The sequence below is a fragment of the Affinirhizobium helianthi genome (assembly GCF_042680945.1).
GTDB classification, from domain to species: domain Bacteria; phylum Pseudomonadota; class Alphaproteobacteria; order Rhizobiales; family Rhizobiaceae; genus Neorhizobium; species Neorhizobium helianthi.
The window spans coordinates 56,127-113,346 of record NZ_JBHUEQ010000016.1 but is presented as its reverse complement, the minus strand read 5'-3'; the positions used below and the strand labels follow the sequence as shown (position 1 = coordinate 113,346).

General features: G+C 57.5%; 53 protein-coding genes (1 of these 53 running past the window's edge). 22 read left to right on the top strand and 31 right to left on the bottom strand.

Features of this window, described 5'->3' with window-relative positions; genetic code table 11:
* Nucleotides 1-126: 126 nt before the first annotated feature.
* The 5 genes from ACFSE1_RS09880 to ACFSE1_RS09860 all read left to right on the top strand — a co-directional run bounded on the left by ACFSE1_RS09880 (nt 127) and on the right by ACFSE1_RS09860 (nt 4,964).
* Nucleotides 127-1,869 carry an ArnT family glycosyltransferase gene (locus ACFSE1_RS09880; protein ID WP_377400100.1) on the top strand — a complete coding sequence of 581 codons (1,743 nt, stop codon included), beginning with the start codon at nt 127-129 and terminating at the stop codon, nt 1,867-1,869.
* A 627-nt stretch (nt 1,870-2,496) separates the two neighbouring features.
* A complete protein-coding gene (locus ACFSE1_RS09875) occupies nt 2,497-3,336 on the top strand; it encodes an AraC family transcriptional regulator (RefSeq protein WP_377400097.1) in 840 nt (279 codons plus the stop codon).
* Between the two features lie 55 nt (nt 3,337-3,391).
* Nucleotides 3,392-3,544, top strand: coding sequence for a DUF2256 domain-containing protein (locus ACFSE1_RS09870; protein WP_377400094.1), 153 nt, complete (start codon nt 3,392-3,394; stop codon nt 3,542-3,544).
* Nucleotides 3,541-4,539 (top strand): NAD(P)/FAD-dependent oxidoreductase, encoded by a 999-nt coding sequence (locus ACFSE1_RS09865; protein ID WP_377400091.1) that lies wholly within the window; start codon nt 3,541-3,543, stop codon nt 4,537-4,539. The genes ACFSE1_RS09870 and ACFSE1_RS09865 overlap by 4 nt, the downstream gene beginning before the upstream one ends.
* Nucleotides 4,536-4,964, top strand: coding sequence for a DUF3429 domain-containing protein (locus ACFSE1_RS09860; protein WP_377400088.1), 429 nt, complete (start codon nt 4,536-4,538; stop codon nt 4,962-4,964). The genes ACFSE1_RS09865 and ACFSE1_RS09860 overlap by 4 nt, the downstream gene beginning before the upstream one ends.
* Here ACFSE1_RS09860 and ACFSE1_RS09855 read toward each other — a convergent pair whose 3' ends face one another.
* From ACFSE1_RS09855 to ACFSE1_RS09840, 4 genes are all read right to left on the bottom strand, one after another.
* Nucleotides 4,965-5,663 (bottom strand): SDR family NAD(P)-dependent oxidoreductase, encoded by a 699-nt coding sequence (locus tag ACFSE1_RS09855; protein WP_377400085.1) that lies wholly within the window; start codon nt 5,661-5,663, stop codon nt 4,965-4,967.
* A gap of 54 nt (nt 5,664-5,717) precedes the next feature.
* On the bottom strand, nt 5,718-7,265 hold the full coding sequence (locus tag ACFSE1_RS09850) for a cryptochrome/photolyase family protein (protein ID WP_377400082.1): 1,548 nt from the start codon (nt 7,263-7,265) through the stop codon (nt 5,718-5,720).
* Between the two features lie 64 nt (nt 7,266-7,329).
* Nucleotides 7,330-7,560 (bottom strand): hypothetical protein, encoded by a 231-nt coding sequence (locus ACFSE1_RS09845; RefSeq protein ID WP_377400079.1) that lies wholly within the window; start codon nt 7,558-7,560, stop codon nt 7,330-7,332.
* Nucleotides 7,561-7,565: 5 nt separating this feature from the next.
* On the bottom strand, nt 7,566-7,907 hold the full coding sequence (locus tag ACFSE1_RS09840; RefSeq protein WP_377400217.1) for a DUF2325 domain-containing protein: 342 nt from the start codon (nt 7,905-7,907) through the stop codon (nt 7,566-7,568).
* Nucleotides 7,908-8,168: 261 nt separating this feature from the next.
* Between ACFSE1_RS09840 and ACFSE1_RS09835 the strand changes: the two genes are divergently transcribed.
* Both ACFSE1_RS09835 and preA read left to right on the top strand, forming a co-directional pair.
* Complete coding sequence (locus ACFSE1_RS09835; protein WP_377400076.1) at nt 8,169-9,530, top strand: NAD(P)-dependent oxidoreductase; 1,362 nt, start codon at nt 8,169-8,171, stop codon at nt 9,528-9,530.
* Nucleotides 9,531-9,545: 15 nt separating this feature from the next.
* A complete protein-coding gene (gene preA, locus ACFSE1_RS09830; protein WP_377400073.1) occupies nt 9,546-10,859 on the top strand; it encodes an NAD-dependent dihydropyrimidine dehydrogenase subunit PreA in 1,314 nt (437 codons plus the stop codon).
* A 143-nt stretch (nt 10,860-11,002) separates the two neighbouring features.
* Here preA and ACFSE1_RS09825 read toward each other — a convergent pair whose 3' ends face one another.
* Together ACFSE1_RS09825 and ACFSE1_RS09820 are read right to left on the bottom strand one after the other, a co-directional pair.
* Nucleotides 11,003-11,398, bottom strand: a complete 396-nt coding sequence (locus ACFSE1_RS09825; RefSeq protein WP_377400070.1) for a hypothetical protein — start codon at nt 11,396-11,398, stop codon at nt 11,003-11,005.
* Between the two features lie 23 nt (nt 11,399-11,421).
* Nucleotides 11,422-12,057, bottom strand: a complete 636-nt coding sequence (locus tag ACFSE1_RS09820; RefSeq protein ID WP_377400067.1) for a TetR family transcriptional regulator C-terminal domain-containing protein — start codon at nt 12,055-12,057, stop codon at nt 11,422-11,424.
* A 289-nt stretch (nt 12,058-12,346) separates the two neighbouring features.
* On the opposite strand from ACFSE1_RS09820, the gene ACFSE1_RS09815 reads away from it, so the two are divergent.
* The 3 genes from ACFSE1_RS09815 to ACFSE1_RS09805 all read left to right on the top strand — a co-directional run bounded on the left by ACFSE1_RS09815 (nt 12,347) and on the right by ACFSE1_RS09805 (nt 15,611).
* A complete protein-coding gene (locus ACFSE1_RS09815) occupies nt 12,347-13,600 on the top strand; it encodes a Zn-dependent hydrolase (RefSeq protein ID WP_377400063.1) in 1,254 nt (417 codons plus the stop codon).
* A gap of 85 nt (nt 13,601-13,685) precedes the next feature.
* A complete protein-coding gene (hydA, locus tag ACFSE1_RS09810; protein WP_377400060.1) occupies nt 13,686-15,140 on the top strand; it encodes a dihydropyrimidinase in 1,455 nt (484 codons plus the stop codon).
* A 39-nt stretch (nt 15,141-15,179) separates the two neighbouring features.
* A complete protein-coding gene (locus ACFSE1_RS09805; RefSeq protein ID WP_377400057.1) occupies nt 15,180-15,611 on the top strand; it encodes a hypothetical protein in 432 nt (143 codons plus the stop codon).
* Nucleotides 15,612-15,619: 8 nt separating this feature from the next.
* Here the strand turns inward: ACFSE1_RS09805 and ACFSE1_RS09800 are convergent, their stop codons facing one another.
* Nucleotides 15,620-16,033, bottom strand: coding sequence for a cupin domain-containing protein (locus tag ACFSE1_RS09800; protein ID WP_377400054.1), 414 nt, complete (start codon nt 16,031-16,033; stop codon nt 15,620-15,622).
* A 122-nt stretch (nt 16,034-16,155) separates the two neighbouring features.
* On the opposite strand from ACFSE1_RS09800, the gene ACFSE1_RS09795 reads away from it, so the two are divergent.
* From ACFSE1_RS09795 to ACFSE1_RS09765, 7 genes are all read left to right on the top strand, one after another.
* On the top strand, nt 16,156-16,947 hold the full coding sequence (locus ACFSE1_RS09795; RefSeq protein ID WP_377400051.1) for an ABC transporter ATP-binding protein: 792 nt from the start codon (nt 16,156-16,158) through the stop codon (nt 16,945-16,947).
* Nucleotides 16,934-17,818, top strand: a complete 885-nt coding sequence (locus ACFSE1_RS09790; protein ID WP_377400048.1) for an ABC transporter permease — start codon at nt 16,934-16,936, stop codon at nt 17,816-17,818. Before ACFSE1_RS09795 ends, ACFSE1_RS09790 begins: the two co-directional genes overlap by 14 nt.
* Nucleotides 17,815-18,681, top strand: coding sequence for an ABC transporter permease (locus ACFSE1_RS09785; RefSeq protein ID WP_377400045.1), 867 nt, complete (start codon nt 17,815-17,817; stop codon nt 18,679-18,681). The genes ACFSE1_RS09790 and ACFSE1_RS09785 overlap by 4 nt, the downstream gene beginning before the upstream one ends.
* 24 nt (nt 18,682-18,705) lie before the next feature.
* Entirely contained in the window at nt 18,706-19,698 is a 993-nt protein-coding gene (locus ACFSE1_RS09780; RefSeq protein WP_377400042.1) for an ABC transporter substrate-binding protein, read from the top strand.
* 411 nt (nt 19,699-20,109) lie between these two features.
* On the top strand, nt 20,110-21,303 hold the full coding sequence (locus ACFSE1_RS09775) for an efflux RND transporter periplasmic adaptor subunit (RefSeq protein WP_377400214.1): 1,194 nt from the start codon (nt 20,110-20,112) through the stop codon (nt 21,301-21,303).
* Nucleotides 21,304-21,317: 14 nt separating this feature from the next.
* A complete protein-coding gene (locus tag ACFSE1_RS09770) occupies nt 21,318-24,653 on the top strand; it encodes an efflux RND transporter permease subunit (protein ID WP_377400039.1) in 3,336 nt (1,111 codons plus the stop codon).
* Between the two features lie 129 nt (nt 24,654-24,782).
* A complete protein-coding gene (locus ACFSE1_RS09765) occupies nt 24,783-25,469 on the top strand; it encodes a Crp/Fnr family transcriptional regulator (protein ID WP_377400036.1) in 687 nt (228 codons plus the stop codon).
* A gap of 43 nt (nt 25,470-25,512) precedes the next feature.
* Here ACFSE1_RS09765 and aidB read toward each other — a convergent pair whose 3' ends face one another.
* The 17 genes from aidB to ACFSE1_RS09680 form a co-directional block, all read right to left on the bottom strand.
* Entirely contained in the window at nt 25,513-26,331 is an 819-nt protein-coding gene (aidB, locus tag ACFSE1_RS09760; RefSeq protein ID WP_377400033.1) for an AidB family quorum-quenching N-acyl homoserine lactonase, read from the bottom strand.
* Nucleotides 26,328-26,945 carry an urease accessory protein UreG gene (gene ureG, locus ACFSE1_RS09755; protein ID WP_377400030.1) on the bottom strand — a complete coding sequence of 206 codons (618 nt, stop codon included), beginning with the start codon at nt 26,943-26,945 and terminating at the stop codon, nt 26,328-26,330. Before ureG ends, aidB begins: the two co-directional genes overlap by 4 nt.
* Nucleotides 26,946-26,964: 19 nt before the next feature.
* Entirely contained in the window at nt 26,965-27,636 is a 672-nt protein-coding gene (locus tag ACFSE1_RS09750) for an urease accessory protein UreF (protein WP_377400211.1), read from the bottom strand.
* Between the two features lie 6 nt (nt 27,637-27,642).
* On the bottom strand, nt 27,643-28,149 hold the full coding sequence (gene ureE / locus ACFSE1_RS09745) for an urease accessory protein UreE (protein ID WP_377400027.1): 507 nt from the start codon (nt 28,147-28,149) through the stop codon (nt 27,643-27,645).
* 20 nt (nt 28,150-28,169) lie between these two features.
* On the bottom strand, nt 28,170-29,882 hold the full coding sequence (gene ureC, locus ACFSE1_RS09740; protein ID WP_377400024.1) for an urease subunit alpha: 1,713 nt from the start codon (nt 29,880-29,882) through the stop codon (nt 28,170-28,172).
* A 66-nt stretch (nt 29,883-29,948) separates the two neighbouring features.
* Nucleotides 29,949-30,368 carry a lysozyme inhibitor LprI family protein gene (locus ACFSE1_RS09735; protein ID WP_377400021.1) on the bottom strand — a complete coding sequence of 140 codons (420 nt, stop codon included), beginning with the start codon at nt 30,366-30,368 and terminating at the stop codon, nt 29,949-29,951.
* 28 nt (nt 30,369-30,396) lie between these two features.
* Complete coding sequence (locus ACFSE1_RS09730) at nt 30,397-30,702, bottom strand: urease subunit beta (protein ID WP_377400018.1); 306 nt, start codon at nt 30,700-30,702, stop codon at nt 30,397-30,399.
* A gap of 18 nt (nt 30,703-30,720) precedes the next feature.
* Nucleotides 30,721-30,975 carry a DUF1272 domain-containing protein gene (locus tag ACFSE1_RS09725; protein WP_377400015.1) on the bottom strand — a complete coding sequence of 85 codons (255 nt, stop codon included), beginning with the start codon at nt 30,973-30,975 and terminating at the stop codon, nt 30,721-30,723.
* A gap of 4 nt (nt 30,976-30,979) precedes the next feature.
* Entirely contained in the window at nt 30,980-31,282 is a 303-nt protein-coding gene (locus tag ACFSE1_RS09720) for an urease subunit gamma (RefSeq protein ID WP_137136226.1), read from the bottom strand.
* A 21-nt stretch (nt 31,283-31,303) separates the two neighbouring features.
* The gene (locus tag ACFSE1_RS09715) at nt 31,304-32,128 is read right to left on the bottom strand and encodes an urease accessory protein UreD (RefSeq protein WP_377400012.1); all 825 of its coding nucleotides are present in this window, start codon (nt 32,126-32,128) and stop codon (nt 31,304-31,306) included.
* Nucleotides 32,065-33,270, bottom strand: coding sequence for a CE1 family esterase (locus ACFSE1_RS09710; protein WP_377400009.1), 1,206 nt, complete (start codon nt 33,268-33,270; stop codon nt 32,065-32,067). The genes ACFSE1_RS09715 and ACFSE1_RS09710 overlap by 64 nt, the downstream gene beginning before the upstream one ends.
* A gap of 123 nt (nt 33,271-33,393) precedes the next feature.
* Entirely contained in the window at nt 33,394-34,089 is a 696-nt protein-coding gene (gene urtE, locus ACFSE1_RS09705) for an urea ABC transporter ATP-binding subunit UrtE (protein ID WP_377400006.1), read from the bottom strand.
* A 7-nt stretch (nt 34,090-34,096) separates the two neighbouring features.
* A complete protein-coding gene (gene urtD / locus ACFSE1_RS09700; RefSeq protein WP_377400003.1) occupies nt 34,097-34,855 on the bottom strand; it encodes an urea ABC transporter ATP-binding protein UrtD in 759 nt (252 codons plus the stop codon).
* 4 nt (nt 34,856-34,859) lie between these two features.
* A complete protein-coding gene (urtC, locus tag ACFSE1_RS09695) occupies nt 34,860-36,029 on the bottom strand; it encodes an urea ABC transporter permease subunit UrtC (RefSeq protein ID WP_377400000.1) in 1,170 nt (389 codons plus the stop codon).
* Nucleotides 36,026-37,633, bottom strand: coding sequence for an urea ABC transporter permease subunit UrtB (urtB, locus tag ACFSE1_RS09690; protein ID WP_377400208.1), 1,608 nt, complete (start codon nt 37,631-37,633; stop codon nt 36,026-36,028). The genes urtC and urtB overlap by 4 nt, the downstream gene beginning before the upstream one ends.
* Nucleotides 37,634-37,762: 129 nt before the next feature.
* Nucleotides 37,763-39,052, bottom strand: a complete 1,290-nt coding sequence (gene urtA, locus ACFSE1_RS09685) for an urea ABC transporter substrate-binding protein (RefSeq protein WP_377399997.1) — start codon at nt 39,050-39,052, stop codon at nt 37,763-37,765.
* A 142-nt stretch (nt 39,053-39,194) separates the two neighbouring features.
* Nucleotides 39,195-42,119 carry a hypothetical protein gene (locus ACFSE1_RS09680; protein ID WP_377399994.1) on the bottom strand — a complete coding sequence of 975 codons (2,925 nt, stop codon included), beginning with the start codon at nt 42,117-42,119 and terminating at the stop codon, nt 39,195-39,197.
* Nucleotides 42,120-42,692: 573 nt separating this feature from the next.
* On the opposite strand from ACFSE1_RS09680, the gene ACFSE1_RS09675 reads away from it, so the two are divergent.
* On the top strand, nt 42,693-44,714 hold the full coding sequence (locus ACFSE1_RS09675) for a methyl-accepting chemotaxis protein (RefSeq protein ID WP_377399991.1): 2,022 nt from the start codon (nt 42,693-42,695) through the stop codon (nt 44,712-44,714).
* A gap of 79 nt (nt 44,715-44,793) precedes the next feature.
* On the opposite strand, the gene olsC is transcribed toward ACFSE1_RS09675, so the two are convergent.
* Nucleotides 44,794-45,618 (bottom strand): ornithine lipid ester-linked acyl 2-hydroxylase OlsC, encoded by an 825-nt coding sequence (olsC, locus tag ACFSE1_RS09670; RefSeq protein WP_377399988.1) that lies wholly within the window; start codon nt 45,616-45,618, stop codon nt 44,794-44,796.
* Nucleotides 45,619-45,831: 213 nt separating this feature from the next.
* Here olsC and ACFSE1_RS09665 point away from each other — a divergent pair, with 213 nt between their 5' ends.
* From ACFSE1_RS09665 to ACFSE1_RS09655, 3 genes are all read left to right on the top strand, one after another.
* Nucleotides 45,832-49,218 (top strand): hybrid sensor histidine kinase/response regulator, encoded by a 3,387-nt coding sequence (locus ACFSE1_RS09665; protein ID WP_377399985.1) that lies wholly within the window; start codon nt 45,832-45,834, stop codon nt 49,216-49,218.
* Entirely contained in the window at nt 49,211-50,134 is a 924-nt protein-coding gene (locus ACFSE1_RS09660; RefSeq protein WP_377399982.1) for a response regulator, read from the top strand. Before ACFSE1_RS09665 ends, ACFSE1_RS09660 begins: the two co-directional genes overlap by 8 nt.
* A gap of 575 nt (nt 50,135-50,709) precedes the next feature.
* Entirely contained in the window at nt 50,710-51,183 is a 474-nt protein-coding gene (locus tag ACFSE1_RS09655; protein WP_377399979.1) for a chemotaxis protein CheD, read from the top strand.
* Between the two features lie 205 nt (nt 51,184-51,388).
* Here the strand turns inward: ACFSE1_RS09655 and ACFSE1_RS09650 are convergent, their stop codons facing one another.
* Nucleotides 51,389-52,504: a branched-chain amino acid ABC transporter substrate-binding protein gene (locus ACFSE1_RS09650; RefSeq protein WP_377399976.1), complete on the bottom strand. Its 1,116-nt coding sequence runs from the start codon at nt 52,502-52,504 to the stop codon at nt 51,389-51,391.
* Between the two features lie 625 nt (nt 52,505-53,129).
* Between ACFSE1_RS09650 and ACFSE1_RS09645 the strand changes: the two genes are divergently transcribed.
* Nucleotides 53,130-53,678, top strand: a complete 549-nt coding sequence (locus tag ACFSE1_RS09645) for an AAA family ATPase (protein ID WP_377399973.1) — start codon at nt 53,130-53,132, stop codon at nt 53,676-53,678.
* Nucleotides 53,679-53,979: 301 nt separating this feature from the next.
* On the opposite strand, the gene ACFSE1_RS09640 is transcribed toward ACFSE1_RS09645, so the two are convergent.
* The 5 genes from ACFSE1_RS09640 to livM all read right to left on the bottom strand — a co-directional run.
* Nucleotides 53,980-55,095, bottom strand: a complete 1,116-nt coding sequence (locus ACFSE1_RS09640) for a branched-chain amino acid ABC transporter substrate-binding protein (RefSeq protein WP_377399970.1) — start codon at nt 55,093-55,095, stop codon at nt 53,980-53,982.
* 106 nt (nt 55,096-55,201) lie between these two features.
* A complete protein-coding gene (locus ACFSE1_RS09635) occupies nt 55,202-55,555 on the bottom strand; it encodes a DUF6867 family protein (RefSeq protein WP_377399967.1) in 354 nt (117 codons plus the stop codon).
* Nucleotides 55,556-55,579: 24 nt separating this feature from the next.
* Nucleotides 55,580-56,308: an ABC transporter ATP-binding protein gene (locus ACFSE1_RS09630; RefSeq protein WP_377399964.1), complete on the bottom strand. Its 729-nt coding sequence runs from the start codon at nt 56,306-56,308 to the stop codon at nt 55,580-55,582.
* On the bottom strand, nt 56,308-57,177 hold the full coding sequence (locus ACFSE1_RS09625) for an ABC transporter ATP-binding protein (protein ID WP_377399961.1): 870 nt from the start codon (nt 57,175-57,177) through the stop codon (nt 56,308-56,310). Before ACFSE1_RS09625 ends, ACFSE1_RS09630 begins: the two co-directional genes overlap by 1 nt.
* A protein-coding gene (gene livM, locus ACFSE1_RS09620) for a high-affinity branched-chain amino acid ABC transporter permease LivM (RefSeq protein WP_377399958.1) crosses the window boundary here: on the bottom strand, nt 57,177-57,220 show its end. Its footprint extends 1,354 nt past the window's final position; only the last 44 of its 1,398 coding nucleotides appear in the window; its start codon lies beyond the right edge, outside the window — the gene reads right to left on this strand; the stop codon is at nt 57,177-57,179. Before livM ends, ACFSE1_RS09625 begins: the two co-directional genes overlap by 1 nt.

The following is a 57,220-nucleotide window of genomic DNA, read 5'->3' as shown; positions in this document are numbered from 1 at the left end:
GCAAAACATGCACAGGCAGCAGAAAGACGCAATTTCACTGACACAATACAATGTCATCCATTCCGTCATCCCTTAGAAACAAGACGTATGATGGCCCCATCATCGAATGCGGGAACGGGTTGAGCGATGACGAACACGGCGGGTGACAAAGATCTGATAGAGGATGCCGGCGATGCGAGCGCCGCACCGTTTCCCATGCAAGGCTCAAAAGAGGCAGCGCAGGCTCACGGATCCAGCAGTCTGTTGCGGGAGCACCTCGTGCCCTTGCTTCTGGTGTTTCTGGTGGCACTTGCCACCCTGCTCCCCGGCATAAACACCCTGCCCCTGACGGATCGGGATGAGGCGCTCTATGTGCAGGCAAGCCGCCAGATGCTGGAAAGCGGCGATTGGGTGGATATCCGCTTTCAGAACGAACCCCGCTACAAGAAACCCGTCGGGATCTATTGGCTGCAGGGTCTGGCGGCCAAAACCATCGGCACAGGCGCCGGGAGCGCCCTGTGGGTCTATCGCCTGCCCTCCCTGTTCGGCGCAATTCTCACCGCAATGCTGACCTATGCAATTGCCGCGCAGATGGGCGGCAAGCGAGCAGGCCTTTTGGCTGGCCTTCTCGCCGCCATGACCGTCGAACTCGCATTCGAAGCCCGCATCGGCAAGACGGATGCCATGCTGTGCGCCACCATTGTCGCTTCACAGCTTGGCTTGCTCTCAGCCTATCTGGATGAAAACCGCCGTCAGCGCCTGTGGCGCAATGCGCTGTTCTGGCTGGCACTTGGACTTGGCACTTTGATCAAAGGGCCGGTCGCCCCCATGATTGCGGGCTTCACGCTTCTTGGCATCCTCGCCACAGAACGCAACCTCTCCATCCTCCGCGCCCTCTCGCCGGTTCGCGGCATCATCGCCTATTTATGCGTTGTGCTGCCATGGCTCCTGGCCATTGGCTGGATTTCAAAGGGCGCCTTTTTCCAGCAATCTGTCGGCCATGACATGCTGGGCAAAATTGCCACCGCGCAGGAAAGCCATGGCGCACCGCCCGGCACCTATATTCTGACCTCGCTTGGCACGTTCTGGCCCCTTTCCATCTTCTTTTCTCTGGCAGTCTGGTGGGCATGGAAAAACCGCCATACGAAAACGGTCGCGTTTCTCTTCTTCTGGATAGTGCCCGCCTGGCTGCTGTTCGAGCTGATTGCAACCAAGCTGCCCAATTACATCCTGCCCATGATGCCCGCCTGGGCCGTGCTGGCGGGATTGGCGGTGAACGATATCGGGCTGAAGACATCCAATCGCTGGTTCCGCTTCACCTATCTCGGCATTGCCGCTGGAGGCGTTGCACTGCCACTCGCCCTGAACCTGCTGTTTTATCATATCGAAGGGCATATCCACTTGATCGGCCTCGCACTGGGTGCTTGCGCGGCCACACTCAGCATTCTTGCCAGCGTCTGGTTCATGCGCAACCGGCTACGTGCGGGCTTCACCGCCGTGATCGTGGCCGTCGCGGCCATCTATGCCCTCGGCTACGGGCTGCTTCTTCCGGATGCGCGGGGCCTATGGCTTTCAGACAGAATTAAGGAAGCCTTCAACCGACAGACCAATTGCGAAAAACCTGTCAAACTCTCCATCGGCTATGCGGAACCCAGCATCGTTTTTCGGCTGGGAACGCCGATGCAGCGCCTGAATGCAGAGGATGGGGCAAAGGCCTTCCACGACGCAGCCTGCGCCATAGCTGCCGTTACCTCCAGCCAAATGCCCGCTTTCACCGCAGCCTTGGCGACCATGGGAGGATCGGCAGATCCCGTGGAACTGGTCACGGCACGCAACCTGAACGGATTGAAAATCCAGTCGGTCCAGATTGTCCGAAAGCGGCTGAACTAGAGCTTTTTCGCATCCAACAGAAACACGAAAAAGCTCTAACGGCTCTGGAGAGGACTGCGATCTGATAGGATCCTGTCTGCTCGCCTGAACTCGGCCTTTTACGCGCAGGAAAGAAGGCGCAACGCTCCCCCTTGCTTGCACGCAGAAATCCGTCAGCCGGTTCGCGCCAGACGATCCAGCTGCCACGCATTCATCGGCAGAGAATAATGCGATCAGATTGGAATCGGTCGAAGATCAGAACACAACTATAAATACATAGAATTCAGGGGCGAAATAGAGGTTTTACCGCTGGTTTTGGGGATGTTTCGCTAAAAGGCCCTTTACGAAATCGGCTGGAACAGGTCATGAACCTGCCAATCTGATGACCAAAATGAGTGCAGGCGATCGACAATTTTCTGAATTTTACCTTCAAAAATACCTGCCAAAAGCCAAACTCGAATTATTTTCATTGTCACGTACAGAATAATTCACGGGCGAAACTGACTTTCTATCAACAAAACCCTAGATAGAATCAGGACCGATAGCTATAGATCCCGCCAGAAGCATTCGTGACAAGCTTTCGGCCATGGTGGCGATGGATATCACCACTATAGCCGAAACACATATTTCTAAAGTTTGGCGTACTAAATGAACAATACTGAAGAGAAGATCGTCTTCAACTGCGTCGCCCATCGGCCGGACGTGGAACGCTTGAGCGTCCACCTGTACCGAACGCCCATTCCGCCGCGAACGCATTCCGGCTTTGCACTGGCTGTCGTGACAAAGGGACTGAAGCGCCTGAACCATATGGGCATCATGCACGAAGTTCCCGCAGGGTCTCTCACCCTTCTCAATCCGGATGAGTTGCACGCCATAGAGCCGGACAATCAACAGGGCGTCATCTATCAGGCCCTGCATGTGCCGACATCGGCCATGATGGACGTTGCCCCGCAAGGCTTCGTCTTCCCCACGCCCGTTTTGCACAACGCTTCCATTGCAAGGCGCTTCGCCGAGCAGCTTATCGTGCTGGATGCGACCCGCAACAACGCTTTGTGGAACGAACGCCTCAGCGATATTCTCTATCACGCAAGCGCGCTCTTTTCATCGCGCAACAACCGCCCTGTCTCCCATGAGGACCACAGAATAAGCCTCGTTCGTACCTATATCGAAGAGCATATCAACGAGAATCTCGAGATCGAGACCTTGTCGGCCCTGATCGATCTCAGCAAGTTCCACTTCATTCGTCTGTTCAAGGAGAATGTCGGCGCAACACCTCACGCCTATATTCAAGCCCGCCGCACGGCGCGTGCCAAGCTGATGCTACAGACCCGCCCGCCCATACAGGTCGCAAGCCTGTGCGGCTTTGTCGACCAGAGCCATCTGACACGGTGGATCAAGGCCTGCTATGGCACGACCCCAAGCGCCTATCACAAGCGGTTCCGGGCGGCTGGACGTGGTATCGCAGAGCCCATGGCCGCCTCCGGTTGATCTGGAGCGCCTTTCACGGCGTAATCGCTGATATGTGAGACAATCAGTGTACGCCATGCCGAAACATCAGAAGAAGAGCGAGTTGCCCTCCAAGATCTGCGTGGTTTGTGCACGGCCTTTCAGTTGGCGGCGGAAATGGGCGCGCGACTGGGAGACAGTGAAATACTGCTCCGACCGCTGCAGACAGTCCAAGGGGGACCGCAGATGATGAAACCGGAGATCGCAATCATCGGTGCCGGTCTTGCAGGCGTCGCTCTGGCAACGCGTCTGGCCCCTCATGCCGAGATCACGCTGGTCGAAAAAAGCCGTGGCCTGGGTGGGCGCATGGCGACCCGTCGCGGTGAGAGCGCTGGCTTCGATCACGGCGCCCAGTATTTTACCATTCGGCATCCTGCCTTTCATGATTTTCTCGAACCCGCTATGGAACGCGGTGTGGTGGAAGTGTGGGATGCTCCGCTGCATCGGCTCAATGCCGCCGCAAAGCTTGAAAAACTGGAGGATCGGTCTCCACGCTTTGTCGCCAATCCCGGCATGAACGCGCTGGTCAGATTTTTCGCAGAGCCACACAAACCCCGATTGAACACAAAGATTGTCGGGGTCGAGGGCAAGCCCGGCCACTGGGGGCTTCGCACAGAAGATGATCAGAGGCTCGGTCCATTCGCCTGGATTGTCTCGACTGCTCCCGCGCCCCAGACAGCAGACCTTTTGCCCCTTGCTCCGGACGATGCCGCAGCAGTCAGGTCGGTGGAGATGCATGGCTGCTTCACGTTGATGATTGCGCTTGGCGAGGCAAGCAGCCTGCCCTTTTCCGCCGCACAGGTTGAGCATCCGGTAATTGGCTGGATCGGTGCAAATCATTCCAAGCCGGAGAGAGCATCAACGCCAGCTCTCGTCGTGCATGCGCGAAACGATTGGTCGCAGGAGCATCTGGAAGCGCCCCTCCCATGGGTGGAAGCGCAGATGATGCAGGCGCTCGCCACGCTTCTGCCTGACCTGGCAGATCTCATCGCCGCGACGCCGGTTCTGCATCGCTGGAAATATGCAAGCACCGCGACGCCACTTGGAAGCCCTTTCCTTCTGGACCCAAACCGCCATCTGGCAGCTTGCGGCGATTGGTGCATCGGCAACCGTGTTGAAGCCGCGTTCCAGAGCGCCGATGCGCTCGCCGCGAGCCTCCTTACCCAGTTAGAGATTGAGCCATGAACCCCAGATACCTCACGCAAATCCTCACCTTCAGCGGAGCTCTGCCCTTTTACCTGCTGCTCATTCCCGGCCTGCCATTGTTTGACGATCCGCTTCGTTTGCAAGCCTTTCTGGCCTATGGCGCCGTCATCGCCTCCTTCATGGCGGGCACGGTGTGGGGAATGGTTCAGAGAGAGATCCGGCCTTCCATAGCCGTCATCATCGCCAGCAATGTCGTCGCCTTGGGCATTTGGGGCTCGCTGTTGCTCCCCAATGCCCTGGCAGCACTTATTCTTCAGCTTTTCGCCTTCTCGCTACTCCTCGGAGTGGATCGCCTGGTGTTCAATCGCGGCGGCGAGCAGGACTGGTATTTCTCAATGCGCATTCGCATCACTGCACTCGTGGTGCTTGCCTATCTTATCCGCCTGACGCTTCCCTTCGGCTGATCACCACGGAATAGAGGAACCGTCATAGGCGAAGAACTGGCCGGTTTGGGCCGGTTGAAGGCCATTCAGAACGGTCAACAGATTGGCTGCGGCAAGATCGGGTGCCGTCCGCTCATGGCCGCCTGAATATTTCTCGGAGAGCGATGTTGCGACCGTGCCGGGGTGTAGCGGCACCAGAACAGATTCGGGATGCGTGCGGGAAAGTTCAACCGAGGCCGTTCGCAGAATCTGGTTCAGTGCCGCTTTCGAGGCTCGATAGGAAATCCAGCCTCCCAGATGATTATCGCCTATGGAGCCGACACGGGCGGAGAGGAAGCCCATCAAGCCGCGCTCCTTCTTCGGCAGCAGGGGTGAAAAATACTTCACCACCAGTGCTGTACCAATTGCGTTCAAGGCAAACTGACGTGACATGGTCTCGGCTGTGATCTGACGCAGAGACTTTTCCGGCCCCACGCCATCAATCGTCAGACCGCCGGTTGCGCAAAAGATCAGATGGAACGGGCCTTCCAGACGCGAAGCAGCTCCTGCAACACTCGCCTCACCGGTGACATCAAGACCATCCTTGCTGCGCGAAAGCTCGATCAGTTCACTGCAATTCATATCGCCCTTAATGGCGGTTGCCATTGCAGATCCAATCCCGCCGCTCGCCCCCAAGACGATTGCGCGATATCCACGCGGCAGCGATGTTAGAAGTGTCATCAGCCCTCTCCTTCAATGCCTATACCTATGCTACGTGCGCACCTTGGTCGTGGTTCAGACGACATCACCTGCTTCCAGTTTTTTCAGAAAGTCGCGTGCACTGACGCGGTAGCTCTGCCGCTGCTCATCGCTCATCCGCCGCCATGTGGCATAGGGCTGCGCCAGCCGCCTATTGCCGGACAGCTTGTCGCCATTGCGATCCAGAAAATCCCAATAGAGCGCGTTGAAAGGACAGGCACCCTCGCCCACCTTCTTCTTCACATCGTAGCGACAGTGCTCACAGTAATCCGACATTTTCGAAATGTAGTTGCCGCTTGCAGCATAGGGTTTCGAGCCCAACAATCCGCCATCGGCAAACTGGCTCATGCCAATCACATTCGGCGCTTCCACCCATTCATAGGCATCCGCATAGACTTCCAGATACCACTCATGCACCTGGTAGGGATCGATGCCCGCCAGCAGTGCAAAGGTGCCGGTCACCATCAAGCGCTGGATATGATGTGCATAGGCGTGATCGATCGTCTCGCCAATCACTGTCGAAAGGCAGCGCATGTGCGTCTCCGCCGTCCAGTAGAAATCCGGCAGATCCCGTTTCGCGTCCAGGAAATTCAGCGTCGTATAGCCCGGCATCTTCAGCCAGTAGACACCACGGACATATTCGCGCCAGCCGATGATCTGGCGGATAAAGCCTTCTACCGCATTCAGCGGCGCATGGCCCGCGTGATACGCCGCCTCCGCCGCGCGACAGACGGCAAGCGGATCGAGAAAACCGATATTGATGTAGAACGAAAGCAGCGAATGGTTGAGAAAGGGATCGGACGCCAGCATGGCATCCTGCGTTTCCCCGAACTGCGGCAGGAAATCGCGAAGAAAACCTTCCAGAACCTCTTCCGCCTGCGACCGGGTGACCGCAAAGCCGAACGTCTCAAGCTTTCCAATGTGGTTGCTAAAGCGCGCCTCGACCAGAGAGAGAACCTCGCTTGTGATCTCGTCCGGTTTGAAACGCTTGTGCTGCGGGCGCAAAAGATCGGGCTTGGCGGGCTTGCGGTTCTCGGCGTCGAAATTCCAGCGCCCGCCTTCGGGGTGATCGCCCTGCATCAACAGCCCCGTCTTTCGACGCATCTCGCGATAGAAGAACTCCATTGTGAGTTCCTTGCGGCCCGACGCCCATTCCCGGAACTGCCTGTGCGAACAGAGAAAGCGCGTATCGGGCAAAATCTGCACCGGCACGCCGGTCAATTGCTGCCAGGCCTTCATATCCTCCAGCACGCGCCATTCGCCCGGTTCCGTCACCCGAATGGCCTGCGGCGAAAGCTCCTGCACGGCAGCCCGCACTTCCTCGCGCAACGAGCCCTTGTTTGCCTCATCATCCAGCCTGCGATAGTGAACGCGAAACCCGCTTTGCCGCAGTTCTTCCGCAAAATGGCGCATGGCAGAGAAGATGAAGGCAAGCTTCAGCTTGTGGTGGCGCACATAGGTCGCCTCCGCCGCCACTTCGCACATCAGGATATGGTCTATGCGCGGATCTGCATCCCGCAGACTGGAGAGTGCAGGCGAAAGCTGATCGCCCAGAATGAAGATGAGATTGCGGAGCTTGGCCATCGGAACACTGCGTAAGGAACTCTTGCAAATCCGATACGCAGCGATCCGGCAGGCAGATTACAATTTAGCGCTGGCAGAGTTTCAGCGGAATGATCTGGCCCGTTTGTTCAGGCACCTCGGTGTGAGGAAGGCGGGTGCGGCCAATGGGAAACCGCACGATCTTGTCCGTCTCTTCCAGTTCATCCGGGCGGCGCGTCAACAGGGCGTAAAGCTCAGGGACCAGCCCATCGCCATTCTGCTGGGCAAGCTTGTGCAGCCCGATGAAAATGGTGCCATCTCGACTATCATGGTTCATGGCGTTTAAGCGTTCCGTTCCTTCATGGTCTGCAATGCCCGCTCCAGGCTCGATTTCGAGCCGTTGCGCAGGGGAATGAAGGTTTTGCTGAACTTCTTGCAGCCGCTCTTCACCCGCAGGCAGGCATCGTGACTGATACAGTCGATGGGGCAGAACACGCAGTCGACAGAGGGCAGAAGCGTATCGATGCGTGAAACAGCCTCTCTCAAACCGCCATCATGGTGGATGAGTTCCGCACCGAAGTTGTTGGCAATCTCGCGCAGATGCGCCACCTGGCAATCGCGCCCGCCCACATAGAGGAAGCTCTTCACATCATTCGAAGCTTCCGCTTTTTCCACCGCCTGCACGGCTGGCTTCTTGCTGGCTGGCTTGCGCTTGTCCTTCTTTGCCACGGCTCGTCTTCCCTCAATTGCGAGTCATGCCCGTCAGGGCGTTGCGAGCGGCACCATAATTAACATGACAAAAAGAGTAAAGTATAAACATGATGATTTTTGTCAGGAAATCACAGCGGCAAGCTTGGTCGCCGCAAAAGTTTTACCGTTTGATAAAAAAAATTGTCATGCTAGGCTCGGTCAGTTGCGTATAAATCCATAAAAGAGGGAAGCAACATGCACAGACTGGGAAGCGGTATCGCAGGAGGCCGTCTGGCACCTGCGGAGTACGAACACAACTTCAAGGATCTCCACCCCCGCCTCGACAAACACGAGGCTCTGGTAGCATCGGACCGATGCTATTTCTGCCATGACGCGCCGTGCATGACGGCCTGTCCCACCGAAATCGATATTCCGCTGTTCATCCGGCAGATATCGACGGGTAATCCTCTCGGTGCGGCCCGCACCATCTTCAACCAGAACATTCTGGGCGGCATGTGCGCCCGCGTCTGTCCCACCGAAACGCTCTGCGAGCAGGCTTGCGTGCGCAATACGGCTGAAGACAAGCCGGTCGAGATTGGCCGTCTTCAGCGCTATGCCACCGATATCGCCATGGAAGGCAATCGCCAGTTCTTCCAGCGGGGTGCTGAAACCGGAAAGGTGGTTGCGGTGGTCGGTGCGGGTCCGGCAGGTCTTTCCTGCGCCCATCGCCTCGCCATGAAAGGGCATTCGGTCGTCATTTTCGACGCAAGGGAAAAGGCGGGCGGCCTGAACGAATACGGCATTGCCACCTACAAGGCGCCGGATGATTTCGCCCAGAAGGAAGTGGACTATCTGCTTGCCATTGGCGGCATCGAAATTCGCAACGGTCAGGCACTGGGCCGTGACTTTTCGCTGCAAGATCTCGCCGCAGATTACGACGCTGTCTTCCTCGGCCTCGGCCTGGCTGGCGTCAACGGCCTTGGCATTGAGGGCGAAGAGCTGGCGGGCGTGGATGATGCGGTGGATTTCATCGCTTATCTGCGGCAGGCTAAGGACAAGTCGGAGGTTCCGATTGGACGCCGCGTCGTGGTTCTCGGCGGCGGCATGACAGCCATTGACGCTGCCATTCAGGCCAAGCTTCTCGGGGCAGAAGAAGTGACCATCTGCTATCGACGCGGCAAGGAAAACATGAACGCCTCTGAATACGAGCAGGACCTTGCCGCTTCCAAGGGCGTGACAATCCGCCATTGGCTGGCGCCAAAGCGCATCCTCGGCAAAGACGGCGCTGTTGCCGGTATCGAACTGGAATATACCGCGCTGCGTGACGGCCACCTTGTTGGCACTGGCGAAACCGGCGTGATTGCCGCTGACCAGATCTTCAAGGCCATCGGTCAATCCTTCAAGGCGAGCGGTCTCGGCAGCCTCGCCATGGAAAAGGGCCGCATCGTGGTGGACGAGCACTGTCGCACCTCCATGGAACGGGTCTATGCCGGGGGCGACTGCATCAACCGGGGTGAAGATCTCACCGTGTCCGCCGTGGCCCATGGGCGCGATGCCGCAGAAGCCATTCATCTTGCCTTTGCTTTAGCCGGTCAGCCGGCTGTGGCCGTCGCTTGAACCGGGAGATGAACCATGGCTGATCTTCGCAATAATTTCGTCGGCATCAAATCGCCCAACCCCTTCTGGCTGGCCTCTGCTCCGCCAACGGATAAGGCCTATAATGTGGAACGCGCTTTCAAGGCGGGCTGGGGCGGCGTTGTCTGGAAGACGCTTGGGTCGGAAGGCCCACCGGTGGTTAACGTCAATGGCCCCCGCTATGGTGCCATCTGGGGCGCTGACCGCCGCCTTCTGGGCTTGAACAATATCGAGCTGATCACCGACCGCCCGCTTCAAATCAATCTGCAGGAAATGAAGCAGGTGAAGATGAACTGGCCGGATCGGGCGCTCATCGCCTCCATCATGGTTCCCTGCGTCGAGGAAGAGTGGAAGGCCATTCTGCCGCTGGTGGAAGAAACCGGTGCGGATGGCATTGAGCTGAACTTCGGCTGTCCGCACGGCATGTCGGAACGCGGCATGGGTTCTGCCGTCGGTCAGGTGCCGGAATATATCGAAATGGTGGTGCGCTGGTGCAAGCAATATACCCGCATGCCTGTCATCACCAAGCTGACACCCAACATCACCGACATCCGCCACCCGGCCCGCGCTGCAAAACGCGGCGGCACGGATGCCGTCTCGCTGATCAACACGATCAACTCCATCGTTTCGGTCGATCTGGATAATTTTGCGCCGGTTCCGACCGTTGGCGGCAAAGGCAGCCATGGCGGCTATTGCGGTCCGGCGGTAAAGCCGATTGCGCTCAACATGGTCTCTGAAATCGCACGCGATGAAGAGACCTATGGTCTGCCAATCTCCGGCATCGGCGGCGTGACAACATGGCGGGATGCAGCGGAATTCCTGGTTCTGGGCGCTGGCAATGTTCAGGTCTGCACCGCCGCCATGACCTATGGCTTCAAGATCGTTCAGGAAATGATCTCCGGCCTCTCCGACTGGATGGACGAGAAGGGTCATCGCACGCTGGACGACATTACCGGACGTGCCGTTCCGAACGTGACCGACTGGAAATACTTGAACCTCAATTATGTGGCGAAAGCCCATATCGACCAGGATGCCTGCATCAAATGCGGCCGCTGCCACATCGCCTGCGAGGATACCTCGCATCAGGCCATCACGAGCATGGTCAACGGCGTGCGCCATTTCGAGGTGATGGAAGACGAATGCGTGGGCTGCAATCTCTGCGTCAACGTCTGCCCTGTCGAAAACTGCATCACCATGGTGGGGCTGGAACCGGGCGCACTCGACCAGCGTACCGGCAAGGTGGTTGACCCCACTTACGCGAACTGGACCACGCACCCCAACAACCCTATGGCGCAGGTGGCCGCGGAGTAAGCGCGTTTAAGTGAGAGATTGGGCGGGGCGCAAAAGGTGCCCTGCCTGCCTTCTTGAAGGCCCTCACCTCAATAAACTGTATATCGTCGACGTCATCGTGCTTATACGGCGCGGCAAGACGCAGATAATGGCATCCCGCATTGTTAATCAGCCACCACACAGGGAAGAGCTAGAAAAGACATGAGGAGCGAACTTCCTGCCCCGCACACAAAGCACAACAGCGGCTCCATCGGCAATGGAACGAGGTGGCTCCAGGAAAAGGCCGCCACGCCGCCTGCGAGTGAAACGATGAAAATATCATGCGGGCGTTTGCGCAATTCAAAGAGAGTATAAATCCAGGCGAGGATCAGCGCTGGGATACCATAAAATAGCATTGCGGCGAGCGAGGCTACGGGAAGCATCAAGGCAAAAATCACCATATCCGCACTGAGGAAATCGGAAGCTCCGAGATTTTGAAACAAAAGCCATAAATAGAGGAAGAACCCAGCTACAGCAGGGCACAAACTGAAGTACCAAAAAACTCTTATTTTGGGATACATTTCAATGTCCTGTCTTGCCATTCCTATCGAATGGCGAGCCCGCGCATGAACAGCTCTTCCAGAAAGCGGGCGGCATCCTCAAACCGTCCCTCGCCTGATTTTTCGCCCAGCACAGCCTGCACCTGCACATCGAAATCCGCATAATGCTGGGTGGTGGCCCAGATGGAAAAAATCAGATGGTGCGGATCGCATTTTGCCATTTTGCCCGCCTTGATCCAGGCACGGATCACGTCTGCCTTTTCATCCACCAATTGCCGCAAGGGGCCGTTCAACTCATCCGTGATGTGAGGTGCGCCCTGAATGATTTCATTGGCAAAGAGGCGGCTTTCACGGGGGAAATCGCGCGACATTTCCAGCTTTCGACGAATATAGGAGCGGATTTCCGTTTCCGGGTTTCCCTCCGCATCGAAAGCGCGCAACGGCTCCAGCCAGGTAAACAGCATGCGGTCCAGAAGCGCGCGGTGAATGGCATCTTTGGTGCGGAAATAATAGAGGAGATTGGGCTTGGACATGCCAGCCGCCTCGGCAATCTGATCGATGGTTGCTCCGCGAAACCCATAGGTGGAGAAGATATCCAGCGCCGCTTCGAGGATCTTTTCCTCTTTCTCTTCCTGAATGCGGGTGCGCCGCTGTGTCTTCGCCGCTCGCGGTGTCATCACCCTCTTTCACCCCTTCTTGCACCGCACTGAGCCAACGCAGATGCACAAAAATTACCCCGGCAAAACGACTGCCGGAAACTTGTTCATTTTTTCAAGGCCATCGTGATTTTGCGCTTGAGTGCGCCGATGGAAATTGTAAGCTTTTACCAATCGGTCAAATATCAATGAGCTGCCGGGCAAAGGCAATAGACCTCTCTTCGCCTTGCTTCAAGAAGCAGCCAACGACCGCCCAGGGAACAGCAGCCGCATCGCGTTGAATAACGGCTGAAACAGATAAAGGAATGAACGTATGGTGGCGGCACCAGGCGAAAACCTGCGCGTGAACGGCGACAGGCTGTGGGACTCGTTAATGGACATGGCGAAGATCGGCCCTGGCATTGCCGGTGGCAACAATCGCCAGACCCTGACGGATGCCGATGGCGAAGGCCGCCATCTGTTTCAGAAGTGGTGCGAGGAAGCGGGCCTTACCATGGGCGTGGACAAGATGGGCACCATGTTTGCCACCCGCCCCGGCACCGACCCGGATGCCCTGCCCGTCTATGTCGGAAGCCATCTCGATACGCAGCCGACGGGCGGCAAATATGACGGTGTGCTCGGGGTTCTGGCCGGTCTGGAAGTCATTCGCACCATGAATGATCTCGGCATCAAGACCAGGCACCCCATCGTCGTCACCAATTGGGCAAACGAGGAAGGCGCTCGTTTCGCGCCTGCCATGCTGGCCTCCGGCGTGTTTGCCGGCGTTCATAGCTTGGATTATGCCTATGGGCGCAAAGACCCAGACGGCAAGACCTATGGCGATGAGCTGAAGCGCATAGGGTGGCTCGGCGAGGAAGAGGTGGGCGCGCGCAAGATGCATGCCTATTTCGAATATCACATCGAGCAAGGGCCCATCCTGGAAGCAGAAAACAAGCAGATCGGCGTCGTCACGCACTGCCAGGGCCTCTGGTGGCTGGAATTCACGCTGACGGGCAAGGAAGCCCATACCGGCTCCACACCAATGAATTTGCGCGTGAATGCGGGGCTTGCCTTTGGCCGCATTCTGGAAATGGTGCAGGAAGTGGCCATGTCCGAGCAGCCGGGCGCTGTGGGTGGCGTGGGACAGGTGTTCTTCTCGCCCAATTCCCGTAATGTGCTGCCGGGCAAGGTGGTCTTCACCGTCGATATTCGCACACCTTCCCAGGAAAAACTGGACCGGATGCGGGCAAAAATAGAAGCGGAAGCCATGAAGATCTGCGAGCCGCTTGGCGTTGGCTGCACGGTGGAAGCGGTCGGCCACTTCGATCCCGTCACCTTCGACCCCACATTGGTCGAGCGGGTGCGCAGCGCTGCGGAAAAACTCGGCTACAGCCACATGGATATTATCTCCGGTGCCGGTCACGATGCCTGCTGGGCGGCCAAGGTGGCCCCTTCCACCATGATCTTTTGCCCTTGCGTCGGCGGCCTCAGCCATAACGAGGCGGAAGAGATATCGAAGGAATGGGCAGCGGCAGGTTGCGATGTGCTGTTCCATGCCGTCGTCGAGACAGCGGAGATCGTCGAATAAGCAAGCGGCCGGCAGCCTGAACGAAAGACAAAGGGTGCCGGCCAAAGCCGGTCCCTTCAAGAAGACAGACAGAGGGAACGGATCAATGAGCACAGTCATCAAAAACGGCACCATCGTCACGGCAGACCTCACCTATATTGCCGATGTGAAGGTGGATGGCGGGAAGATTGTCGAGATCGGGCCGAACCTTTCCGGCGATACGGTTCTGGATGCCAGCGGCTGCTATGTCATGCCGGGCGGCATCGATCCGCATGTGCATCTGGAAATGCCCTTCATGGGCACCTATTCGGCGGATGATTTCGAGAGCGGCACCCGCGCAGGTCTGGCAGGCGGCACCACCATGGTGGTGGATTTCTGTCTGCCCGCACCCGATCAATCGCTCCTCGAAGCGCTGCAAATGTGGGACAACAAGACCTCCCGCGCCACGGCCGATTACTCCTTCCATATGGCAATCACCGGCTGGAACGAGCGCATCTTCGACGAGATGCAAGTGATCGTTCAGGAGAAGGGCATCAACACCTTCAAGCACTTCATGGCCTATAAGGGCGCACTGATGGTGAATGATGACGAGATGTTCGCCTCCTTCCAGCGCTGTGCGGAACTGGGCGCCCTGCCGCTGGTCCATGCGGAAAACGGCGATGTGGTTGCCTCCATGACGGCAAGACTTCTGGCAGAAGGCAATGATGGGCCGGAAGGCCACGCCTATTCCCGCCCGCCGGAAGTGGAAGGCGAAGCGACCAACCGCGCCATCATGCTGGCAGACATGGCGGGCGTTCCACTCTACGTGGTCCACACATCCTGTGAGCAAGCGCATGAAGCCATTCGCCGCGCGCGCCAGAAAGGCATGCGCGTGTATGGTGAGCCGTTGATCCAGCACCTGACGCTGGATGAAAGCGAATATTTCAACAAGGATTGGGATCACGCAGCCCGCCGCGTCATGAGCCCGCCTTTCCGCAACAAGCAGCATCAGGATTCGCTCTGGGCAGGCTTGCAGTCCGGCTCTCTCTCCTGCGTGGCAACGGACCATTGCGCTTTCACGACCGAACAAAAGCGCTTCGGCGTCGGCAATTTCGCCAAGATCCCCAACGGCACCGGCGGCTTGGAAGACCGCATGCCCATGCTGTGGACCTATGGCGTAATGACCGGTCGATTGACCATGAACGAGTTCGTCGCCGTCACCTCCACCAACATCGCCAAGATCCTCAACATGTATCCTAAGAAGGGTGCGGTTCTGGTTGGGGCCGATGCAGATCTCGTGGTCTGGGATCCCAAGCGCTCCAAGACGATTTCTGCCAAGACCCAGCAATCCTCCATCGATTACAATGTCTTCGAAGGCAAGGAGGTGACCGGCCTGCCGCGCTTTACGTTGACGCGTGGCTATGTCGCCATCGAGGAAGATCAGGTGAAGACGCGCGAGGGTCACGGCCAGTTCGTCAAGCGCGAACCCTTCACGGCCGTCAACAAAGCGCTTTCCACATGGAAGGAGCTGGTCGCACCCCGCAAGGTGGAGCGTACGGGCATTCCCGCCACGGGGGTGTGAGCGGTGCAGCTTGCGGGCTCAACATGGCTTCACCGAAGCGTGCGTTTTACCGCTGGCTACACCCTTGCGGTTCTGGTCGGCGTGCTCGGCATGTGGGTGACAATGGAGATAGAGGATGCTGTCCTCTACGGTCGCCTACCGCTTTTCATTCTGCTCTTTCCCGACCACGTCCTGAAAGTCCTGCGGCTGACGGCAAACATCATGCCGATCTGCCTTCTGCTGGCGCTCCCATGCGCGCTTGTCAGCCTGCTCATCATGAAACGGCGCGGTCGGCAGCAATGGTGGCATTTTGTAATCGCTGGAGCGGTCTGCCCGCTCCTCGGCATCACCGCTCTGCAGCTTCTGACCTTTGGCCGCTTCTTCAACCGCAGTATTGTTTTCCTGGCGCTGGAGCTTGTGCCCACAGGCATCTTCGCAGCACTCGTGCTCTGGTTCGTTGCCTTTCGGCAGCGCGAAGGGATTTTGAGATGACAGGAGGTTCAGGTCTTCACCAGAGCATCCAGTTCCGGCAGCAGCACCACGCTTTCCTGCTCATTGGGATCCGTGCGGGCAATGATTGCTGTCGCCGGTTCATCGAAGGAATTGGCCGGAAGGTGCGGCACGCCTGCGGGGATGTAGAACAGCTCGCCCGCGCTCACCACGACATGATGCTCCAGATTGTCGCCATACCACGTATCCGCCTTGCCGGAGAGCATGTAGATCGCGGTCTCGTGGCTCTCATGCAGATGCGCCTTGGCACGTGCGCCAGGTGGCATCGTCAGAATATGCATGCAGATGCCTTCTGCCCCCACGGTTTCTGCCGCAATGCCCTCAAAGTAACTCAGCCCCTGCTTGCCGTCATAGGTATTGCCCGGCTTCACCAGCCGGCAGGTGGGTTTTGATGATGGGTTCATGTGACGTCTCTCCCCGTCCTTTTCGCCTGCCAGCCAAAGAGGCTGCACGCTTGAATACTCAAACCGAAGATAGCAGAGATCATGCCACATACTATCTGTCCCTTTGCATGTGAGGCCTTGCGATGAACGATGTTTCTTCCGTCGTATCTGCCCGCAATCTTGGCCTCACCTTTGAAACCAATGACGGTCCGGTTCACGCGCTGACCGGCGTTGACCTCGATATCCGGAAGGGCGATTTCGTCTCCTTCATCGGGCCATCCGGCTGCGGCAAGACGACATTTCTGCGCGTGATTGCCGATCTGGAAAAGCACACCAGCGGCACAATCGAAATCAATGGCATGACACCGGAAAAGGCGCGGCAGGCACGCGCCTATGGCTATGTGTTCCAGGCGGCTGCCCTTTATCCCTGGCGCACCATTGAGAAGAATATCGCACTTCCCTTGGAAATCATGGGCTATAGCGCGGCCGAGCAGAAAGAGCGCGTGGAGCGCACGCTGGATCTTGTGAACCTTGCTGGCTTTGGCAAGAAATTTCCCTGGCAGCTTTCCGGCGGCATGCAGCAGCGCGCCTCCATTGCCCGTGCGCTTGCCTTCGATGCTGATCTTCTTCTGATGGACGAGCCCTTCGGCGCGCTGGACGAAATCGTGCGCGACCATTTGAACGAGCAGCTTTTGAAGCTCTGGGAGCGCACCAACAAGACCATCTGTTTCGTGACCCACTCCATTCCTGAAGCGGTCTATCTTTCCACCCGCATCGTGGTGATGAGCCCGCGTCCGGGCCGGGTGACGGATGTGATCGAGTCCACGCTTCCGCGCGAGCGGCCTCTGGAAATCCGCGACACACCGGAGTTTCTGGAAATCGCCCACCGTGTGCGCGAAGGCTTGAAGGCAGGGCATAGCTATGAGGAGCACTGACCTTTTTCGCGACCGCATCCTGCCGGTTCTCACCGTGATCGCGGCCATTCTCGTCATCTGGCATTTGGCCGTCATCTATCTCAACGCGCCCTTCGTGCGCGATCAGGCAGCCCGCGCGGGCACGACCATCAGCCTTGGAGAGATCATTCCGCAAACCTTCAGCCAGGAACGGCCTGTCCTGCCTGCCCCGCACCAGATCATCGCCGAGCTTTGGGATACCACCATCGCCAAGCCAATCACCTCGAAACGCAGCCTTGTCTATCACGCCTGGATCACGCTTTCAGCAACGCTCATGGGCTTTGGAATGGGAACGGTGCTTGGCATCGTGCTGGCAATTGCCATTGTGCACAACCGTGCAATGGACAAGTCTCTGATGCCATGGGTCATTGCCAGCCAGACCATCCCGATCCTGGCCATTGCGCCCATGATCATCGTGGTGCTGAATTCCATCGGCGTCTCCGGCCTTCTGCCGAAGGCGCTGATTTCCACCTATCTGTCTTTCTTTCCCATCGTGGTCGGCATGGTGAAGGGCTTGCGCAGCCCGGATGTGCTGCTGCTCGATCTCATGCACACTTATAGCGCCAGTAAATCGCAAACCTTCTGGAAGCTCCGCTGGCCGGCCTCCATGCCCTATCTCTTCACCTCGCTCAAAGTGGCAATTGCCATCTCGCTGGTGGGCGCCATTGTCGGTGAATTGCCAACCGGCGCGGTGGCGGGTCTTGGCGCGCGGCTTCTCTCCGGTTCCTATTACGGCCAGACGATCCAGATCTGGGCGGCTCTGTTCATGGCGGCAGCGCTTGCAGCCGTGCTGGTTTCCATCATCGGATTTGCCCACACGCGGGTTCTGAAGCGGATGGGGGTAAAGCCATGAACGCCTATCTGATATCCGCCGTCGTCATCTGGTTGCTTGCCTGGGGCCTGAACGAGTGGCTGGTGCGGCAGCGGCCAGCAAACCCCGGCGTGCAGAAAGCCATTGGCATTGCGGTGCCCGTGATCTTCGGACTGACGCTGCTTGCTGTCTGGGAATGCCTTGTGCTCGGCTTTCGGATCCCGCCGATCCTGCTGCCCGCGCCTTCTGCCATCTGGGCGAAGCTGATTGCATCCGGCCCGGTGCTCTGGGCAGATTTCCAGCAGACCTTCCTGAAATCCGTCATCACCGGCTATGTCGCAGGCTGCGGCCTCGGCTTCATTGTCGCCATCCTGATCGACCGTTCGCCCTTCCTGCAAAGAGGCTTGCTGCCCATTGGCAACTTCGTCTCGGCGCTGCCGGTGGTCGGCATTGCGCCGATCATGGTCATGTGGTTCGGCTTCGACTGGCCGTCGAAGGTCGCCGTTGTTGTCATCATGACCTTCTTCCCCATGCTGGTAAACACGGTGCAGGGCCTGGCTGCCGCCAGCCACATGGAGCGCGACCTGATGCGCACCTATGCCGCAAGCTGGTGGCAAACGCTCATCAAGCTGCGCTTGCCCGCCGCATGGCCGTTCATTTTCAACGCGCTCAAGATCAATTCCACCTTGGCGCTGATCGGCGCTATCGTGGCCGAATTCTTCGGCACCCCGATCGTCGGCATGGGCTTTCGCATTTCAACGGAAGTGGGCCGCGCGAATATCGACATGGTGTGGGCAGAAATTGCCGTCGCGGCAGTCGCAGGCTCAGTATTTTACGGTTTGGTAGCGGTCACGGAAAGGGCCGTCACCTTCTGGCATCCGTCCATCCGTGGGGGACGGAGTTGATAATAACCAAAAGAGGGAACTGACATGACAATCAAACTTGCATCCCTGATCCTTGCGGCAGCCGTTTCGCTCACCGCCATGCAGGCCGCTGCGGCGGACAAGGTAACACTCCAGCTGAAATGGGTCACCCAGGCCCAGTTCGCCGGCTACTATGTTGCCAAGGAAAAAGGCTTCTACGAAGAGGAAGGTCTGGACGTCGAGATCAAGCCCGGCGGTCCGGACATTGCCCCTCCCCAGGTGCTGGCTGGCGGTGGTGCCGATGTGATCGTGGACTGGATGCCATCTGCTCTTGCCACCCGCGAAAAGGGCGTTCCCCTCGTCAATATTGCCCAGCCCTTCAAGAAATCCGGCATGATGCTGACCTGTCTGAAAGAGACCGGCATCACCAAGCCAGCGGATTTCAAGGGCAAGACGCTGGGTGTCTGGTTCTTCGGCAATGAATATCCCTTCCTGTCCTGGATGGCGCATCTCGGCATCAAGACCGATGGCTCTGCCGATGGCGTGAAGGTTTTGAAGCAGGGCTTCAACGTAGACCCGCTGTTGCAGAAGCAGGCGGCCTGCATCTCCACCATGACCTATAACGAATACTGGCAGGTCATCGACGCGGGGATCAAGCCAGACCAGCTCGTCACCTTCAAGTATGAAGATGAAGGTGTGGCAACGCTTGAGGACGGCCTCTACGTTCTGGAAGACAAGCTGAAAGACCCGGCCTTCAAGGAAAAAATGGTCAAGTTCGTCCGCGCTTCCATGAAGGGTTGGAAATACGCCGAAAAGAACCCGGATGAAGCGGCAGAGATTGTCCTTGAAAACGATGCATCTGGCGCGCAGACGGAAAAGCACCAGAAGCGGATGATGAGCGAAGTGGCCAAGCTGACGGCAGATTCCAATGGTTCGCTGGACGAAGCCGACTATCAGCGAACAGTCAAAACGCTTCTTGGCGGTGGCTCCGATCCTGTCATTACCAAAGAGCCGACAGGCGCTTATACGCTCGACATCACAAAAGCCGCACTTCAGTAACCTCTCCGCAATCATGCTTTTCAACGCCCGGTGTTTACCGGGCGTTTCTCTTATCCGCAGATAGGACTGAAAGCTGATACAGAGTTGCGATTGATCAAGTACCAGGACACGGCTAGTCTCAACAACGTTTAGTTGACGGGGTGATCTTGTGCAGTGATGTTTGCGTACCCACCTGACATCAGGCTGATGCAGGCGGTTGACGCGGAAAAATTCGCAAGGAGCAGCCAATTGCGCATTCATGCGTGTGAGGCGCTCCGACGCAAAAACTTTATGACGCGATTGAACGCGCGAAGCAGCTTGAACAGCCGCACGGCGCGCAGCCACTGGCAGGCATCATCTTTTCTGCCTGCAGCAGGCCAGTATAGTAGCAGAAACTTATTTGTACGATTGGGAACAGGTCAGACTGGGATGATGGGGACAGCAGAACTTATTCGGGCGCTGTTGGTTGGCGCCTTGGCATCGACTGCACTGGCAATGCCCGTGGCGGCACAAGAGCCTGTTCCGCCTCAGCAGAACCAGCAACGGCTTCCGGCAATCATGGTCACGAAGGTGGTGGAGCGCCCGCTCAAGGACAGCATCATCGCCAGCGGAACGATCCGGCCCGTGCAGGAAGTGTTCGTTCAGCCGCTGGTGGATGGACTTTCCATCAAGTCACTGCGCGTCGATGTTGGCGACCGGGTGAAGGCTGGCCAGGTGCTGGCCGAACTCAACAGCGACTCGCTTCTCCTGCAGAAAAGCCAGCTCGAGGCAAACAAGGCAAAGGCTGAAGCCGGTCTGGCGCAGTTTCGCGCGCAGGTTATCGAGGCACAGGCCAATGCCGATGATGCCGCCCGCCAGCGCGACCGCACGGCAGCCCTTGCCAAGAACGGCACCGTTTCCACGGCGCAGGTTGAGCAAACGGCCGCAACGGCACAGGCTGCACTTGCCCGACTCAATGCGGCAAAGCAGGCCGTGAATGTGGGCGAAGCCGATGTGAAAGTGGTGCAGACACAGATCGACGACATCAACCTCCGTCTGGAGCGCACGGATGTGAAGGCTCCGCTCGATGGCGTCATCTCCAGACGCGATGCCAAGGTTGGCGCTATTGCATCCGGCGCCGGTCAGCCGCTGTTCAACATGATCCGGGACGGCGAAATCGAACTGGTTGCCGATGTGCCTGAGGGCATGATCGGACGCATTTCGCAGGGTATGAAAGCCAGCGTGACGATTGCCGGCACCACGAAGGCGCTTGCAGGCACGGTGCGGCTCGTGGGTCCCGTGGTGGATCAAACCACACGCCTCGGCGCAGTTCACATTGTGGTGGACGAGGATAGCGGTGCCCGGCCCGGCATGTATGCCAGCGCCGAGATCATTGTGGAGGAAACCCGCGGACTGGCGCTGCCTCAATCGGCGGTGACCAGCGACCGAAAGGGCTCCTTTGCCCGCAAGGTGGAAAACAACATCGTGAAACAGGTGGCGGTGGAAACCGGAATTCAGGACGCAGGCATGGTGCAGATTCTGAGCGGATTGAGCGCTGGCGATGAGGTGGTCGCAAAAGCCGGTGCCTTCGTGCGAAACGGTGACCACATCAGGCCGGTTCCTGTCGAAACCGACGCTTCGAATTGATGGGAACCTGATCGATGAACTTTTCCGCCTGGTCCATCAGAAATCCCATCGCACCGCTGCTGATCTTCGCGCTCTTGTTAATCATGGGCATCCAGTCCTTCAACAAGCTGCCCATCACGCGCTTCCCCAATATTGATGTCCCTGTTGTCTCCATTTCTGTCGTACAGAGCGGTGCTTCGCCGAGCGAACTGGAAATGCAGGTGACCAAGGAGATCGAAGACGCGGTTGCTGCCATCAGCGGCGTCGATGAGATCACCTCCACGGTCACCGACGGCCTCTCCACCACAGCCGTGCTCTTCCGCATTGAGAAGCCGACGGACGAGGCGGTGCAGGAAACGAAGGATGCAATCGACCGCATCCGCTCGAACCTCCCGGCCTCTGCCGAAGCTCCCATCGTCACCAAGATCGATGTGGAAGGGCAAGCCATTCAAAGCTTTTCCGTCACCTCTCCCAACATGACACTGGAGGAGTTGTCATGGTTTGTGGATGATACCATCAAGCGGGCGCTCCAGGGCCAGCCGGGCATTGGCCGGATCGATCGCTACGGCGGGGCGGACCGGGAAGTGAAAGTGGCGCTGGATGCGGCAAAGCTGAATTCCTATGGCATCACCGCCTCTGAAGTGAACAACCAGCTGCGCGGCAGCAATGTCGATCTGGGCTCCGGCCGTGGCCAGGTTGCTGGCAACGAGCAGACCATCCGCACCCTGGGCGATGCAAGGCGGGTGTCTGACCTCGCCAACACCACAATCGCGCTCTCGAACGGCCGCTTCGTCAAGCTGTCGGATCTCGCGACGATAACCGATACATATGAGGAGCCGAAATCCTTCGCGCGCTTCAACGGTCAGCCCACGGTCACCTTCGCCGTCTTCCGTGCCAAGGGTGCCAGTGAAGTGTCCGTCGCCCAGACCGTGGCCGAGCAGCTGGACATAATCCGCCAGCAGCACCAGGATGTCTCCATCACCATGGTGGATGACAGCGTCTATTTCACCTATGGCAATTACGAAGCCGCTATCCATACCTTGATCGAAGGCGCAATCCTTGCCGTCATCGTGGTCATGCTGTTCCTGCGCAACTGGCGGGCAACGCTGATCTCTGCCGTGGCACTGCCGCTTTCGGTCATCCCCACCTTCCTGGTGATGGACCTGCTGGGCTTTTCGCTGAACCTCGTCAGCTTCCTGGCGCTCACTCTCGCCACCGGCATTCTCGTGGATGACGCGATTGTCGAGGTGGAAAATATTGCCCGTCACATCAAGATGGGCAAAACACCCTACAAGGCAGCCCTGGAGGCGGCGGACGAAATCGGCCTCGCCGTGATCGCCACCAGCTTCACCATTATCGCCGTTTTCGTGCCGGTCTCCTTCATGCCGGGCATCGCCGGGCAATACTTCATCCAGTTTGGCCTGACCGTTGCGTTCTCGGTCTTCTTCTCGCTCTTGGTCGCACGCCTCATCACGCCGCTGATGGCCGCCTATCTGATGCGCGCCGAAGACGCGATGGATGACCATCACGACAACGATGGCAGGCTGATGAAGGCCTATACCGGGCTTGTGACCGCCACGACGCGCCGGGTCTCCATGCGCTATGCCACGCTTTTCGGCGCGATCCTTTTCCTGGCCGGATCGCTCTTCCTTCTCTCCAAGGTGCCCGGCAGCTTCCTGCCGCCGGAAGACAGCTCGCGTATCACCATATCGCTTGAACTTCCGCCGAATGCGAGCCTTGCCGAAACCGAGGCGACGACCTCGAAAGCCTATGAGATCATCAGAACCGTGGAAGGTGTGCAGAACGTCTTCGTGCTTGGCGGCGCCTCGCCAAAGGGAGACCTGGAACTGCGCCGCGCCACAATCAATGTCCTGCTCGGCAAGATCGATCACTCGCTTTTAAAGACCATCGTCAACAAGGGCTTCGGCAGTATCCCGCTCATCGGCCCCTATCTGCCCAAGGTCGAGGAAAAAGGGCGCACAATCCCGCAATGGGAGATCGAAAAGCAGATCTTTTCCAAGCTTCACGCCTTGCCGGATGTTCGTGTTACCAAGTTGAACGACCGTGGAGAACGCGAACTCGCCTTCAACTTCCTTGCCAGCAATGGCGAGGAACTGGACGATGCCGTGGCAAAGCTGGAAAGCAGTCTTCGCGCCTCTACCATTCTCGCCAATGTGTCTTCGGAAGGCGCCCTGCCCCGTCCCGAGCTGCAAATTCGTCCGCGCAAGGATGAAGCGGCTCGACTTGGCATCACCGCGCAACAGATTTCCGAGACGGTGCGCGTTGCCACGATTGGCGATGTGGATGCGGCGCTGCCCAAGATTTCGCTGGATAACCGTCTCATTCCCATTCGTGTTCAGGCATCGCTGGATGTGCGTCGGGATCTTCAGGCGATCCGCGATCTGAAGCTGAAGACGGCAAACGGCCAGATCGTTCCCCTCTCCGCCGTTGCCGATGTGGATTACTCGGAAGGCCCGAGTTCCATCAAGCGCAATGATCGCAGCCGTGTTGTCTCCATCGGTTCAGATCTGCCTCAGGGCGTGGCGCTTGATACCGCCACGGCTGAATTCAAGCGTATCGTGGATGAAACAGAACTGCCGCCGACCGTTCGTCTGGCGGAAAGCGGCGATGCCAAGGTTCAGGCGGAAATGGTTGAGGGCTTTGCCAATGCCATGCTGCTTGGCCTGCTGCTTGTGCTGGTGGTGCTGATCCTTCTGTTCAAGGATGTCATCCAGCCCTTCACCATCCTGTTCTCCCTGCCGCTTGCGATTGGCGGTGTGGCCGTGGGCCTCATCCTCACCAATAACGCGCTCTCCATGCCCGTCCTCATCGGTATCCTTATGCTGATGGGGATCGTCACCAAAAACGCGATCCTGCTGGTGGATTTCGCCATCGAAATGCGCCGCCATGGTCTGGACAGGCTTCATGCCATGGTGGAAGCTGGCCGCAAGCGTGCCCGCCCGATCATCATGACCTCTATAGCCATGTCGGCAGGCATGCTGCCTTCGGCACTCGGTGTCGGAGAAGGCGGCTCCTTCCGTGCGCCCATGGCCATTGCCGTGATTGGCGGCATTATCGTCTCCACGGTCCTCAGCCTGGTCGTGGTGCCGGCCTTCTTCCTCATCATGGACGATCTCTCAGGCCTGCTCGCCCGCATTTTCAGCCGTTATGTGGGCAAGAAGGAAGAGGAAGAGGCTATCCTGACCGAGGAGGAACTCAGCCGCGCAACGCGACAGACACAGCAGAAACTGTCCGAGCTTGAGACACGCCTCGAACAGATCAGGGCGGAAACGCCTGAGAAAACCGAAAAGAACAACGGTATAGCCGGGTCAAACAACGTCCTCAGGCTTCCCCCACTCGCCGCAGAGTAGTAGCGTCCTATTTTACTCATCTAGAGTGTCCGGATTGACATCGATCAATCCGGACACGCATTCGTCATGTTAGTTCACGATCATGACATTTGGGTTTTTCAGGTCAGCCGAATGATGGGGAGTCGGGAGATGCTGGATAGAAGCAATAGGGCAAACAACCGCGAGCGCAATCTGCTCGCAAAAACGTCATTCATGAAGCACCTGTCTCCGGCGGCTTTGGAGAGCCTGCTGGACAGCGCGCAGATCATATCTCTGCCAGCACGCTCCATCATTTTTCGGGAAGGCGAATCTGCCACTGCGATCTATTGCCTGCTCGCAGGCTATGCCCGCCTCTACCGGATGGGCAAGGATGGCCGACAGGCGGATTTCCGCATCTGCACCCCGGGTGAAGTCTTTGCCGAATGCCTGGTTTTTGGCGGCACACACTACCCCTACAGCGCGCAGGCGGCCGAGAATGTGAGCCTTGCAAGACTGGACGCCAAGGATGTTCGTGACCTTGCCGAGCGCGATCCGACTGTTGCCAAGGCGATGATTGCCGCACTTTCCGAGCATCTGATCGTCACCACCGAAACCTTGGTGAACGACCGCCTGCATACGGCACCACAACGGGTGGCCGATTACCTTCTTGAACGCTGCCCGGTTGATTCCGGCTCCGCCTCCATTCGCCTTCCCTTCCAGAAGAATTTGCTGGCGGGCATGCTGGGCCTTGCACCGGAAGCGCTCTCCCGCGCCTTCTCTTCCCTCAAGCGCGCGGGCGTCAGCGTGCGCGGGCGGGTGATCCAGATCAGCGACGTGAAAGCGTTAAGAGAGATGTGATGGACAATAAAGGCCGGACAATCGCTCCGGCTTTTTTTTCAGGTCACGCCGGGATGAACTGCCAGCTCTCGCCTGTCCGTTCCACTCGCACAAAACCTGATACGTGACCGCCGGATGCCACCCAGCCTTCCTCAAACGCACGGGCGAAAATGCGTCGCCTGCTCTCAGCGCCCAAAGCCGCATCGGCATCATAGATGAAGCAGAAATCCGGGTCGTCCAGCTGCATTGAGGGAGCGTGCACCAGGTCTCCCCAGATGACAAGCTTATCGTTGGCTTCGCCGATCAGATAACCGGAATGGCCGGGTGTGTGACCGGGCATTGAAACCAACTCTATTCCCGGCAGAACCGGCCCCTCTGCAACAGGGGTGACACGATCTGCGTAAACCTCGAGAAGCCGGGCGGCGATATCAAACCCACCGCGCCGATTGGCGGGCACCGTTTCCTTCAGTTCAGTCCTGGTGAAAAAGGCAAGGTCTGCCTCCGGCACTACGATTTCCGCGTCCGGAAAATAGCGTCCCTCGTCTCCAAACAATCCAAGCGCATGATCGCCGTGCAAGTGGGTCACAAGAACACGCTTCACATCGCTGCGCGAGATTCCTGCCGCTTTCAGTGCCGCACGACCAAGCCCAAGCTCCGGCCCCCAATAGGGCCCGGTGCCTGCATCCACCAGCATGATCCCGTCGGGCACGGAAAGGACAAAGAAATTCACATCCATATCGATGGTCGGGGTGTCGCAAGCCGCCACCGCCGCATCACGCTTGTCCAGGCGTGCCGCGTGATGCAGATGCTCCTTCGGTGCCTTGTACACACCATCGATGAGGATCGTTACGTCATAGGGACCAAAGCGCCTGGTTGCATTCATGCGGCAAGCCCTCCATGCGTTTCAAGGAAACGAACAATGTGGTCCACGCCCTCGCCCCGCTTTAGATCCGTAAATACAAAGGGCTTGGCGTCACGCATACGGGCTGCATCGCGGTCCATCACATCGAGATCGGCACCGACATAGGGAGCCAGATCCTTCTTGTTGATGACCAGAAGATCGGAGCGGGTGATACCCGGCCCGCCCTTGCGCGGGATTTCCTCACCCTGGCAGGTGGAAATCACGTAAATGGTGATATCCGCCAGATCCGGCGAGAAGGTCGCGGCCAGATTATCGCCACCGGATTCGATGAAGATGACATCGAGATCGGGAAAACGCTCGTTCAACCCGGCAATCGCCTGCAGATTGATCGTCGCATCCTCGCGAATGGCCGTGTGCGGGCAGCCGCCCGTTTCCACACCAACAATGCGGTCGGAAGACAAAGCCTGCATCCGCACCAGCGCCTCGGCATCTTCCTTGGTGTAGATATCATTGGTCACCACCGCCACGGAATAGTGCTCGCGCATGGCCTTGCAGAGCTTTTCCGTCAGCGCCGTCTTGCCGGACCCGACCGGGCCACCAATGCCGACACGCAATGGTCCATTCGTCGATTTCATTGTCGTCCCCTAACGTGATTCATGACCGAAACAGGCGCGAGACCTGCGTTTCATGGCGAAACGAGGCAATATCCGCCTGCACGGCTGCCGTGCCCAGATCATCGAGATCTGAGGCGGCAGCCTTAGCTGCGACAGCCGCCAGCCTAGGCTCAAGCTCCGCCAAAATGCGCACGCCATCCTGCTGTCCGGCCACGCCTAATCTTATGCCTGCCGAAACACCTTGCGACAGTCCTGCATGAAGAAAGCCAGCAACGGCCCCCTCCGCTACAATTCCATGCGCCGCAGCGACCGCACCCACAGCAACCGGATAAGCGCAATCTCTCGGCAAAAGCGCAAAAACATGCGACGGCCAGGCTTGCGCGGCGGCGATGAATGCCTTGCCGAGAAGCAGCGTTTCCTGATGCCGCTCCGCAGAGCCGGCAAGTGCCAGCGCCAATTCGCAAAGCTCCGCAAGATCGCTCTCATTTTCACTGGCACACATTGCCGCGCACAGAAGAACCGCATCGTTCCACAAAGTACCGTGGCAGAGAAGCGTCGAAAGCCAAGCTTTTAAAGTGTGCGCATCCGTCACCAGCCGGTCATGAACCGCCCGCTCCAGACCGGAGGAATAGGCAAAGCCCCCCACCGGAAAGGCAGGGGAAAGCCATGCCATGAGGCGCAGCAGGCTTTGCGTGCTGGAAGCGCTCTGCATCACCGATCAATCGTGATGATGGCCGTGGTGATGATGATCGTGGCCATGCCCGTGGTTATGGCCGTGATCATGGGAATGACCGTGGCTGTGATAGGCCCCGCGCGCAGGCTGGAAGGGTTCTTCCACTTCCGTCACTGTTGCACCCAGTCCTTGCAGCATCGAGCGGATCACATGATCGCGCAGAATGAGAATGCGGCGTTCCTCGATCTGAGCTGAAAGGTGGCGGTTGCCCAGATGCCATGCCAGTTCGATCAGATGCAGCGTATCACGCGCTTTTACCTCGAACAGCTTTTCCGCCGCCGCCTTCACTTCCACGGTGTCGCCATTATCCAGCACCAGCCGGTCACCATCGTGGAACAGCACCGCTTCCTTCAGATCCAGCATCACCATATCGCCATTGGAAAGGTGCAGAAGCTTGCGTCGCAGATGGCGCAGATCGTGCGGTAGCGTGACAGTATCGATTGGCGGATCGGTGACTTCGCCAGCGGGACGATAGGAATGAACATGCTGCATTGTATGAAACTCTCAGAAGATCAAAACAGGAAGTAGCGCTGTGCCATGGGCAGAACCGTTGCTGGCTCGCAGGTCAGCAATTCACCATCGGCACGCACTTCATAGGTTTCCGGGTCCACCTCGATCTTCGGAGTAAGATCGTTGAGGATCATGGATTTCTTGGAAATGCCGCCCCGCGTGTTCTTCACCGCAACCAATTGCTTGGCAACGCCAAGGCGATTGGCAAGACCATTGTCCAGAGCCGCCTGAGAAACGAAGGTGACGGAGGAGTTTGTGCGAGCCTTGCCGTAGGCGCCAAACATCGGGCGATAATGCACCGGCTGCGGCGTTGGGATCGATGCATTCGGATCACCCATCGGCGCTGCAGCAATCACGCCACCCATCAGCACCATATCCGGCTTAACCCCGAAGAAGGCCGGGTTCCAGATCACCAGATCGGCGCGCTTGCCCACTTCGATGGAGCCGACCTCATGGGAGACACCATGCGCAATCGCCGGGTTGATCGTGTATTTCGCGACATAGCGGCGAACGCGAAAGTTATCGTTGTCGCCGGTTTCCTGCGGCAGAGCGCCGCGCTGGCGCTTCATTTTGTCCGCCGTCTGCCAGGTGCGGATAATCACCTCACCGACGCGACCCATGGCCTGACTATCCGATGAAATAATCGAAAACGCGCCGATATCGTGCAGAATGTCTTCCGCCGCAATGGTTTCCTTGCGGATGCGGCTTTCGGCAAAGGCAATGTCTTCCGGAATGGAGGGCGACAGATGATGGCAGACCATCAGCATGTCCAGATGCTCGGCAAGCGTATTGATCGTGTAAGGCCTTGTCGGGTTGGTGGACGACGGAATAACGTTCAACTCGCCGCAGATCTTGATGATATCCGGCGCGTGGCCACCACCCGCCCCTTCCGTATGGAAGGCGTGAATGGTGCGGCCCTTGATGGCACCGACCGTATCTTCCACGAAGCCCGATTCGTTGAGCGTATCGGTGTGGATCATCACCTGCACGTCATAGTCATCGGCAACCGAGAGGCAGCAATCGATAGCGCCGGGCGTGGTGCCCCAATCCTCGTGCAACTTGAGTGACGTCGCGCCGCCCAGAACCATTTCCTCAAGTGCCTTCGGCAGCGATGCATTGCCCTTGCCGGCAAAAGCCAGGTTCATGGGAAAGGCATCCGCCGCCTCGATCATGCGGGCAATATGCCAGGGCCCCGGCGTGCAGGTGGTGGCGAGCGTGCCATGCGCCGGGCCGGTTCCGCCGCCCAGCATGCAAGTGAGACCGCTCATCAAAGCTTCTTCAATCTGCTGCGGGCAGATGAAGTGGATGTGTGCATCCATGCCGCCAGCGGTGACGATCTTGCCCTCACCCGCAATCGCTTCCGTGCCGGGGCCGACGATGATGTTGACGCCCGGCTGCGTATCCGGGTTGCCTGCCTTGCCAATTGCGACAATGCGCCCGTCTTTCAGGCCAATATCAGCCTTCACAATGCCTGTATGATCGACAATCACGACATTGGTGATAACCGTATCGACAGCGCCGTCCTCGCGGCTCACCTGGCTCTGACCCATGCCATCGCGGATAACCTTGCCGCCGCCGAATTTCACCTCTTCGCCATAGGTGGTAAAATCCTTCTCCACCTCGATGAAGAGTTCGGTATCGGCAAGGCGAACCTTGTCGCCCACTGTGGGGCCGAACATGCTGGCATAGGCAGCACGGGACATCTTGTAAGGCATGGGCTCTTTTGCTCCATCATGCATGGATGAAGCGACGCCCCTCGCGCCTGCTCCACCCGAGGTTTGTTATTGACCGAGTGGCTCGGCGAGATCTTTGAGTTCCTGCGTGCGGTTCTTCGTCATGCGCGTCAGGCAGACAATATTCAGCATGGTTTCCAGCGTGCCACCACGGGCCTGAAAGCCTTCCGCTATGCACTGGTTATCCCGATAGGTGATCCAGGCGCGTTGAGCTTGCAACAACGCTGTTTCCGCGCCGCGCTGGTCTTCTTCCAGCTCCTTGTCCCAATCGGCCATGGCCTTGCGCGTCAGCTTCCATTGATCGTTGAGCACCTTGTCCGCCGCATCATATTCTTCCTGGGCGCAGGCGTTCATTTCCATCTGCGTTTCCTTGTTGCCGCAGTCGAATTGCGGCTTTTCTTCCGCAGAGGAAGGCCCATCCTGCAACAGCACGCAGCCGCACAGCATGACGGCAAGGAGTATTTTCATTGTGCGCCTCCCCATCTGAACCGCCTCCTCACAGAGCGCCCATGATCTTCTGACGAAAACCATAGACCTCACGCTTGCCGGAAAGCGCAATCAGTGTCACTTCCCGCGTCTGGCCGGGCTCAAATCGCACCGCCGTTCCCGCCGGAATATCCAGCCGCATGCCGCGTGCCTTTTCGCGTTCGAAAGACAGCCCCGCATTGGCCTCATAGAAATGATAGTGGCTACCCACCTGCACCGGGCGATCACCCGTGTTGGCAACCGTGATCGTCACCGTCGGCTGGCCTGCATTGAGTTCGATATCGCCCTTCGCGGCAATAATTTCTCCTGGGATCATAATATCTTCCCCTCTCTTTCAGGCAGCGCTCATATCCACACAGCCTTCAGCCTTGAGGACACGCACGGTGGATGCTGGATTATTGGCAAGTTTCCCCGCCGGGCGCACAGGCCGCCGCACCAATTCACCGCCGCAGTTCGGGCACGCCCCTTTCAGGCGGCTTTCCACACAATCGGCGCAAAAGGTGCATTCAAAACTGCAAATCATCGCCTCTCGGCTATCCGGGGCAAGATCGCGATCGCAGCATTCGCAATTGGGTCGAAGCTGGAGCATGGCGTTACCGGATCGGCTCGTGAACAGTCACCAGCTTGGTGCCATCGGGAAAGGTTGCTTCCACCTGCACATCGTGGATCATCTCCGCTACGCCTTCCATCACCTGATCGCGGGTAATCACATGAGCACCCGCTTCCATGAGGTCTGGCACGGCGCGGCCGTCGCGCGCGCCTTCGACCACGAAATCGGTAATCAGTGCAATGGCTTCCGGGTAATTCAGCTTCACGCCGCGCTCCAGGCGGCGGCGGGCCACCATGGCGGCCATGGAAATCAGCAGCTTGTCTTTTTCTCTTGGACTGAGGTTCATGGGTTCCCCGATTTTTATCGCTCAGATGTTCCAGACTTTCGGCACGTTTGCGTCTTTTCGCAAGAGCGAAATGACCGGAACCAGAAGTTTTCGCAGCGCAAAACCATCCTCAGCCGCGGCCCGGATAACAAGCTTATCCTTCCACAGGCTTGCGCCTGCATAACCTTGGTCGAGAACTGGCTGAAGTCGCGGCAGATAGGCTTCCAGATGCGGGCCTGTGTAGAGCACGGTGGCGAAGGCAACCTTACCCGAAAGCACGGCGGATTGCTGGCCAAGCGAAGCAATCTCGCCCTCCATCCGCACCTCTTCCGCATGAATGAGCTTGCCCCCACGGCGCACACGCCAACGATCCCGAAAGAAGCCCTGTTCAGTGCGCTCCCCCCTTGCTGTGCGACCGAGGATCACGGCCTCAACAGCGAGAAATTCAGCACTTGGGGCCAGATCGACATGAAGTTCGCGGGTGAGAGACGCGCGGTCGAACAGGATGCTTTCCTGCGGCAGCCAGGCCACACGGCTACCCTCCCCGGCCTCTATTTCACTTTTCAGAAGGGCCGTATCGGCAGAAGCCTTGTAAATCTTCTCATTGGCCTGTGTGGTCACGGTCACATCCGTGCCCGGTCCGGCGCACAAAGACCATTCCAGCCGATCACCGCCGGTCAAGCCGCCGGAACTGTTGATGAGAATGGCTTCGAGGGAATTGTCGAAGGTTTCCGGCAGACGAATCTTGCCGCAACCTTCCTGATAGAGGGTGGCGAGCCTTGTTCGGCCCGCCAGTTGCTTGGTTACAAGGCGCCCTTTACCCCGAGCGCGCTGCGGCGCTGCTCCACCGGCTGGCTGTTGCTGCACGTCATTCCCTCGGCATTGGTCATGGCCGAAACTCCATCCGCCGCACAACCCACCGCCTGAACCTTGGCCTTGGGGGCGGAAGGTTGGGCAGTTGCGACGACATCTGTACTATCGGCTTTACGGAAGAAGTCCCACATCCGGTAGGCCGGATCAACATTTGGATCGAAGCTTGGCTTCTTGACCGATGAAACCTTAACCACACCGGCGGCCTGGCCGTCAGTGGCTGCCGCAATCACATTGGCCTTGGCGCTCGGCTTTGGCCAGTCATGCGTGCCGTTTTCGAATTCATAGGTCGCAATGCGCGCGCCCTTCTGGCAGGTATCGAAAAGGCTGTAGGTTACGCCGTCAATGGTGTCCGGCTTGCCACCGGGCTTGCAGCCATCCAGCTCCATCCAGCGCTGAAGAGCGGTCTTGAAGCCATATTGCCAGTAAGGCTTGCCGCCGCCGGAATAAGGGTTCTGCTCGTCCCTCACGCCCGCAAAGGCCATGATGGAGATCGGCTTGGCAGGCGCGCAGGTGGCAGGGTCCGGCCCCCATTTGCCTTCAGCGTTCTCTACCGGAAGGCCGACACGCAGGGAATTGACGAAACCGGCAGCGCTGAAATCCCCCGCGCCGGAACAGAGATAGGCAGACAGCATGCGCCCGCCGCCGGAATAGCCGGAGGCGTAAATCTGCGCGGGATCGACGCAATATTCCTGCTTCACACGTTCCACCGCTGCCTTGATATAGGCAACCTCATCCAGCCCACCTTCGCGAAAAGTCACGCCCGGAACATTCCAGGCATAGGTGCCGGACGTATTGCCGGAAAGGCTGCCCTGCGGAGCGAAAATGATGAAGCCATTCTTCGCCGCCACCTTATCCCAGGAGCTGCGCACCATCTGTCCGCGCGGATTGCTGTTACTGCCGTGGAAATCGAACACCACAGGCAGCTTGTCATGGCCGGTATAGCCTTGCGGAATGAACGCCAGGCCGTAACGGAGCACGCCGCCAACCTCCAGCGACATTTCATGATAGCCCGGCTGAACCGGCGTGCCGCAACCGGCAGCCTCGGCCACAACACTCGCGCCCAATAAAAATGCTCCAGCCGCAGCAACACGGGCAAGAGCGCGAACGAGCGAACCAGAGCGAATTCCAAATGCCATCAAGCGCCTCGCGAAGAAGAGTGCGTGGAAAGGGGACATGCGATGGATGAAAACCGCGCTCCGACTATCACATTAGATAAACCTTATAAACCCCGCTCCCGGGAGGCAGCCATGCAAAATGCGTTACACTGTCAGATGTCGGCGTGCCTCCGGCGTATCCAGTGTTTCTGCGGCCCCCTGATGAACGATCTCGCCCCGATCCATGATGTAAACATGATCCGCCAGTTCCCGGCAGAAGTCGAGATATTGTTCGACCAGAAGGATCGCCATCCCCGTTGAATCGCGCAGATATCGAATGGCTCTGCCAATATCCTTAATAATAGATGGCTGAATACCTTCTGTCGGTTCATCCAGAACAAGTACTCTAGGCCGTGTTACCATGGCGCGGCCAATTGCAAGTTGTTGTTGCTGTCCGCCGGACAGATCTCCACCTCGCCGTGCGAGCATGGAACTGAGCACGGGAAACAGGCTGAAAATGTCGTCAGGGATGAAGCGCTCCTTGCGCGGCAGCGGCGCAAAGCCCGTTTCCAGATTTTCCTTCACCGTCAACAGCGGAAAGATTTCGCGCCCTTGCGGCACATAACCAATGCCTCGGCTGGCGCGATGGTAGGGGGCAAGACCTTCCAGGCTTTCGCCATTGAAGGCAATCGCGCCGCCGCTGATGGGCTGTTGCCCGGTGATAGCGCGCAAAAGCGAGCTTTTGCCGACCCCGTTGCGGCCAAGAACGCAGGTGATCTTGCCCATGGGCGCTTCGATGGAAACGCCGCGCAAGGCCTGGGCTGCGCCATAGTGGAGATTGATGTTATCGACTGTCAGCATGGTGCCCTCACCGCCCCAGATAATTCTCAATAACCTTCGGATCACTCGACACGAAATCGATTGATCCTTCGGCAAGCACCGAACCTTCCGCCAGACACGTGACCTTCACGCCCAGATCGCGGATGAAGCCCATATCGTGCTCCACCACGACCACCGAACGGCTCTTGGCGATTTCGCGCAGCAGAATGGCAGTCTCGGCGGTTTCGGCATCGGTCATGCCCGCCACCGGCTCATCCACCAGCAAAAGCTTCGGCTCCTGCGCCAGCAGCATGCCGATTTCCAGCCATTGCTTCTGGCCGTGCGAAAGGTTGGCTGCCAGTTCGTCGCGCCGATGCGTGAGGCGAATAGTGGTGAGGATTTCCTCGATCCGGTCACGGTCCTCACCCGAAAGACGATAGAAAAGCGTGGCAAAGACACCCCGCTTGCGGTTCAGCGCCAGCTCCAGATTATCCCACACCGTATGGCTTTCGAACACGGTCGGCTTCTGGAACTTCCGCCCGATGCCGAGTTGGGCAATGTCTGCCTCATCCCGTTTCGTCAGATCTATCGTGTCTTCAAACAGAACCGTGCCACTGTCGGGCCTGGTCTTGCCGGTGATGATGTCCATCATCGTCGTTTTGCCAGCCCCGTTCGGGCCGATGATGGCACGCAGCTCCCCCGGCTCCACAACAAAAGACAGGGAATTCAGCGCCTTGAAGCCGTCGAAGGAGACGGATACGCCATCGAGGTAAAGCAGCGACTTGGATTTGCTGTCGGTGATATCCATGATTTCACTCCGCCGCCTGAATGCGTGATGCCGGTTGATCGTCATTCTGCCCGGCTTCGCCACGAACCGAAGCCTTCAACGCCTTACGGTGCGCATGCCGCTGTTGCACCGTGCCGACAATGCCCTTGGGCAAAAAGAGCGTAACGAAGATGAAGAGAGCGCCCAGCGCATAGAGCCAGAATTCCGGGAAAGCCCCGGTGAAGAAGCTCTTGCCGCCATTCACCAGCACAGCGCCGATGATCGGGCCGATCAGGGTGCCGCGACCGCCAACCGCCGTCCACACCACGACTTCGATGGAATTGGCAGGCGCGAATTCACCCGGATTGATGATGCCGACCTGCGGCACGAAAAGCGCACCAGCAATGCCAGCCATCATGGCGGAGGTGACGAAGGTGAAGAGCTTGATGTTTTCCACCCGGAAGCCAAGAAAGCGCACCCGGCTTTCCGCATCGCGCACGCCCACCAGCACCTTGCCGAACTTGGAGCGGGTAATGGCCGAGGCCAGCACGAGGCAGAGCGACAGCATCACGGCCGAGAGGGCGAAAAGAACAGCACGCGTGCCATCCGCCTGCACGGAAAAGCCCAGAATATCCTTGTAATCCGTCAGGCCGTTATTGCCGCCAAAGCCCATATCGTTGCGGAAGAAAGCGAGCATCAGCGCATAGGTCATGGCCTGCGTGATGATGGAAAGATAGACGCCGTTGACACGGGATCGGAAGGCAAACCAACCGAAGACGAAGGCCAGCAGGCCCGGCACCACCAGCACCATGAGGCAAGCGAACCAGAACATATCGAAGCCATGCCAGAACCACGGGAGTTCCTTCCAGTTCAGGAACACCATGAAATCCGGCAGCAGAGGATCGCCATAGACACCGCGGGAACCGATCTGTCGCATGAGATACATGCCCATGGCATAGCCGCCGAGGGCAAAGAACGCGCCATGACCAAGCGAAAGAATGCCGCAATAGCCCCAGACGAGATCGAGCGCCAGCGCCAGCAGCGCATAGCAAAGATACTTGCCCATCAGTGACATGGCATAGGTTGGAACATGGAGTGCGCTTTCCGGCGGCAGCAGCAGGTTGCTGGCTGGAACAGCCACCGCCACAGCAAGGATGATGGCGACAGTAACGAGAATGCGGCCTTCCAGAGCGCGCAGAATGAAGCTGGAAATCATGCTTCCACCGCCCTTCCCTTGAGCGCGAACAGGCCGCGCGGTTTCTTCTGGATGAAGAGGATGATGAGAACGAGCACGAGGATCTTGCCGAGCACGGCACCGGTCCAGGGCTCCAGGAACTTGTTGAGAATGCCGAGTGACAGGGCGCCCACCAGTGTGCCCCAGAGATTACCGACGCCGCCGAAGACCACGACCATGAAGCTATCGATAATGTAGGACTGACCGAGGTTCGGAGACACGTTGTCGATCTGGCTGAGCGCCACTCCGGCGATACCGGCAATGCCAGACCCGAGCGCGAAAGTGAAGGCATCGACCCAGGGAGTGCGAATGCCCATGGAAGAGGCCATGCGCCGGTTCTGCGTCACTGCCCGCATTTGCAGGCCGAAGGCGGAACGTTTCATCAGGATCAGGAGTCCAACAAAGATCGAAAGCGAAAAGGCAACGATCCAGAGGCGGTTCCAGGTGATTTGCAAGCCGCCCAGCGCAAAGGCACCGGACATCCAGGACGGGTTTCCAACCTCTTGGTTCGTCGGTCCAAAGATGGAGCGCACCAATTGCTGGAGGATGAGTGAAACGCCCCAGGTGGCCAGCAGCGTTTCCAGCGGGCGACCATAGAGAAAGCGGATAACGCCGCGCTCGATGACGAGACCGACAGCACCGGTAACGAGAAAGGCAACGGGAAGCGCAATCGCCAGCGACCAATCGAACAGGTGCGGTGCGTGGCTGCGGATCGTCTCCTGCACCATAAAGGTTGAGTAAGCACCGAGCATGACCATTTCGCCATGCGCCATATTGATAATACCCATGACACCAAAGGTGATGGCAAGGCCGATGGCGGCGAGCAGCAGCACGGAACCGAGCGACATGCCGTACCAGACATTCTGGCCGATTTCCCAGAAGTTCAGATTGGTTTCAATGGCGGAAATCGCCTTGTCCAGATCCGGCTTCAGGCTGGCATCAATGGAGGAAGAAACCGACATGAGGATGCTGATGCCATCGCGACCGCCAAGATTGGCAATGGTGGAAATCGCCTGACGCTTCTCGTCCACCGAGCGCTCGGAAATCAGGATGGAAGCAGCGCGTGCCTCTTCCATGCGCCTTCTCACCTGCCCATCGGTTTCCTTGGCAAGCGCGACCTCCACCAGTTCCAAATTCTCAGCGCTGGGGGATTTCAGAACCGCATCGGCGGCGGCCATACACACGGCCTTATCGGGGCTGAGCAGCGTCAGCCCGCCAAGGGCCGAGCGGATGACGCGGCGCAGATTGTTATTGATCTTCAACTTGGCCAGCGATGCTTTGGGCGCTTCGCCAGCCACCTCGCCGCTCAAGGGATCGATCAGGGAAACAGTCGCGCCAGCGGGCCTTATGATGAAAACGGCATTATCGGCTTTGCGTGCATAAAGTTCGCCTTCCGCGAAGGCTTCCAGGGCAGGCACCACGCGCGGATCGCCGGTTGCGGCCAATTGGCCGATCAATTGCTCTGCCTGCTTGAAATCCGCCTTTGCAAGCGCATTGAACAGTGCTTGCGGGTCAGATTGGGCAAAAGAGGGTGCGGCGAGCGCGAAAACCAGAAAGAGGTTTGATAGGAAAAGTCGTAGCATAATTTCAGCCCCTCATTGCAAAAGGCGCAGCAAGCGCCAGTGCGTGGGGCTCACCCCCCTCTGATCTGCAGGACAAAGAGGGGTAAGCGTGGTCTAGAACGTCAGCATTACAGCAAGGTCAAAGGACCAATCTTAGCTGCCCTTGCCGCCGCACTTGCCGGTGGCAGTGTTGAAATTGCCGCAGGACATGGGCTTGCGCCAATCGGAGATCAGGTCCTTTGAATCCGGCAGGTAATCCGACCATTCATCGCCCACGACGGCTGGCGTCTGCTGCACCACTTCGAATTGGCCATTCGCCTGGATTTCGCCGATCAATACCGGCTTGGTGATGTGATGGTTCGGCATGACGGTTGAATAGCCGCCCGTGAGGTTTGGCACGGAAACGCCGACAATGCTGTCGAGAACCTTGTCTGTCTCTGTGGTACCTGCCGCTTCGACAGCCTTCACCCAGGCATTGAAGCCGATATAAGCTGCTTCCATCGGATCGTTCGTCACGCGCTTGTCGTTCTTGGTGAAGGCGTGCCAGGTCTTGATGAACTCGGCATTGACCGGCGCATCGACGGACTGGAAATAGTTCCAGGCAGCCAGATGACCGACGAGAGGCTTGGTGTCGATGCCGGCCAGTTCTTCTTCACCAACCGAGAAGGCGACAACTGGAATATCTTCCGCCTTGATGCCCTGGTTTGCCAGTTCCTTGTAGAAGGGCACATTGGCGTCACCATTGATGGTGGACACAACGGCCGTCTTTTTGCCTGCCGAACCGAAGGCCTTGATCTTGGAAACTTCCGTCTGCCAGTCAGAGAAGCCGAATGGCGTGTAGTTGACCATGATGTCCTCGGCCTTCACGCCCTTGGACATGAGATAGGCCTTCAGGATCTTGTTCGTCGTCTGCGGGTAAACGTAGTCGGTACCTTCCAGCACGAAGCGCTCGACGCCTTCCGCATTCATGAGGTAATCGACAGCCGGAATGGCTTGCTGGTTCGGCGCTGCACCCGTGTAAATGATGTTGCGCGAGGATTCCTCGCCTTCATACTGAACCGGATAGAAGAGGATGGAATTCAGCTCTTCGAACACCGGAAGAACGGACTTGCGCGACGAGGATGTCCAGCAACCGAAAACGGCCGCAACTTTGTCCTTCGAAATCAGCTCGCGCGCCTTTTCGGCAAACAGCGGCCAATCGGAAGCCGGATCCACAACCACGGCTTCCAGCTTCTTGCCCAGAACGCCGCCCTTCTTGTTCTGCTCGTCGATGAGCATCAGCATGGCGTCTTTCAGCGTCGTCTCGGAAATCGCCATAGTGCCGGAAAGCGAGTGAAGAACTCCGATCTTGATTGTGTCGTCGGCAGCAAAGGCGCCGTGGAAGGCAGTGGTGGACATGATAGCGGCGATCAGCGCACCGCCAAGCTTGGACTTGATTGTCATGGTCGAACCCCTCTTCTTGTTAGGCAACGGCCCGTGAAGCCAGGCGTTAACCGTTGCTTCACGAACTATCCGTCGCTGCACTGCAAAATCCCATACGTCGAATGACGTATGGGACCAGGGGGCAAGGGCAGTCAGCCCGCGTTTACAGCTTGGGCCTGAACTCGAAGTTCACCTCATCGCCGGTGTATTTCGCCAGCTTTTCGTTGAGCTTCACCTCCATCTTGTCGAGCTTCTGCACACCCTTGATCATATCGTAGAGACCAAGTCCGAAGCCTGCCAATGCGCCCACTGCACCGGCGACGACCCCGCCGGTTGCCATGACGGACTTGAAGGCCCCTGATGCCATGGAAGCCACGTCTGCGGTTACGCCGGCAGCATGAAAGAGGCGCGGAATGGCGTTGGTAAGATGCACCATGCCTTCCGTAAAGCCGATGGCAGCAGACGCCGCCCCCGCAGTACCGCTGATGATCTCAAGCGCACCCTTGACAGGTTCACCCTGCTTGATGGAGCGGGAGGCGCTGTAAAAGGACAGACCTGCCATGGCAGCGCCGCCCGCAGCGCCCAGGATTTTGCCCCCGGCCTCGAGGTTCTTTGCATTGACGACAGAAGAAAGCGCCTTGCCGAAGGTGCCATCGGTGGTTCCGAAAGCACTGAAACGCTTGCCCGCGGCATCCAGATTCTTGGCCAGCCCTTCCGTCACCATGCCGGTGATCTGTACGCCCTGCCCCACGGATGCTGCAATTTCATCCGGTGTCCAGGCCTTGCCCGGCTGCAGACTGCGGGAAACAAGAACACTGCTCATGGCCAAGGCTTGAGCGCCATGAATGACACCGGCCTTATAGGCATCACCATCCACTCCCACCGGGGCAGTGCGTTCACCGACCGAATTACGCAGACCTGTGATTGCATCGTCCAGCTTCATGCCGCCGCGCATGAGATTGATAACCGCATTAGCATCCCGGGTGATATCCTGGGCGTAGTTGACCTTCAACGCGACCTGATTCATCTTTGCGTTGTCGGCATTTTGCCCCATGAATTGCAGAGCCAATGCATCCGCTGCCGGTTTGAGGGCAGCAGAATTACCTTTCTCATCCGCTGCGAACGGCGTCAGATCGCCGGGTGTACCATCTCCCAGATAATGATCCTGCACTCGCTGAGAGAGGGTTGCTGTGGCAACGTTCATCTTCAGCCTGACGAAGTCAGAAGGCAAAGCTTCCGTCAAAGTCGTCAGCTCGGAATTGTAGGCCTGCACGGCTTCGTCGAAGCTCTTGCCTTTCTGCAATTCCCGATCAAGCGCTTTTCCACCCACTATATCATCGAGATACGCCGTTTTTAGACGGTGCTGAAGATCACCATTTTCAGGACGCGCGACATAATCCTGGATCGCCTTACCGGCCATCATGTTCACATGCGTGCGCGTATCGGCGTCTCCCATGAGCGTATTAATGCGATCGTCGATGTTCTGGCCGACCTTATCAATCCCCGGAACGCTATCTCCATAATTATTGTCGTAGGCGTTGAAGTTTTGTTTCAACTCGACGAGATCAACGAGAAGGGCCGACTTCTGCTCCGCATTGAGGCTGCCCAGATTCTTGTAATTGTCCGGATTAACGAAGCCTCGATCCACACCGGCGAGACTATCTTTGAGAAGAGAAAATTTCTGGTTGTCGAGTTGCTTGGCATCAGATTCGAATGTTTCTGAAGCAATTCCTATTCTCTGCCAATGCTGACTTTCAAGAACATCCGACTTTGTAATGGGATCGGTTTGTACCTTGTTTTGATAGGCAGACACATCCGGCAGAGGCCCGACTTTGTCCATGGCCTCACGGTCACGGTTCATGTACTGCATGACGAGCTTGTCGTTCTCGTTCAAACCCCCGTAGCGATAATCTTTGGGAGGAGCAGTGTTTCGAGGAACATCCTTCAATCCATCATAATTGATGTATCGTTGCTTGCCGCCATCTCCCTGTACGGCCTTTGATTCAGCAAGCTGCTGCGCCTGAACTTCACCGCGCGCGGTGACATCACTCTTCAGGTTTTCTTTCGCCTTCGTATCAAGCGCTTCCTTGGAAGCTTTTGAGCCTTTCGATGCCTCAGAGGCCGTCATTTCGTCGCCACTCTTGCCGTCGACGGTCTTCTCATCGACCTTGGCATCCGCTGCCTTGGCGTCGGTTTTATCGCTCTTCAACGCAGTCTTTGCATCGGTTTCCTTCGGATATCTGGCTTCAAAGGTCTTGGTTTCGGCGGGCTTCGCCGTGGCAGCCTCGCTGCCTTTGCTTTCGGCGGACTTGGGATCAGCCTTGGCCTCCGCTGGCTTGGCGCCCTTGGTGCTTGCCCCTGAGTCAGCTACCTCGGTAGCTTTCGCAGCCTTGCCTTCGGCAGGCTCTGCCGCAGCCGTATCCTTCGCATCTGCGCTGGGAGCGACATCGTTGCCGTCAACCGGCTTATCTGCGGCAGTGCCCTTGGCATCGGTCGCCTTGGTCTCTGTGCCCTTTGCTTGCGTTGGCTTGGCAGCAGCCTCAGTTCCCTTGGCGTTCTTGGTGCTTGCCCCTGAGTCAGCGACCTCGGTACCTTTCGCAGCCTTGCCTTCGGCAGGCTTTGTCGCAGCCGTATCCTTCGCATCCGCCTTGGAAGCGGCATCCTTGCCGTCAACCGGCTTATCTGCGGCAGCGCCCTTGGCACCGGTCGCCTTGGTCTCTGTGTCCTTTGCTTGCGTTGGCTTGGCAGCAGCCTCAGTTCCCTTGGCGTTCTTGGTGCTTGCCGCTGAGTCAGCGACCTCAGTACCTTTCGCAGCCTTGCCTTCGGCAGGCTTTGCCGCAGCCGTACCCTTTGCATCCGCCTTGGGAGCGGCGTCCTTGCGTTCTCGAGGCTTTGCGGCAGATTTATCATTTGCCGCAAAGGGTGAGACCTTTTGCGTTGCTGCGCCTTTCGCAGCACCCGCAGATGCGGGCTGAGAGCCACCTGCGTTCTGCTTATGGGAACTATTTGCCGCTGCCGGTGCAGGCGGCTGTTTTTCCGGTCGCGGAGCCTCTGTTTTTCTTGCGGCAATTCCGACGCTGTTGACCATAGTCTTCACACCTTTTTGAAGATTTCGATTACAGCGCGTGACTAAGTTGGTTAACCAAAAGTTTTATGACAGTTTTAAAAGTATTGTTTTCACCGTCACGGAAAAAGGCGCCAATCTGTGAGAAAACTCTGCCGCGAAAAACCGATAAAACATTAAAAGATCAAATTAGAACTCAGAATTATCATCGTTTGTATAATATAATGCTTTTCTAAATCGAAATTAAACCGAAGATTTGTGCGCGCCAGAGCCGGAAATTGCTTACCTAAGATTGAAGAAGTTAATTAGCAAATTTTTATACGTTATAGTGAAATCTACCGAGGATTGGCGGCATTCGTAACGGAACAGGAATTTCGTGAGGAATGCAGCGCTTCGGGGACCGGATGTTCAATGAATACGAAACTCAGCAAATCCTTGGCGATAAAGCTCCTGATTGTGAGCACTACTGTTATCGCAGTCATTCTGACTGCAACTTTCACTTTCATTGTCATGCAGGTTCGGGAACGGGCAACCACAGACACGCTTGTACAGGCGGAACTGGATGCCAAAAGTACCGCACGATAGTTTGACGCCAAGATGAGCATGGTCGTTGGCGCGACTCGTTCCATGGCCGGCGAGGTTCGGAAGGGACTCGAAACCGGCTACCTGACGCGCGAAATGGTAACGGCATCGCTGCCATCCCTCATCGAAGGCTTCGATCTGATCTTTGGCTCATGGATGACGGAAACCGACAAGGGCTTCGACGGACAGCTTTCGCCCGGACCTGACCAGGCGAAAGGCACAAATTCCGACGGCGTGTTCTCGCCTTACTGGACGCGCGACGGCAGCGGCTTGAAATTGATCCTGCCGGAAGAGATCAAGTACGATGTCGAATATTATGCCCTGCCTCTCAAGACCGGCAAGACGGCAGCAACAGAACCGTACCGCGAGGACAATGCAGGCAACCTCATGATGATGAGTGTGGCAGAACCGGTCATCGTGAATGGTGCGACGCGCGCCATCCTGGGCATCGATATCGGACTGGGAACCCTTGCGGATTCTTTGAAAAACGAGCGCCCCTTCGGCACGGGCCGTGTCTATCTTCTGTCTGGAACCGGCAAGTGGTTGACCGCGCCAGACGATTCTCTCGTCATGAAGGACTACGACCAACAGGGCAAAGAACAGGTTCAGAAGGCGCTGACAGACGGCAAGACAACCATCATCAAGGGTGTCAGCGGCGCCGAGGGTGTCGAAGTCTACCGGGTGATCTATCCATTCGACCTGTCCGGCCTCAGCATGCGCTGGTACATCATTGAGGATGTACCAGTCTCCGTCATCTCGGCTGTCGTCAATGAGCAGACAATGACGCTGGTGCTAAGTGCCATCGTCATTCTTGCTGCCGTCATTACAGCCCTCCTCCTTGCTATTCGCCTTTACATCCAGAAGCCACTCAGCGAGCTGCTGCAGGAAGTTGCCCGCCTATCTTCCGGCGACTATGGCAAACCGGTGTTTGGCCAGGACCGCGGCGATGAAGTCGGTGCCTTGGCGACTTCCCTTGAAAGCTTCCGCCATAAGCTTGCAGACGGACGCGCGCTGGAAGCGACAAATGAACGCCAGCGTTTGGCCGCTGACGAGGCCCGCAGCATGACGGAACAGGAGCGTGCAGCCGCAGCCGAAACACAGCGTCGCATTGTCGATGCGCTTGGAAAGGGCCTTGCTCACCTTTCGGATGGCAACCTCACCTACCGCATCAACGAGGAGTTTCCGGACTCCTACAAGATCCTGCGCGACGACTTCAATTCCGCAGTCAACAGCCTTGAGCAGATCATCACGCGTCTTAACCAGTCCGCCCATACCATCAGCGATGGAAGCGGCGAAATCAGCCGCAGCGCAGACCAGCTTTCAAAGCGAACGGAACAGCAGGCCGCCAGCCTCGAGGAAAGCGCCGCCGCACTGGGCGAGATTGGCGAAAAGCTCAACGAAACAGCACATAATGCAGGCGATGCGGCGAACAAGGTCGAAGGCGCCTGTGCCGATGCGGATCGCTCGGGCCAGGTGGTTCAACGCGCCGTGGCGGCCATGGAAGGCATTGAGAATTCTTCCAACAAGGTCACCCAGATCATCGGCGTGATTGATGAGATCGCTTTCCAGACCAACCTTCTTGCCCTGAATGCTGGCGTCGAAGCTGCGCGCGCCGGTGAAGCGGGCAAGGGCTTTGCCGTTGTCGCCCAGGAAGTCCGCGAACTGGCACAGCGTTCCGCCAATGCGGCCAAGGAAATCAAGGCCCTGATTTCGGCCTCCAGCGATCAGGTGCAGCAAGGCGTTGCCCTGGTGGGCCAAACCGGCGAGGCATTGCATCGCATCGCCGAACAGGTTCAGGCGGTCAACGGCCTCATCCAGCACATTTCCCGCTCGGCGCAGGAGCAGGCCTCCGGCCTTCGTGAAATCAACATCGCGATGAACCACATGGACCAGACAACGCAACAGAATGCGGCGATGGTTGAGGAGACCTCCGCTGCATCTGCCGTGCTGAACGATGAGGCTCGCTCACTGCGGGAAATGGTTCAGCGTTTCCAGATCAGCGGGAGTTCGCAGCAGCAGATGCGCCGCGTCGCCTGATTCATTCGCTTTCAGGATAAAGCAAGGGCGCGAGCAGTTGATGCCGCGCCCTTTTTTCATGTCAGCTGAGCAGATGACGTTATGGCTTCGGTTGATTGCGTAGCGCCTCCGCCTGGGCGTAGAACTTCTTCTCCCACTCCTTGTGGTTATCCAGTCCTTCGCGGATGAAGGGCGTGAAGATCGCCAGATGCATCAACAGCCAGTTTACCAGTCGCGCCGGGAATTTGAGCGGCTTGACGAAATCGACGAACAGAACCACGCGCGTCTTGTCCGTATGGTTCCAGGCCTCATGCTCATAGGCATCGTCAAAAATCAGAACCTTGCCCTCTTCCCAATGGCAGATCTCATTCTCCACCCGGATCGCCAGCTTATCACGTGGCTCAGGAACGATGAGCCCGAGATGCAGGCGCAGCACACCGTTATAGGGGCCGCGATGCGGCGGCAGATGTTTGCCCGGCTCGAAAATGGAGAACATCACAGTGGTCAGCCCCGGAATCTTCTGCATGGCCTTCCAGGTTTCCGGGCAGGCTGCAATGTTCTGCTCGGAGCGGACGCCGAAGCCCAGCAGGAAGAAGGTCTTCCAGTGATTGTCAGTGGAGATGGTCTTCACATCGGCAGAAATATCCTGAAACGACGGCAGTTCGTGCTGGCGCAGCAGAATCCGGTCCAGTTCGGCACGAATGGCAGGCGTTGCAGCCTCGATCTCCTTCGCCCAGGGAAACTGGGCATTGTCATAGACCGGAGGATTGCCAAGCTTTGCATATTTGAGGTTCAGCCGTTCGGCCCAGGCAACAATGCCCATGAAAAACCGTGTGATGCGGCTTGGCCGATCCATGGGCGCGATGCCTGAAGTGCCGAAATTTTGCTGCGGTTGGGAAACACTGGCGTTGGAATGGGGCTTCACGGGAGCGGCCTCGACCTGGTTAAAACAACAATGCCCGCAGGGTTGCCGGACGGTCCCTGCAGGGGGCGTGGAAGTGCCCAATATTTAAATCGCCCAAGGTCACTTGCAAGCAGCTGTGTCAGACTTGTGACAAAGAGGAATGCGCCTTGCAATTCTTTGCGGAACCGTCAAAGTGCACAATATCTCACCACGCACAAAGAGACGGCATATTAGATGGCAGCGCGGCAACGCATCATCCCGATCCGGCGCGAATATAATCGCTGGGTGGCGGATCAGACGCTGGAGGATTACGCGTTGCGCTTTACTGCCAAGAGCGCCCGCCGCTTTTCCTCCAACCGCATTTCTCACACCGCCATCGGCGCCATTTCCTTTCTGGCTCTGGAAGCCATCGGCGGTGCAATCACGCTGTCCTACGGCACAACCAACGCCTTTTTCGCGATCCTGGCGGCGGCAACCGTCATGCTGCTGGTGGGGCTTCCCATCAGCCGCTACGCCATACGCCACGGGGTTGATATCGACCTCCTGACGCGAGGGGCGAGCTTTGGTTATATCGGCTCCACCATCACCTCGCTGATCTATGCCAGCTTCACCTTCATGCTATTTGCCATTGAGGCATCGATCATGACGGGGGCGCTTCATCTCGCCTTCGGTATCCCCACCTGGATCGGCTATATCATCAGCGCAGTCCTGGTCATTCCGCTGGTTATCTATGGCGTTCAGCTGATTTCCCGCTTTCAGCTGCTGACACAGCCTTTCTGGATCGTGCTCAACATCCTGCCCTTCCTCTTCATCGCCTTGCTGGACTGGCAGAAATTCGATCTATGGCGCTCCTTTGCGGGCGTCGGCCACTCCAATCTGGGCGCAGGCGGCGCTGCCCCTTTCGACCTTCTCGAATTCGGAGCGGCCTCTGCCGTCATTCTGGCGCTCATGCCGCAAATCGGCGAGCAGGTGGATTTTCTGCGCTTTCTTCCCGCAGAAGGGCAGACGCGCTGGCGGCATCGTCTGGCGGTCTTTCTGGCGGGGCCCGGCTGGGTCGTCGTGGGCGTGCCGAAGCTGCTGGCGGGCTCTTTTCTGGCGGTGCTGACACTCTCTACCGGCGTTCCCATCCGGGAAGCGGCCGATCCCGCGCATATGTATCTGGCAGCCTTCGGCTATATGATCCCGAATGAAACTGCCGCCCTCCTGCTGATGGCCGCCTTCGTTGTCGTCTCGCAGCTGAAGATCAACGTGATGAATGCCTATGCCGGCTCGCTCGCCTGGTCTAACTTCTTCTCACGGCTCACCCACAGCCATCCGGGCCGCGTGGTCTGGCTGATTTTCAACGTCGCCATCGCGCTGTTGTTGATGGAACTGGGCATATACCGATTGCTGGAGGCAACGCTCGGCGTCTTCTCCATCATTGCCATGTCATGGCTGTGCACAATTTCGGCGGATCTGTTCATCAACAAGCCACTGGGCCTTTCGCCCGCCGGGATCGAGTTCAAACGGGCGCATCTTTACGATCTCAATCCGGTTGGCCTGGGGGCCATGTTCGGTTCGGCGGCCATCGCGCTGAGCGCGCATTTCGGTCTGTTCGGCACCACACCGGCATCGCTGGCAAGCTATCTCACGCTTCTGGCCTTCATCATTTCACCGCTGATCGCCTGGGGCACCGGCGGGCGCTACTACCTGGCGCGCAAGCCTCGCCACGTCTGGAAAACGGCAACATCCATCACCTGCTCAATTTGCGAACACCCCTTCGAGCCGGAGGATATGGCCTGGTGCCCCGCCTATGCCGCACCGATCTGCTCCCTCTGCTGCTCACTCGATAGCCGGTGTCACGACATGTGCAAGCCGAAGGCGCAAATGAAAGCGCAAATCGGCGCGGTGGCACGATCGGTTCTTTCCGATACGATTATCGAGCGGCTGATGACCCGGCTGGGGCGCTATGCCTTGACGGCCGCGCTTTCCATTTCCCTGATCGGCTTGATCCTTCTGGTCATCGCCTACCATGTCGGGCAGGCAGCGCCCGCCAATGCCGAGGTTATCTACGGCACCACGCTGATCGTCTTTTTCGTGTTTGCCATGCTCGCGGGCATTGTTTCCTGGTTCTATGTGCTGGCCCATGACAGCCGGGTGGTGGCAGAGGAGGAAAGCTCGCGCCAGAACACGCTTCTCCTGAAAGAGATCGCCGCCCACCGCAAGACCGACGCTGCACTGCAACAGGCCAAGGAAACGGCGGAAGCCGCCAACCGCGCAAAAAGCCGCTATGTCGTAGGGCTCAGCCACGAGCTGCGCACGCCCTTGAACGCGGTACTGGGCTATGCGCAGCTTCTGGAGCGCGACGAAACGATTCCCGCACCCCGCCAATCCGCCATCCGGGTCATCAAACGCTCCGCCGATCACCTGTCCGGGCTGATCGATGGTCTGCTGGATATTTCGAAGATCGAAGCGGGAAGGCTTCAGGTCTATTCCAACGAGATCAACATTCAGGATTTTCTCGACCAGATCGTGGAGATGTTCCGCCCGCAGGCACAGGCCAAGAGCCTCGTCTTCGAGCATAGCCGCGCACCGGGCCTGCCCCTTTACGTGCGGACGGACGAAAAACGCCTGCGCCAGATTCTCGTCAACCTCCTCTCCAACGCCATCAAGTTCACAGACCGGGGTTCGGTCCGCTTCGACGTTTCCTATCGCAGCCAGGTTGCGACATTTACCGTCAGCGATACCGGCCGCGGGATTGCCGAAAAGGATCTGGCGCGCATTTACGAACCCTTCCAACGTGGCGAGGCCGACAGTGTTCGCCCCATGCCGGGACTGGGCCTCGGTCTGACCATTACCCGCCTTCTGACCAACACGCTTGGCGGTGAGATTTCCGTGGCAAGCCGCAAGGATGAGGGTTCCACCTTCCGGGTTCGGCTGATGCTGTCTGCCGTCAACCGCCCCGCGACATTGGCCGCACCGGAAAAGAAGATCGTTGGCTATAGCGGCCCCCGCAGGACCGTGGTGGTGGTGGATGACAACGAAGACCATCGTGATCTGATGCGGGAGGTTCTGGCACCGCTCGATTTCGTGGTGCTGACGGCAGGCGGCGGTCCCGAATGTCTGACGCTGATTGAAGGCGTGAGACCGGACCTGTTTCTCGTGGATATTTTGATGCCCGGAATGAATGGCTGGCAACTGGTGGAGCGCTTGCGTGAAAGCGGCCAGACGGCGCCAATCCTGATGCTTTCCGCCAATATCGGCGATGGTGCCAGCACCATTCGCGCAGGCGACGGGCACAATGACGCCATTTCCAAACCCGTCGATATTCGCCAGCTTTCGGATAAGCTGGCCAAGCATCTTGGCCTTGCGTGGATTTATGAAGGCGAGCAGCCCAGCTTACCGGCGCAAGGACCAGCCCCCATCCAGCCCCCGCCTGCGAACGACTTGCAAGATCTCATCCAGCTGGCCGAAATTGGCTATATTCGCGGGCTTGAAAGCCGCCTGACCGAGATGACAGAACAGGAAAACTATCGCGCCTTTGCAGATGCAAGCCGCAATTATATCCAAAGCTTCGACATGACGGGGCTCGTGACCTTCCTCAAACAATTCAGCGAGGAAAGGAGTTCCGGCCATGGCTGAGCTTGCAACACGCCGCGATATTGTACTTCTGGTGGACGATAGCCCCGACGCATTGGGCTTCCTCACCGAGACGCTGGAGCATAGCGGCTTTTCCGTCCTCATCGCCACGTCCGGTCAGGCGGCGCTCGCCATTATGGATCGCATCACGCCCGACCTCATCCTCCTCGATGCGGTCATGCCCGGCATGGATGGTTTTGAAACCTGCCGGAGCCTCAAGGCAAATCCTTCCCATTCGCAAGTGCCGGTCATATTCATGACCGGGCTGACGGAAACGGAGCATGTGGTGAACGCGCTGGGAAGCGGCGGCGTGGACTATCTGACAAAGCCGATCAATATCGATGAATTGCGCGCCCGCATCAGGGTTCATCTTTCCAATGCCCGCTCAGCCCAGAGTGCGCGCGTGGCGCTGGATGCGGCAGGACGCCACCTGCTGGCGGTGCGCGCAAGCGGCGCCTTGCTTTGGTCCACGCCGCAGGCAACACATCTCGTCAACACCGCGCTTGGCTCGGAAAACGGCCTGGAATCCATCGCGCGCAAACTGGCAACATGGCTGGAGGATCGCGATCGCCCGAATTTCTCGCGCGACTTCACACCACTGCCCGAAACTGACGGACAGGCTGCGCTTCATTTCGCTTTTCTCGGTGCAATTGGAGCGGATGAGCACCTTATTCGGGTGACATCTGCCAGCACCCTCGCGCCGGATGCGCTTTTGCGCGAGCATTTCGGCCTGACTGCGCGTGAGGCGGAAGTGCTTTTGTGGATAGCAAAAGGAAAAGCGAACAAGGATATCGGCGAAATCCTCGGCCTTTCTGCCCGAACCGTGAACAAGCATCTGGAACAGATCTATGTGAAGTTAGGTGTCGAAAACAGGGCATCTGCGGCGGTCAAAGCTGCCACGATTCTTCATGAGCGGTGAAATACGTAGCACGCAAGGGTGTAGCGATTGCGTGGTGACGTCACGCCTTAACACAAAAGCCCACATCGTTAGATGAAAGTTTGTGTTTAACAGAAACAAAAAAGAATCCCTAACCATTTGTTTTTACGCGTATCCGGTCGGGAGAACCGCAGCTCTTTTTTCTAAAAATGCTTTTGGCTGGCCAGTGAATAACTCGCACGCTTTCATAAACGCCAGATCCATTTGATCGCGCACATCGTATGATGCACGGAAAGCCGCTGCAAAAGATGCCATGGAAGCGAGAGGTAAAATCGATGCTCAGAAACCCGCGCAGTTAGAGATGTTTAATATAGATAATACATAAAAATTGAATTGCTACGTTCACGAAAGCCAAAGACAAGAATATTAAATGCACCCCAAACTAGTCTAGAATTTTTAGTGATTGATAATTTGCGTGGCAGCGCGTGGAAATGATTCACGTTTGGACGACATTCTATCACGTGCTTGCGGAGATTATGATGAGTAACAACACAATCCAGGCCACTTATATTTTAGGAGGCGAATGCAAGATTTCGCGAAATCCCAAGACAGTTTACATGACTGTTCTCGGCTCCTGTGTTTGTGCCTGCATCTACGATCCGGTTAAGCGGGTTGGCGGGATCAACCATTTCGTTCTGCCTTATGGTGCTGAACACGCTTCAAGAGATGCATCGCACCGCTATGGCGAGGTTGCCATGCGCAGCCTGGTCGACGGACTTCTTCGATTTGGCGCAAAGCGCGAAAATCTCGTTGCAAAGCTTTATGGCGGGCGCATCAGCAACCAGGCGGAAACATGCCCAGGCGCAATCAACATCGCTTTTGCAAGAAGCTTTCTCCATGACGAGAACATCCCCCTGATTGAGTCAAAGCTGGGTGGGCATGTGGCGCAATGGGTTACCTTCAACCCAACCACTGGCATTGCTTCCGTACGGGAAGCGGGCGAGCCGCACCCAAAATCACGCTTCGACCTTCAGATTATCCAGCAATCCATGACGCAAGCGGCCAAGCCGCCGGCCAGAATTGCTTGCTGAGCCTGAACTACCCCCAATCATGAAATACGCGACTGGAAAGCAGGCGGGTTTGCGCCACCTACAGCAAAAGCGCGTCAGCAGTTTTGCGTTCAAACTGCCTGGACACGAAGAGGCAGCCATTAACCCCTGCGTCTGATCCGAAAAACTCAGGATAAAATGAATAAAGGCCCGGAAAATCCGGGCCTCGCGTTTGATGGGAAATGAATCACATCTGGGTATAGGTGTATTTTCCGTCTGCACCCTTCTTCCACTGGTACATGACGTAGTCTGGGCGCGTAATGTCGCCCTTGGCATCAAAGCCGATTTCACCGATCACAGTCTTGAACGGCCCCTTTGACTTCATCGTTTCAGCAACCTTCTGCGGATCGTTGGTGCCCGCAGCCTTGGCCGCATCGGCAATGATCTGCAGCGCTGCATAGGAGTAAAGCGTGTAGGCTTCCGGCTCAAAACCAGCCTTGCGGAACTTCTCGACAAGATCCTTTGCATTCGGGTTCGTGCGCGGATCCGGCGGGAAGGTCATCAGCGTGCCATTCACAGCGTCGCCAGCGATCGAAGCCAGTTCGTTGGACGTGATACCATCGCCCGACATCAGCGGAGCCTTCAGGCCCTGATCCGCCATCTGGCGCATCAGAAGACCGGCTTCCGTGTGCAGACCGCCATAGTAAACGATGCCGACGCCAGCAGCCTTCATCTTGGAAACGAGCGCGGAGAAGTCCTTGTCGCCAACCGTGATGCCTTCGTAGATGGCTTCCTTCACGCCAAGCTTGTTCATCGCCTTCTTGGTTTCATCGGCAAGGCCCTGGCCATAGGTGGTCTTGTCATGAATGACAGCGACCTTGGCATCCTTGAACTTTTCAGCAATGTACTTGCCAGCGACTTCGCCCTGCTGATCGTCACGACCGCAGGTACGGAACGTGTTCCACAGGCCGCGTTCAGTATATTTCGGGTTGGTCGAAGCCGGTGTCACCTGCAGGATACCGTTTTCCGCATAGACTTCAGCCGCCGGGATCGACACGGCGGAGTTGAAGTGGCCCACCACAAATTTGACGCCATCGGCCACAAATTTGTTGGCGACCGAAACGCCCTGCTTCGGATCCGACACATCGTCGCCCAGCACGATCTTGATCTTTTCGCCGTTGATGCCGCCAGCGGCATTGATATCTGCCGCTGCCTGCTCGGCACCCTTCTGAAGCTGCGCGCCAAACGCAGCGTTCGGGCCGGTCAGCGGGCCGCCAACGCCCACCAGCACGTCCGCCCAGGCGGAGCCGCCAAAGGCGACAACAGCCGTCAGCGCGACCGCCGAAAGAAGAGACTTCTTCATTATTTTACTCCCAGTTTATTCAGCGGGTCCAAGAATTTACCGTCGCAAGCCCCACTTTCCTTACGCGGCGAAGAGTTTCCCCGGCACGCACTCTGAAGCCGAAAACAACGCCCTGTCAATTCTTACTTTTGCGGGAACGCTAATTTATTTTTTCTCTCTATAGATGCATAAGATTTTCTGACATGATGGGTAAAATGAAGCCATGAACAGACCCTGCCTGCGCATCGCATAATTGAGTTGCAGACCGCATTCTTGCTATGCAGGAGAAGAGCGTATTTGCCGAAAAATCACGCATTTCTCGCCAGTTAGACCAAGCCCAAAACTCCCCCTTGGGTTGCATCCCTGTCAATGACGAAAACGGCGGCTATGGCGTTGCACAGAAAAATTTGTAGACGATTGAAAAATCCTCGCGCTAAGGATCAATCTGTTCCAACATGCCAGCCCGAAGTGGCATATTCAGACTAAAGTTTTAATGCCAAGAAGATCGCCGTTTTTCTACAAAAACCAAGCTATACTTAAGTCGTTTGATTAGAGCTTAGAATCCGGCAATCCCGGCAAGAATTGGGTGAGACACCTCTTCCGGTAAACTCATAAATTGAGGGTACAGGTACGAGACAGACCGCACATGAATCGCCTCATCATCATTTCCGGCTGCTCAGGCGGCGGTAAATCATCCTTGCTGCTTGAGCTCAGCCAAAGGGGCTACACAATAGTTGAAGAGCCCGGCAGGCGAATCGTTTCGCAGGAGTTGGCGAGGCAGAGCACGGCCCTGCCTTGGATAGATCTGGCTGCATTTGCACGACGAGCGATCAGGCAAAGCCTTGAGGATTTGAGCCGTACCAAAGGCCTCGATGGTGACGTGTTTTTTGACAGAGGCTTGATCGATGCCGCAAACGCCTTGTGTCAGTCCTCAGCACCGGATGCTGAAAAAAGGGAGGCACAGGAACTTTGCTCGCTCCATCGCTTCCATCGGACCGTATTCATGACGCCCCCGTGGCCGGAAATCTATCACACTGATGCGGAGCGCAATCATGATCTCGTAACCGCAGTGAAGGAATATGAGAGCCTCCGCGGCTTCTATCCGAAGCTTGGCTATGAACCCGTTGCTCTGCCAAGAATCAGCATAGCCCAGCGCGCCGATTTCGTACTGACCTACCTCCGGGCCAATTGTTAGGATAGTCGCTCCCCTTGCGGCCAGCCTTGCCCGGCACATCTACCGGTTACTCTCTTGCGATACCCTGGCTCAGGGCATTTCCGGCCAAAACTGAATGCCCTGTCTGTTCAGTTTTACGCGGTCCAGACGCAAAACCGCTGACGCACTTTTGCTGGACATGCTTTAGGTGTCTTAACGCAGTCCGGACGCAAAACCGCTAACGCACTTTTGCTGGACATGCTTAGGGAAACACCGCACCCAGCAAAAAGGCCCGGTACGAAACCGGGCCTTCCGAAAGTCATGCTCGACGTCCAGCGTCAACTTACATCTGGGTATAGGTGTATTTCCCGTCTGCACCCTTCTTCCACTGGTACATGACGTAGTCTGGGCGCGTAATGTCGCCCTTGGCGTCAAAGCCAATGTCGCCGATCACGGATTTGAACGGCCCCTTGGACTTCATCGTTTCGGCAACCTTCTGCGGATCGTTGGTGCCCGCAGCCTTGGCCGCATCGGCAATGATCTGCAGCGCTGCATAGGAATAAAGCGTGTAGGCTTCCGGCTCAAAACCAGCCTTGCGGAACTTCTCGACAAGATCCTTTGCATTCGGGTTCGTGCGCGGATCCGGCGGGAAGGTCATCAGCGTGCCATTCACAGCGTCGCCAGCGATCGAAGCCAGTTCGTTGGACGTGATACCATCGCCCGACATCAGCGGAGCCTTCAGGCCCTGATCCGCCATCTGGCGCATCAGAAGACCGGCTTCCGTGTGCAGACCGCCATAGTAAACGATGCCGACGCCAGCAGCCTTCATCTTGGAAACGAGCGCGGAGAAGTCCTTGTCGCCAACCGTGATGCCTTCGTAGATGGCTTCCTTCACGCCAAGCTTGTTCATCGCCTTTTTGGTTTCGTCGGCAAGGCCCTGACCATAGGTGGTCTTGTCATGGATGACAGCAACCTTGGCATCCTTGAACTTTTCAGCAATGTACTTGCCAGCGACTTCGCCCTGCTGATCGTCACGACCGCAGGTACGGAACGTGTTCCACAGGCCGCGTTCAGTATATTTCGGGTTGGTCGAAGCCGGTGTCACCTGCAGGATACCGTTTTCCGCATAGACTTCAGCCGCAGGGATCGACACGGCGGAGTTGAAGTGGCCCACCACAAATTTGACGCCATCGGCCACAAACTTGTTGGCGACCGAAACGCCCTGCTTCGGATCCGACACATCGTCGCCCAGCACGATCTTGATCTTTTCGCCGTTGATGCCGCCAGCGGCATTGATATCTGCCGCTGCCTGCTCGGCACCCTTCTGGATCTGCGCGCCAAACGCAGCATTCGGACCTGTCAGGGGCGCTCCCACACCCACGAGCACGTCCGCCCAGGCAGAGCCTCCAAAAGCAACGATAGCAGTCATCGCGACTGCCGAGTAAAATAGGCCTCGCATATGATCCTCCCCAAATATATCGAAGTTTAAAATAGAAGACGGCGCGGGTTTCTACCACCGCGCCGTGATCCGACATTCAATTTTTAATTGGGAAGTTGATTCAGTGTCAACCCTTACTCTTCCATGAGAAGGGAGAAGTTTTCTGATACAGCCAATAATAATTGCTAGTCATCTGCTGCGTGCGCCTGTGCCGGAAACCAGCCAGCGAAAACACCAGCAAAAGCACGACATCCATCACGTAATATTCCAGGTTCAGGAACGGGCCCTGGAACAAGGCGTAATGCAGAAAACGCATCAGACCGCCCAGCAGAAACGTGTAGGCAACCACCAGCGGAAGGTTGTTCCATCCGTCAGCAACGGCACGACCGGTGCGCCATGCGGTCCAGAAGCCGAGGAGCAGCACAAAAAAGCGAAGGGCATAGCGTGCGCCGGTATCGCTTTCGAAGAAAAGTCCTTGCATTTCAGATCCTCCTTGCGTCAGCGATCAGTGACGCCCGCCTTCGAGATAGGCAGCACGAACTTCCGGATTGGAGAGCAGATCCTTACCGCTTCCACTCATGGTCACCTGACCGTTCACCATGACATAGGCACGATGAGAGAGCTTCAATGCAGCGAATGCGTTCTGCTCCACGAGGAAGACCGTCAGACCTTCCTTCTCGTTCAGCTGCTTGATGGCCTCGAAAATCTGCTTCACGATCAAGGGAGCCAGACCAAGCGATGGTTCATCCAGCAGGAGGAGCTTTGGACGAGCCATCAGAGCGCGACCGATGGACAGCATCTGCTGCTCGCCACCCGAAAGCGTTCCGCCTCGCTGGCTCTGGCGTTCACGCAGACGTGGAAACAGTGCGAAAATCTTCTCCACATCCTCGTTGAAGAACTTCAGGTTATCGAGCCCCGCCCCCATTTGGAGGTTCTCATAAACCGTCATCCGCGGGAAAATACGGCGTCCTTCCGGCGATTGCGCGATACGCAGACGCGCAATCTCATGCGTCGGCATGCGGGTAATGTCCCGGCCTTCGAAGATCACATTACCGTGGCGGGCCTGCGGGCTTCCGCAGATCGTCATCATCAATGTGGATTTTCCAGCGCCATTGGCACCGATGAGGCTGACAATCTCGCCCTTGTGCACATCCACGTCCACGCCGGCAAGCGCGCGGATATTGCCGTAATAGGTCTCGACGCCGGAGACCTTCAATAGAGGTTCGCCAGCCATTACTGCACGCTCCCGTCGAGTTCTTCTGAAATTACGTCCTCAACCTCGTCGTCCTCGACGCCGAGATAAGCGGCAATCACCTTCGGATCGTTTTTGACATGGTCCGGAGTGCCATCGGAAATCTTCTGGCCGTATTCCAGAACGACCACATGGTCTGAAATCTCCATGACCACGGACATGTCGTGCTCAATCAGCAGAACCGAAGTTCCGGTATCGTCTCTTATGCTCTTCAACAGGTTGTTGAGGGCAAGCGATTCGCGCGGATTGAGACCGGCGGCAGGCTCGTCCAGGCACAGAAGTTCCGGCCCTGTGCACATGGCACGAGCAATCTCCAGACGCCGTTGGTCGCCATAGGGAAGATCTCCTGCCGGATCGTCTGCACGATCAATCAGATCCGTCTTCTCGAGCCAGAAGCGCGCCATTTCGATGGACGCTTCCGCCTCGCGCTTGTAGCCAGCCATTCCAAGAAGGCCCATGACCGTATAGCCGGACGCCTTCATCAGCTTGTTGTGCTGCGCAACGAGCAGGTTTTCAAGAACCGTCAGACCACCGAAAAGACGGATGTTCTGGAAGGTACGCGCCACCTTGGCCTGTTTGGTGATGTCGAAATCGGAGAGGCGTTCAAGCAGATATTGCTTGCCGCTCTTCTGGGTCATCGAAATCATGCCCATTGTCGGCTTGTAGAAACCGGTGATGCAGTTGAAAACCGTGGTCTTGCCCGCGCCGTTGGGACCGATCAGGGCGGTGATATCGCCCCGTTTGACCTCCAGCGACAGGTCGTTGATGGCCATGAGGCCACCAAAGCGCATCGAGAGATGCTCAACCTTGAGAATAGTATCCTTGTTCATCGTCTGAATTCCGGAGGTCATCAGCCGTGCCCCTCCTTGGTGAAGCTTCCAGAGACTGCCTTGC

Coding starts and splice junctions, on each gene's coding strand:
- ACFSE1_RS09795 (WP_377400051.1), top strand. CDS start 16,156: ATGAACGATGTTTCTTCCGTCGTATCTGCCCGCAATCTTGGCCTCACC.
- ACFSE1_RS09630 (WP_377399964.1), bottom strand. CDS start 56,308: ATGGCTGGCGAACCTCTATTGAAGGTCTCCGGCGTCGAGACCTATTAC.
- ACFSE1_RS09625 (WP_377399961.1), bottom strand. CDS start 57,177: ATGACCTCCGGAATTCAGACGATGAACAAGGATACTATTCTCAAGGTT.
- ACFSE1_RS09790 (WP_377400048.1), top strand. CDS start 16,934: ATGAGGAGCACTGACCTTTTTCGCGACCGCATCCTGCCGGTTCTCACC.
- ACFSE1_RS09770 (WP_377400039.1), top strand. CDS start 21,318: ATGAACTTTTCCGCCTGGTCCATCAGAAATCCCATCGCACCGCTGCTG.
- ACFSE1_RS09735 (WP_377400021.1), bottom strand. CDS start 30,368: ATGAAAATACTCCTTGCCGTCATGCTGTGCGGCTGCGTGCTGTTGCAG.
- urtD (WP_377400003.1), bottom strand. CDS start 34,855: ATGGATATCACCGACAGCAAATCCAAGTCGCTGCTTTACCTCGATGGC.
- ACFSE1_RS09865 (WP_377400091.1), top strand. CDS start 3,541: ATGATGAAACCGGAGATCGCAATCATCGGTGCCGGTCTTGCAGGCGTC.
- ACFSE1_RS09785 (WP_377400045.1), top strand. CDS start 17,815: ATGAACGCCTATCTGATATCCGCCGTCGTCATCTGGTTGCTTGCCTGG.
- ACFSE1_RS09765 (WP_377400036.1), top strand. CDS start 24,783: ATGCTGGATAGAAGCAATAGGGCAAACAACCGCGAGCGCAATCTGCTC.
- ureG (WP_377400030.1), bottom strand. CDS start 26,945: ATGAAATCGACGAATGGACCATTGCGTGTCGGCATTGGTGGCCCGGTC.
- ACFSE1_RS09635 (WP_377399967.1), bottom strand. CDS start 55,555: ATGCAAGGACTTTTCTTCGAAAGCGATACCGGCGCACGCTATGCCCTT.
- ACFSE1_RS09855 (WP_377400085.1), bottom strand. CDS start 5,663: ATGACACTTCTAACATCGCTGCCGCGTGGATATCGCGCAATCGTCTTG.
- ACFSE1_RS09825 (WP_377400070.1), bottom strand. CDS start 11,398: ATGTATCCCAAAATAAGAGTTTTTTGGTACTTCAGTTTGTGCCCTGCT.
- ACFSE1_RS09775 (WP_377400214.1), top strand. CDS start 20,110: ATGGGGACAGCAGAACTTATTCGGGCGCTGTTGGTTGGCGCCTTGGCA.
- ACFSE1_RS09645 (WP_377399973.1), top strand. CDS start 53,130: ATGAATCGCCTCATCATCATTTCCGGCTGCTCAGGCGGCGGTAAATCA.
- ACFSE1_RS09655 (WP_377399979.1), top strand. CDS start 50,710: ATGACTGTTCTCGGCTCCTGTGTTTGTGCCTGCATCTACGATCCGGTT.
- urtE (WP_377400006.1), bottom strand. CDS start 34,089: ATGCTGACAGTCGATAACATCAATCTCCACTATGGCGCAGCCCAGGCC.
- ACFSE1_RS09815 (WP_377400063.1), top strand. CDS start 12,347: ATGGTGGCGGCACCAGGCGAAAACCTGCGCGTGAACGGCGACAGGCTG.
- urtA (WP_377399997.1), bottom strand. CDS start 39,052: ATGACAATCAAGTCCAAGCTTGGCGGTGCGCTGATCGCCGCTATCATG.
- ACFSE1_RS09665 (WP_377399985.1), top strand. CDS start 45,832: ATGGCAGCGCGGCAACGCATCATCCCGATCCGGCGCGAATATAATCGC.
- ACFSE1_RS09730 (WP_377400018.1), bottom strand. CDS start 30,702: ATGATCCCAGGAGAAATTATTGCCGCGAAGGGCGATATCGAACTCAAT.
- ACFSE1_RS09860 (WP_377400088.1), top strand. CDS start 4,536: ATGAACCCCAGATACCTCACGCAAATCCTCACCTTCAGCGGAGCTCTG.
- ACFSE1_RS09800 (WP_377400054.1), bottom strand. CDS start 16,033: ATGAACCCATCATCAAAACCCACCTGCCGGCTGGTGAAGCCGGGCAAT.
- ACFSE1_RS09875 (WP_377400097.1), top strand. CDS start 2,497: ATGAACAATACTGAAGAGAAGATCGTCTTCAACTGCGTCGCCCATCGG.
- ACFSE1_RS09675 (WP_377399991.1), top strand. CDS start 42,693: ATGAGCATGGTCGTTGGCGCGACTCGTTCCATGGCCGGCGAGGTTCGG.
- hydA (WP_377400060.1), top strand. CDS start 13,686: ATGAGCACAGTCATCAAAAACGGCACCATCGTCACGGCAGACCTCACC.
- ACFSE1_RS09880 (WP_377400100.1), top strand. CDS start 127: ATGACGAACACGGCGGGTGACAAAGATCTGATAGAGGATGCCGGCGAT.
- ACFSE1_RS09870 (WP_377400094.1), top strand. CDS start 3,392: ATGCCGAAACATCAGAAGAAGAGCGAGTTGCCCTCCAAGATCTGCGTG.
- ACFSE1_RS09720 (WP_137136226.1), bottom strand. CDS start 31,282: ATGAACCTCAGTCCAAGAGAAAAAGACAAGCTGCTGATTTCCATGGCC.
- ACFSE1_RS09845 (WP_377400079.1), bottom strand. CDS start 7,560: ATGAACCATGATAGTCGAGATGGCACCATTTTCATCGGGCTGCACAAG.
- ACFSE1_RS09660 (WP_377399982.1), top strand. CDS start 49,211: ATGGCTGAGCTTGCAACACGCCGCGATATTGTACTTCTGGTGGACGAT.
- preA (WP_377400073.1), top strand. CDS start 9,546: ATGGCTGATCTTCGCAATAATTTCGTCGGCATCAAATCGCCCAACCCC.
- ureC (WP_377400024.1), bottom strand. CDS start 29,882: ATGCCTTACAAGATGTCCCGTGCTGCCTATGCCAGCATGTTCGGCCCC.
- urtC (WP_377400000.1), bottom strand. CDS start 36,029: ATGATTTCCAGCTTCATTCTGCGCGCTCTGGAAGGCCGCATTCTCGTT.
- ACFSE1_RS09780 (WP_377400042.1), top strand. CDS start 18,706: ATGACAATCAAACTTGCATCCCTGATCCTTGCGGCAGCCGTTTCGCTC.
- ACFSE1_RS09650 (WP_377399976.1), bottom strand. CDS start 52,504: ATGAAGAAGTCTCTTCTTTCGGCGGTCGCGCTGACGGCTGTTGTCGCC.
- ACFSE1_RS09835 (WP_377400076.1), top strand. CDS start 8,169: ATGCACAGACTGGGAAGCGGTATCGCAGGAGGCCGTCTGGCACCTGCG.
- ACFSE1_RS09750 (WP_377400211.1), bottom strand. CDS start 27,636: ATGCAGAGCGCTTCCAGCACGCAAAGCCTGCTGCGCCTCATGGCATGG.
- ACFSE1_RS09680 (WP_377399994.1), bottom strand. CDS start 42,119: ATGGTCAACAGCGTCGGAATTGCCGCAAGAAAAACAGAGGCTCCGCGA.
- ACFSE1_RS09640 (WP_377399970.1), bottom strand. CDS start 55,095: ATGCGAGGCCTATTTTACTCGGCAGTCGCGATGACTGCTATCGTTGCT.
- ACFSE1_RS09725 (WP_377400015.1), bottom strand. CDS start 30,975: ATGCTCCAGCTTCGACCCAATTGCGAATGCTGCGATCGCGATCTTGCC.
- aidB (WP_377400033.1), bottom strand. CDS start 26,331: ATGAATGCAACCAGGCGCTTTGGTCCCTATGACGTAACGATCCTCATC.
- ureE (WP_377400027.1), bottom strand. CDS start 28,149: ATGCAGCATGTTCATTCCTATCGTCCCGCTGGCGAAGTCACCGATCCG.
- ACFSE1_RS09710 (WP_377400009.1), bottom strand. CDS start 33,270: ATGGCATTTGGAATTCGCTCTGGTTCGCTCGTTCGCGCTCTTGCCCGT.
- ACFSE1_RS09850 (WP_377400082.1), bottom strand. CDS start 7,265: ATGGCCAAGCTCCGCAATCTCATCTTCATTCTGGGCGATCAGCTTTCG.